We start from the raw sequence: 57,671 nt of genomic DNA, 5'->3' as shown, positions 1-57,671 counted from the left end.
TTATTTTGCTGTTGAGTAGTCTTTGCACTCAAGGCGTTTAGATTAAAACAGGCGCGCATGTCTTTAATTTGCCCTGCCAATACCCCGTTTTCAACCGGAAACACCACATCCGTTTGTGCCCACACTTGGCTCAAATTCACTTTGCCTTCAGAGTCATCCAAATCCTTTTTCAGGACCTTATTCGCGAGCTGCTCTAACGATAACGCATACCAATAGGCTTGATCGTATTCAGCTAAATTTATGGTTCGGCGCACTGAAATCTGATTACGAGAAGTAATATCCGTTGCCAACACAGAGATGAGCGCCACGATCAATAACACCACTAATAAGGCAACGCCTTGCTGGCGTTTACGCATCATCATTTGCTTGGCTCCACACCCTTGGGCAATAAGAATTTGCGCTCTACGGTGCCGATGCCTTCGACCTCAAGTTTAATCGCGATCGCACGGGGTAATTTATTTCCCATCACCGTTTGCTGCCAATTTTCACCATCCCAAAACCGTACGTCCATATCCAGTACATGATCGATAATGGTGGTTTTCGTCGGCTCAGCCCCCACCACAGGATCAGGATAAGGAAAATACCAACGTTCTAATTTGTCATCGGTAAACACATACGCGACCGATTGAATACTGCCCCTAGGTAACATACCATCAGGGTTTAACCACCCCAAACGATAAAAAATCAGTGCCTCGCCATTCACGTTAGGGATGACTTCTCCATATTGGATCACCGTGCTGCCACGCCCACCCGATAACAGTCGTGGGGTTCTCGCTACGATTTGACCAAGATCTCTGTCCATCATGCCAAAGCCTTGCTGTAGCCCTTTTAACCGTGCGGCGAAATCCTCGGTGACTTCTTTGTTTTTTAACACCGCATGTAAGGTAGAGTTCGCCGCCACGCCAATAATGGCAAAGATGGCAATGGCCACCAACATCTCCAGCAAGGTAAAACCACGATGACGGCGCTTATTTAACTTTAAATACATAGGTATTTACCTGAGTTAAAATACGCTGGTAGCGTGAGTCATTACTCACACTGACCCTGATCATATGAAAATCATCACTTTGGGTTTTAACCACTTCACGACGCCAGTACCAACGCTGGCCTGCCATCTCGGTATCCCCTTCTTTTTTGCCTGTGGCTAAAAACTGCTTTTCGTTTTCAAGCTTGGCATCCACCAAGACATTATCCGCGACCCACTGGGCATAAGTACGTTCTTGCAAAATGGGCATATTGGACATCAACTGCCCTAAGCTATTGGTTATAGATAGCGCTGCCACGGCAAAAATAACCAACGCCACCATCACTTCAATAAGGGTCATCCCTTTATGATTGCTCATCAGGTCTCCCTAATGTCAGCCTACCCAAGGCATCCCCTACCACTAACACATCTTGCTCATCGCCTTGTTGATCTTTCATCGAAAACGTCAGCTCAAAGGGGCTAAGTTCACCACTGGGAAACAACATGATCTGCGGTGTCGGTAGTTTTTTTTCTGACTGCAGTGGCTCATCCAAGCCTAAACCGTCATCTTCATTGTCAAAAATATCGTCGCTGTGTTCTTCATCACTCTGTTTTAATGGAAGTCCATCCACCACAACCGATAAGCTCATATCGTTATCCAGCTTACGCTCGGTCAAAATACGATCGTTGGTTAACGGCTGCCATTTATTCTCATGATAAATCACATAGTGATAACCATCGGGGTCAATCACTATTCCCAAAAACTGGCCACTGAGAATGGTTTCATTCAACACTAACTCAGTGGTGGCCATAAACTCTTTAGCTTTCTTTTCTAGCTGCTGTTTTGGGGTCGAGGTGTTAAAAGAAGGGATAACGGCCGCGGCCATCAATCCCATCAATACCACCACGATCATGATTTCCAGCAAGGTAAACCCTCGCTGTGAACGACACCGCATCTTATTGATAATCTTTTAAGTTCCAGTTACCGATGTCATCATCAGTACCCGCTTGTCCATCAGGGCCCATGCTGAATACATCAATTTTTCCATGCTCGCCTGGGCTGACGAGAATGTAATCGTGACGCCAAGGATCTTGTGGCAAACGACGTAAATAACCACCGTCACGATAGTTACGTGGTTCTGGATCGATACTTGGTGCTTGAACTAACGCTTCAAGTCCTTGCTCAGTGGTTGGGTACATGCCGTTATCCAACTTGTACATATCTAACGCATTTTCTAACGTCACAATATCAGCCACTGCTTTTTGGGTATCGGCTTTTTCCTTGTTACCGAGTACGTTCGGTAATACTAGGCCAGCTAATAGACCGATGATTACCACTACTACCATGATTTCTAGCAAGGTGAAGCCTTGCTGACGACGTTTACTTTGCATTTGATACTCCTTAAATAAAATTCTGTTTTGGCTAGATGATACCAGCCCTAACCGCTCACTAAATTATTGAGCGCTAAAATCGGTTGTAAAATCGATAACACAATAAACAACACCACGACAGCCATGGAAATCACCAGCGCGGGTTCAAAAATCCCTAAGGCGATGGTGACATTGGCTTCAAATTGACTGTCTTGACTATCGGCCGCGCGCTCTAGCATTTGTTCTAATTCACCGCTTTTTTCACCCGATGAAATCATGTAGAGCATCATTGGCGGAAACAGCTTGGTGGCGGTTAATGCCGATCCCAAACTGGTTCCTTCACGTACTCGTGACGTTGCTTCACTCACAGCTTCTTTTACTCTGACATTCTGCAAAACGTCACTGGCAATACGCATACCGTCAAGAAGCGGTACCGAACTAGCGGATAGAATACTTAAGGTACGAGCAAAACGTGCGGTATTAAGGCTGCGACTGACTTTACCCACGACAGGAAGCTTTAAGATAAACGTGTGATAGCGCATTCTAGCTTTAGGCTGTTTAACCGCACGCTGAAAGATCACTAAACTCAACATGATTGCGACCACAATGCCAATGCCATAATCCCTGACAAAATCCGACATGGAGATCATCAGTTGCGTACTCCAAGGTAGTGACTGCCCCATGTGAACAAATTGCTCAGCCACTTTGGGGACAACGGAAGCTAATAGAATCGACACTACCAGAATAGCGACAATGGTTAATGCTGTGGGATAAACCATAGCTTGAGTGAGCTTTGATTTTAACTGCTGACGGCGCTCGGTGTAATCAGCCAGACGATTCAACACCACATCTAAGTGCCCAGATTTTTCACCTGAGGCTACCATCGCGCGATATAAGTCATCAAAAATATGTGGGAACTCGGCCATAGAGTCAGCCAGTGTGTAGCCTTCGACCACCCTGGAGCGCACCGCCATTACCATACTGGCAAGACGTTCCTTTTCACACTGTTGGCCTACAGCTTTTAAGGCTTCTTCAATCGGCAAACCAGCGGCGACTAAGGTGGCAATTTGACGGGTGAGCAGTGCCAGTTCCGCCACTGAAATCCGCTTTTTAAATAAAGTAAACTGTTCGCGTTTTGCTTCTTTTTCGGTAACCGCATCAACACTCAACGGGGTTAAACGCATTTCTCGTAGTTGATTACGCGCATGACGCGCGGTATCGGCTTCGAGTACCCCTTTGGTTTGTTTCCCTGTTGCATCCAGTGCTTTGTATTCAAAAGCCGCCATCCGTTACTCCTCTCGCGTCACACGCAGCACTTCTTCTAACGTAGTGATCCCCGCGAGTACTTTACTCATACCATCGTGACGAATACTCGGAGTGCCTTTACGCACATGCTTTTCAATGGCGAGCTCACCGTGACCGTTATGAATAAGTTCTCTGACGGTGTCATCAACAATCAAGAGTTCATGAATACCGGTTCGACCACGATAGCCGTTGTAACCACACTTTTTACAACCACTGGCACGATAAATCGTCGAGTCATTGCCTTGCTCTAAGCCTAATAGTTCCAGCTCTGATGGACTTGGTTGATGGGGCTGACGGCAATCTTTACATAAGGTACGCACCAGACGTTGAGCTAATACTCCTAATAAACTGGAAGAGACTAAAAATGGCTCAACACCCATATCTTGTAAACGGGTGATCGCGCCAGAGGCTGTATTGGTGTGCAAAGTTGAAATTACCAAGTGACCGGTTAACGATGCTTGTACTGCAATTTGAGCCGTTTCTAAATCACGGATCTCACCAATCATCACCACATCAGGATCCTGACGCAAGATGGCACGAAGTCCGCGAGCAAACGTCATATCGACTTTGGTGTTCACCTGAGTCTGACCAATACCTTCAAGTTCATATTCAATCGGATCTTCAACGGTCAGAATGTTGGTATCTCGAGAGTTGATCTCAGTTAAACCTGCGTACAAGGTGGTACTTTTACCCGATCCTGTCGGACCGGTCACCAAAATAATGCCGTGAGGTTTACGGATAAGTGCATCGAATTGCTGACGAATACTGTCTGTCATGCCCAGCTGTTTCAGATCGAGGTTGCCCGCATTTTTATCCAGAAGACGTAACACCACACGCTCGCCATGACTGGATGGCATGGTTGATACCCGCACATCGACAGCACGGCCAGCGATTCTTAAGCTAATACGACCATCCTGTGGTACACGCTTTTCTGCAATATCCAAACGCGCCATAACCTTGATACGAGAAACCAACAAAGATGACAACTTACGATTCGGCTTGAGCACTTCTTTAAGCACACCATCGACACGGAAACGTACCACTAATTGCTTTTCATAAGTTTCAATGTGGATATCCGACGCTTCTTCTTTGATGGCTTCGGACAACAAGGCATTGATGAGCTTGATAATAGGCGCATCGTCATCGCCTTCTAACAGATCTTCCGTTTGTGGCAGCTCTTCGGCAAGAGTGAATAAATCCATCTCATTGCCGATATCTTCCATGAGCTGCTGCGCTTCTGAAGAGTTGCTTTGATAGGCTTGAGTCAGCTTCATTTCGAACGCTTGATTATCCAGCTCTATCAAGGGCAAATCTGTACCGCTGTATCGACGTACCTCAAGTAAGATTTGCGCTTGCGAAGTTGGCGTGTGATACAAACAAAGTTGCTTGTCTTCATTGACCGCCAACACCACCGCATGGCGGTGGGCATAAGCAAACGGCAAACGGTCTTTGGTTTCGGAGTGAAACTCACTGCCATCTTGTTCAATATCAGCATTAACCTCAGAGGTGACCTGAGATAATGCGTCTTGCTCGGTAGGCTGCTGCACGTCACTCATGGGCTACTTCTTTTCCGTGTCTTTATTTTTGCTTTCGGTGACAACCTTAAGGGCGTCATCGCTGCGGCGCATTTTGGTATCTAAACCTTTACCTTGTTTGTAGCGCTCAAGAATGTCATTCACTTCTTTAGGTACATGCTTAGACTGATCCCACTCTTGCAATACTGGCACTTTAGTGTTCGGCATTAAGTTAACGCCTTTGTCTTGTTGCTCAAGTTGTAGAGCACGGAAGTAGTTGTACTTACGACCCGCGATGCCTTCCATAGTTAGACCGTCTTTAATAATCGTTGGTTTGATGAATACCATCAGGTTACGCTTGGTCTTTTTACTGGATGAAGACTTAAATAGGTGCCCCAGAATTGGGATGTCACCAAGAATTGGTACTTTTTGCACGCTTTCTTGCACTTCTTCGTTAATCAAACCACCAAGCACTACAATTTGACCTGAATCTGCCATCACAGTTGTGGTCAAACGACGCGTCGAGAACGAAATATCCACACCTGTGTTGCCGTTTACACCAGAGACTTCTTGCTCAATAGTCAGTTTTACAGAGCTGCCTTCGTTAATTTGCGGCACCACTTTCAGCTTCACACCCACTTCTTTACGTTCAACGGTTTGGAATGGGTTACTAGTGGTTGAACCTGAACTGGTCGAAGAACCAGTGATCACCGGCACTTCGTCACCGACAATAAAGTTGGCTTCTTGGTTATCTAGGGTTGTAATCGATGGTGTTGCAAGAACGTTTGAATTGGTATCACCGGCGATCGCTTGTACTAAGGCGCCGAAATCGCCCGAGGCGATGCCCCATGCCATACCATTAATTTTACCTAAGGCTTGAGCTAATAGGGTTACGTCACCGTCTTGATCTGGGTTTTTGGTACAATTTTCACTGCCAACCCCCGTACAAACCGTCGTTCCTTTAACTGGACGGGCTTTCCATACACCTGCACCAATTTCACCGATACTGGCACCTAAGTTATTAAATTGAGAAATACCACCTCTGGCACTGCCCCATTGGACACCAAAGCCGACATTATCGCCTTCTGACACTTCAACAATGATGGCTTCAACCAAAACTTGGGCTGGGCGTACATCAAGCTGATTGATGACATTATCAAGGGTTCGCATTTCTGCTGGCTCAGCGGTGATCACCAAAGAGTTGGTTTCTTCGTGAGCCACAACTGACACATCACCTTTACCTTGAGATGAAGAGGAAGAACTGCTGCTTGAGCCTTTACTGCGTCCTTTTTTATCCTTAGTTAGCTTTTGGGCTACGCCCGTTAATACGTTAACCAAGTCATCCGCTTTGGCATAGCGCAGGTAACGCACTTTGGTGTTACCTGTGCTGGCTTGCTCTTCATCTAAGCGTTTGATGAGATCCATTGCACGAATTCGGCTTTTTTCATCACCACTGATCACTACAGAGTTAGTGCGTTCATCAGCAACGACTTTTGGAGTGCCGCCATTAAGCTGAGAACTGCTGCGATTTTGACGATACAAAGTATCCATAATACGCACCACCTCGCTGGCAGAAGCATATTTAAGCGGTAATACCTGAACCGACGTATCCCCTTGTTTATCGACACGACGTACAATCTCCACCAGCTTGTCAACGACAGCTGCTCGGCCGGTGATCATCAATACATTAGATGGGTCGTAATTAACCACATTACCGCCACCTGCATTGTCATTTAGCTGACGAAGCAGTGGCGCAAGGAGTTTAGCTTGGGTGTTGTATAAGGCCACAATTCGAGTGACCATTTCATCGCCTTGACCGGGCTTTTTATCATCAGCCACACGAATCGAAGACGTTTTCGCGTCTTTGTCTTTGATGACCTTAATGATGTTGTGATCCATGTCCACAACCGCATAGCCATAAACCTGCAATACGTTTAAAAAGAACTGATAGTACTGCTCTTCATTCAGTAAGTCATAGCTGCGAACATTGATTTTGCCACGAATGGTCGGATCAATAATGATGGTCTTGTTAAGATTTTTTCCTACCGTATTGATGAACTCTTGAATATCTGTGCCTTTAAAATTAGCCGCATATTCAGCTGACCATGACGCAGTAGGTGACAGAAGGACGAGGCCCGTTAACAGACTGGCAAGCCACTTTCGTCCTATCTTGTTATTCTTCATTCTAAAACTTCCCCTAAGCCTTATGCTCATTCGTTAATTAGGTAACCCGAAATCAATTTCAATGAGTTGTCCTTGCCGTTCAACCGTAATCGAGATGTCAGTCATATCTTGTAGACCTGCCATCACTTGTAATGCTTGCGACATATCGGTTAAATCATAGCCATTTATACTTTTTGCAATATCGCCCGATTTAAAACCCGCCGCTCTAAATAAGCTCGGTTTCATCCCCGGAGATAGTCGATACCCTTGCATTTGCCCATTTCTTCGAATCGGCGATACCTGCATATAATCGGTAATTTTTCTTGGATCATTGAGAACTTCACGGCGAGTTTGCGCGATTTGCGCCGCCAGTTTGGGATCATTTTTTTTCTCAATTTTCTTTATTGGTTTTTTTCGTGAAGCTTGTTGTAACGCTCGGTTAGCGCCGACTTCGGTGGTAAATTGCAATCCGTCCAGCATCACGGTTTCAAAGCGCCCCGCGTTGGTAATGATAACCCTGTCGGCATACACCTCTTTTAAAGAAGCAGATGTGTTTTTAATTCTGTCACCAATTGAGTACGTAGACTGATCACCGCCAGAAGCGATAATGGCGATACCTTGCTTTTTCGCCGTTGACGCCACCACCCCAGTTAATTGTATCGATAGCGATGATTTAGGCGCATCAGTAATTAATGTGGGCTCTGGCTCAGGCGCTTTTGTCGCTTGGGTAGCATCATGCTTACCAAACAGAGATAAATTTAAGATAGGCTCGATATTCACATCAGCGCGAGAGGCAGAAGAGCTCGTCGCCGACGGTTTCCAAGGCACACTTGATGTACTGGGATTCGGGACCAGTTGCCAAGTCAATTGCGCCAATAAATACAGACAGAGCACTAAGCCCAATCCAACTACGATACGACTAAGCGGTTTGTGAGGTAAACCAACCACCCTCGTGATAACTTTATCTAATGCATCCATTTTTTGGTATTCTGAAACCTATCGTTATTTGACGCAATCTGCCCATGCTACCCTAGCCTTTAATTTGCAACAAGCCTTTAACAGTTTCGTCATTGCCGAAAGCCATTTAATTATGCTACTTTGCGTCACAATTTCGTAATTTTACTCTTTATTCTTTATAAGACTATTACAAACTTCTACTGAACCTTGGCTGAGCCACCTGAACTTCTACTCTAGCCCCGTTAGGAGACTACATGCGATCCGAACCTAAAACCGTTACCACAGTCCGCCTTGATAAGTGGTTGTGGGCTGCGCGTTTTTATAAAACTCGTGCTATCGCCAAGCAGATGATCGATGGTGGCAAAGTACACTACAACGGCCAGCGTACGAAATCCAGTAAGAATGCTGAAATTGGGGCTCTTATCCGTTTGCGTCAAGGCTTTGATGAAAAAGAGATCATCATAATGGCTTTAAGTGACCAACGTGGTCAGGCCATTGTTGCGCAAACCCTATATCAAGAGACCGAACAAAGCATTCAAAAGCGTGCCACCAATGCCGAAACTCGTCGGCTGCAGCGCTTAAACAATCCGATTCCAGACACTAAACCTGATAAAAAACAACGTCGCCAGATTGTACGTTTTAAACAACATCAAGGCGATATTGAGTGAGACCAACAATGAGTATAGACAAGTTACATCGCTATTTGTTCGATAACGCCGACGTGCGTGGTGAAATGGTTCAACTGCAAGACAGTTATCAGCAAATCATTCATGCCCACACTTACCCCAAAGCGCTGCAACTATTGCTTGGGGAATTAATGGCGGCAACATCACTGTTAACTGCAACATTAAAATTCAGTGGTGATATTGCGGTACAAATTCAAGGTAATGGCCCAGTGTCATTAGCGGTGATCAACAGCAATGATAAGCAGCAACATCGTGGTGTCGCTCGCTGGGAAGGCAATATTGCCGATGATGCCAGCCTGAGTGATATGTTTGGTAAAGGTTATGTGGTGATCACCTTAACACCAACTGACGGTGAGCGTTATCAAGGCGTAGTGGAGCTAAACAAACCCACATTGGCTGAATGTATTGAAGCTTATTTCATGCAATCAGAACAGCTCCCGACCCATTTATGGTTATTTGCTGACGGCAAACAAGCAGGCGGTATGTTCTTGCAAGTGCTTCCAGCGAGCGGCAACAATGTAAAATCGGATGATGACTTCGATCATCTCACTCAGCTGACTCACACCATCAAGCCTGAAGAGTTATTTGGTTTACCTGCAACAGAAGTGTTGCATCGCCTGTATCACCAAGAGCAAGTACGCTTGTTTGATCCTGTAGATGTCAGCTTTAAATGTTCGTGCTCCAAAGAACGCACAGGCCAAGCTCTGCTGTCATTACCTCAAACAGAAGTCGAAGCCATGCTGGCTGATTTGGGCGAAATCAGGATGGGTTGTGAATACTGTAATACCCATTATAAATTCGACAGCATTGACGTCGCAGCGCTATTTGCCCACGCTCATACCTCTAATACTGTACAATAATCTGTGTAAACATTCGTAGCCGGGATCATTCCCGGCTTTTTTATGTCCACTGCCGTAAAATTCATCGCTTTTTATTTCAACTAAGTTACAATTCTCAGCATAAAAATTAGTGGCTCAAGTCACACATAATAATGCCGTTTATAAGCGGCAATTTCAGCTCTTATTCTGTCCTTAAAATAGGTTTGAGCTTTAACATCTTGCATTGTAACGGAGACCCTTCTTATGGCTGATGGAACACATCGTACACACCATAACCTTACCCCTGCAGAATTAATTGAGCTGTCATTAAAGCGTGGAGAAAGCGAGTTAACCGCAGCAGGTGCACTTGTGGCTCGCACTGGAGAACGTACAGGTCGCTCGCCTAATGATCGTTTTATTGTGAAGGAAGCCAGCAGTGAAGCGGATATCGACTGGGGCAATGTCAATAAGCCATTCGCTCCAGAAGCATTTACCGCCCTTTGGAGTCGTGTTGAAACCTATCTTTCTGAAAAAGAAGAGCTGTTTGTTTCTGACTTAGAAGTAGGCGCCGATCCTGCACATTACCTTCCCGTTCGTGTGACAACGGAATATGCATGGCATCATTTATTTGCTCGTAACATGTTCATCGTACCAGAAACCTTTAATAAAGGTGACAAAGCGATTTGGCAAATCATGAACGCCCCTGGCTTTGAGTGCGACCCTGAGCGTGATGGCACTAACTCTAACGCCACGGTTGTGATCAACTTTGCTGAGCGTAAAGTCCTACTTGCAGGCCTAAAGTACGCGGGTGAAATGAAGAAGTCGATGTTCTCTGTTCAAAACTTCTTATTACCAGCAAAAGGCGTATTGCCAATGCACTGCTCCGCCAATGTTGGCGCAGAGGGTGACACGACTTTATTCTTCGGTTTATCAGGTACCGGTAAAACCACGCTATCGGCCGATCCAAAGCGTTTCTTGATTGGTGACGATGAGCACGGCTGGGCACCGGGTGGCGTATTCAATATTGAAGGCGGCTGTTACGCAAAATGCATTAACTTAAGCCAGAAAAACGAACCTGTGATTTGGAATGCTATTCGTTTTGGTACTGTGCTTGAAAACGTAATGCTAGATGAAACGCGCACACCTGACTTTGACGACACCAGCTTAACGGAAAACAGCCGCGCGGCTTATCCACTTGAGCATGTTGAGCTTCGTAAACAAGATAACCGTAGCGGTGAACCTCGTGCTGTTGTGTTCTTAACCTGTGACGTTTCAGGCGTGCTGCCTCCTGTATCTAAACTCACTAAAGAGCAAGCCGCTTTTCATTTCTTATCTGGGTATACCGCTAAAGTCGGCTCTACTGAAATGGGCTCTACCGCTGCAATTCAATCGACATTCTCGACTTGTTTTGGTGCACCATTCTTCCCTCGCCCAGCCAGCGTTTATGCTGAACTATTGATGGAGCGTATCGAATCATTCGGTAGCCAAGTATACCTAGTAAATACGGGTTGGACTGGCGGTGCTTACGGTGTGGGCAAACGTTTTGATATCCCAACCACTCGCGCCATCATTGATGCGATTGTGTCTGGTGAGCTAGCGGATGTTGAAACCACTCATTTAGAGCTATTGAACTTGAATATTCCTGTGGCGGTTTCAGGTGTTGATAATGAACTATTAAACCCAGTAAATACTTGGAATGACAAAGGTGAATATCAAAAGTACGCTCAGCAATTAGCGAAAGAATTTACCGATAATTTTGCTAAATACTCTGTGTCAGATGCGATTAAGCAAGCAGGGCCAAGACTGTAAACTGTACTCATTTATACAAAAACCAGCCAAATGGCTGGTTTTTTATTGCTCAATTTCTGGTAGCTTAGTTATAAAGATACTTAGTGATCAGCACGTTAGTCACAATCGGGCGACCGGTTTCCTGCTCCAATAACTCGTTAATACGTTGCAAGCATGCCTCTCGAATATCTTCGCGGCCTGTGATCGACTTAACCTGCCCACCTGTCTGCTGACCAAGAATTTCTAGAATGGCAGAACGAAGTAAGGGCTCATGATGCTCAACCAACTCCAAGTCTCCACTGCCTTGCACCATGAGCTCCATGCCAACACGTACAAATCCAAGTTTACCCCTAGTGGACGAAATATAGTTGGTCACAAACTCTGGCTCAAAGCCATAGTAGAGGTATTCCCCCATTTTTGCTTCTGCTTTTGCAAAAAAGCCCGAAACGAGCAGAGTAAGTCCAGCCAACATCACTGGCCAAAAACGCGTTTTCATTATTTTGCCCCAAAAATTCGCTTATTTTCGTCTGTTATTCATGTCATGAATGATTGGTATTCGGTCTATGGTACACTATGATTTTGACTATCTACAAAGTGATACGCCATTAATGTCACCTTCCCACAGTTTTCCCTATGGTGAACCCATTCCTTGGTCAAGTGAATCATGTTTACCTGATCATTCAGCAAATTTAACATCTTGGTTACTTGCTAGCGGCAGTTTAACTGAAAAACTTAAGGCTTGCTGCCAAAAATTTGACGTAAAAGTGCTAGGTGAAGCATTACTTGCTCCTTTTGAAGAAGAAATGCCTAAGCAATCTAAGGTATGGGTTCGGGAGGTTTTGTTGTGTTTGGATGATATTCCTTGGGTCTTTGCCCGCACTTTGATCCCACAACCACTGCTGCAACAAACGCAAGTCGACTTTAAGGGCTTGGGGACAAAACCGTTAGGACAGCTTTTATATAGTCATCATCAGTTTATCCCGAATGATATTGAAGTGGCGGTATCTCTCCCCAACGGAAACATCAGTCAACTCTCTCATTCTTTAGGGCAATCATGTCAACAAGTATGGGGAAGGCGCCGTTTCTTTACCTATAAAGACCAACAAATGACGGTGAGTGAGTTTTTTCTGCCTCATGCGGTGAGAATGATTGAACAGATGGCTTAACTACTCAGCCATGGATACCTTAATGTTGTATTCATAGCTGAGTTTTTTACGTCATTTTTTATGCATTCGTTCCTAAATATTTTGCGATACCATCAAGGAACATTTGCACTGAAATCATGACCAGTACCATTCCCATCAATCGCTCAACGGCTGATAACCCTTTCTCACCAAGCACCTTAGTAAACAGGCCGTTAAAGAGCAAAATGATGGCACTTAATCCCCAAGAAATGATCAAGGCAATGGTCCAGTCTGTCATACGACTGCTATCGGTATGCGCTAATAAAATTAAGGTTGCTAAAATCGACGGCCCCGCCATTAAGGGAATAGCCAACGGAACAATAAATGGCTCTTCACCTGCGGCTAACCCCACCACGCCACCCGGTTGTGGGAAAATCATCCGAATCGCAATTAAGAATAAAATAATACCACCCGCAATACTAACAGATTCAGTTCTGAGCCCTAAAAAGCCCAACATGGCCTCACCGGCATATAAAAATATCAGCATGATCCCAAGTGATATTAACAATTCACGGATCAACACTCGACGGCGCTTCTTTGGATCAATATGACGTAATATTGAAGCAAATATCGGTAGGTTCCCGAGGGGATCCATGATCAAAAATAGCATTACGGTAGCAGAGAGAATATCCATGAAGCGTCTTTTATTTGGGGTTAAACAGGAATGATTGTAATTCTATCTGCTTTTTGAGAAATAGTGAGGCTAAAGCCGTAAACTTTACCTTAAGTAAACAATAAAATACCTGACGTTAACAATTAAGTCTCACAAGTATATATATCGCAAAATTACAAATGGGAATAGTAAGCATTTGAGAATACGATTATAATTGCTTTGGCGTAAATGCAAATGCCATATACAATTATGCCATGCTGTCACTAACCTTTTCGTAATGCAGCAAAGTTTCCACCGTATTGTCACCATTAGAGTCGAAAGATTCTAAATATACTAGGTTTTTTCATGCTCTATCTCATTGCCAGTTTGATGGCCTTGCTTGCCGGCCCTATTTGTTATCGTCTACTGGCTTCAGGCTCTGCATTACAAAAAGGGCTTGATGGTTTTATTTTTGTCTCCCTTGGCGGCTTGGTATTGATCCATATTTTGCCAGAGTTGATTGAACACGGTGGATGGCTGACATTGCTGTTTGTCGCGATTGGTATGTGGGGACCAACCATGAGTGAGCGGATCTTTCATCGCCACTCAGAGTTAACTCACAACCTCACTTTGATACTCGGTGTGGGTGGGCTTCTGTTACACACTCTCACCGATGGCGGCGCTTTAATCTTAGCCCAGCAACCAGAAAACTCGACGCTATTAGCTTTGGGGATCATCTTACACCGTCTTCCCGTTGGCATTGCTATTTGGTGGTTACTCAAACCCCAAGTGGGCAGTCGCTGGGCGGCTGTGGTATTAGGGTTAATGATGCTACTCACTTCGATTGGTTATGTGTTAGGAGAACAACTTCTTTCCCATTTATCGCTTGATAACACGGCGTACTTACAGGCCTTTGTAACGGGCTCTATCTTACATGTGGTGTTGCATCAGCCCCACGTTGATAAGCCCCAAGATCCGCAAGGCCGATCTGAGTACCATGCAGGTATTGGTAGCTTATTAGGCATAGGGTTGTTGTTCATTATCATGTTCACAGAACTTGGAGAGCGTCATCAGCACACTTCCGGACATGAGCTGGCAATGTTTTGGCATTGGGTTATTGATATTTTGCCCATCATGTTGCTAACGTTGGCTTTGGGATTTGTAAGATTAAGCCTACAACACAAGTTACCATCATCATTTAGAAACGCTTTACCCCAACATCTAGCCCCAGAGGTGGTATTATTTACTCTATTGGTATTGGGGCTACCTTACGCTCTGTTCCAATTGTTAGCAGGCTTGGTGGTTTACAAGTTTACCGATCATTCGCCCGCTAAACCTTCAGATCATCACAGCTCTTCATTAACCTTAATTGATAGGAATGCCGCCTTAGTGATTTTTAGCTTACTGCTAATGAATATCATCGGACAACCAACAGGTCTTCTTTCTTTGGCTGCGATACAAGTATTGATAATCTTACCTTTGTTGATTATCTGCCGCTTCACACTCTTGAGTGCTTCTGTATTAGCGGCCAGCTTGGCATTTCAGCAATGGCACACAATAGCCATATTGTGCACCCTTATTTTACCCCCATTGATGACGGCAACCCACTTAAAGCACCAACTGAAACCTATCCTACTTGGTGCACTGGCAGTGATTATTGGGTATTGGTTATTTCCTAACACCATAGCCTTTTCTGCTATCCAAGATCATGAATCTGTCACCATCATCACTGTATCGGCTTTAGTCCTTGGACTGCTTTGTTCAATGAGCTTATTACGCCTAGGCCCAAGGAACTTTTTAAAGCAAATGTGGGGCGGACCGATAAAAACACACCACCATCATTAACCTCGACAGAGTGATAAAAATACGCTAAAACTGCCATTAAGACCTTTTAAAAAATGGATCATAATGGCAACGTTTTCGATGTGGTTACTGAAGCTATTTGGCTGGACAATTACAGGACAATTACCCAACGATCGCCAGTTTATTTTGATTGGCGCCCCACATACCAGTAATTGGGATTTTGTGATTGGGATCTTAGCCCGCTCTGCCGTCAAGCGTCGAATTCACTTTTTAGGTAAACATCAACTCTTCATTCCGCCTTGGGGTTGGCTGTTTCGAGCACTCGGTGGAACGCCTGTTAACCGCACCCAAAATAACAACTTAGTACAAGCCGTATGCGAGCAATTTGCCACTCGCAAAGACTTTGCACTCGCCTTGGCTCCTGAAGGCACACGCGGCAAAGTAAACCGCTGGAAAACCGGGTTTTACCATATTGCCGTTCAAGCCAAGGTGCCAATTATCTGTGTGGCTTTTGATTACCAGCACAAAACCGTCCGTATCGAGCCAAAGTTGTTTCCAAGTGGCAATATTGACGAGGATATGAATCAGATCTTGTCATACTATCGAACCATTCAAGGGCGTTACCCTAAAGAGATTCCTGACTATACGAGTGATTAATTTTTGGTATTATCGACATAACAATAAATATAATAATCGAGGATTCAGCTGTGCAACCTACTATTTATGTCGTTAATATGCCTGCGAGTAAAGCCCGTTGGCAGCACCTTCAGCAGCAACTCTCTCAACTTGGCCTACAAGGCACACGCTTTAATGCGGTTGTTGGATCAGCTCTCTCTTCTAGTGAAATCGAAGCAATCTATGACCCTCTGCTCAATAAACAACACCATAAGCGGAATCTGACTGTTGGAGAAATAGGGTGTTACGCCAGCCATCGACAGATATGGCAACAACTCTTGGATTCCGGTGATCCCTATGCCATCGTTTTAGAAGATGATATTAATTTATCTGCTGACTTTCCTGCCATTGTATCCAGTATTGAACAACTGCAACACTGGGATTTGATCAAGCTATCAGATAACCGTAACAACCCTCCGGCCGAGTGTACTTCCATTTCAGATAACATAAGCTGCGTGAGTTATAAAAGAGTGCCAAATTGCACGACTGGCTATGTGATCAGTCGCCAAGGGGCTCAAAAGCTACTTTCCCGCCAACGCTTTTTCAGACCTGTTGATGTAGATATGCAGTTTCACAGTGAACTTAAGTTACGCTTAATTGGTCTATTACCCTATTGTGTTTGCGAAGCCGGCTTCGACAGTGAGATTGTTGCCATGAACCCAAATAAAAGACATGGCAATAGAAGTACTTTTTGGAGAAATGTTAAGTTTCGTTTGAGATTAATGAGACAACGCTTATTTCAATCCGCATCACTTAATGAAATAATCAGACCCTCGAACTGAGTTAGCCTCTGATAGTTTCACACATTTCAATGAACACCATTACTGACACACTTTCTAAATAAAGCATGGACCAATGAACGTAACCTTTTTACTGCCGAACGAAAAAGATATTACCCCTTTTCTTGACTACGACTTGCGTCAGCATTGGCATTTATTTGTCGAAGCCCCACACTGTTGGATCACTCAGACCTATTTACATTTAGTCAGTCGAAATTACCCTGTTCAACTCAGTAATCGGTTGCCTGAATCAGGTATCGTAGTATTCCACGCTAAAGATAAAAAAGCGTTGTTCGCTTTAAACCCGTCACCGTCTCTTATTTTGGTGTGTGTTCGTGGTGACTTAAACAGTCCAATGATTGCTGATTTTGAACTTCTGCAAAATCCAACTTATGTCGATGATCAGCATAATTTTTTCATTCCATTATGGTCTCAAGCCTGTTTAATACCGAGAACTCCCTCTCGTGAAAATACGGTTTCAACATTGTCATTTAAGGGATTCAATAAAAACTTAAGCTCTGAATTTCAGCAGCCAGAGTGGGAACAGTTTTTACAAAAAAATCAGCTAAGCTGGCATAAAGACAGCACAACTTCAGATGATGAATCAGGTAAAACGCAAGTAATGTGGAACGACTACCAGAACGTCGATGTTATGCTGGCAGTAAGACCTAAGTGTAAGCTTAATTTTTCACACAAACCCGCGACAAAACTCTATAACGCCTGGCATGCTGGAATACCTGCAATTTTGGGAAAAGAGTCAGCCTATCAAGCATTAAAACAATCCGACCTTGATTACATTGAGGTGTCGTCCGCGGAAGAAGCTAAAGCCGCCATATTGAAATTGAAAAACGAGCCAGCTCTTTATCAAGCCATGGTGGAAAATGGCCATAAGCGAGCCATCGAGTTCTCTGATGATGCGATCAGTGAGCAATGGGCAAAATTGCTATTCAATACCATTCCTGAAAAAAGCCAACACTTACGGCATCGTAAACGCTGGTTGCCCTTAGTCTGGCGTCATCGAATTAACAAGTGTATTTACCCTTTATTAGGGCGCTCTCGGCGATAAAGTGATATGCCACGTGAGCAGTGCTGATATGCCTCTGCTCATTTATCGCTGCAAAAACAATCAAGAAAGATCAACGCCCTCTAGTATCTGACTAAATTTTTGTATTAGATAAGGGACACCATTACCGGATGGTTGTAGTTGTAACTTCTTCTGCCAATGGGTTAATGAGTTTGGCTTTAAAAAGTCATCTAATGCATGCTCTAACGTGTCTTCTGTTGCGGTACAAATCAAGTTTTGGGATAAACAAGCTTTTATACGATTGGGTTGATCTTTCGAAACCGCTATCGCAAATGTGGGGATCGTTAATGCGATTGACTGCAACATGGTTCCCCCTCCACTCAGCACCGCCGCTTTTGCCCCTGACAACAAAGTGATAAACGCCTGATTATCAAGGGCTGAAATCACCTCGACTGAATCTGTGGACTGTGGTAACTCACCAGTATAATTACAGCCCATCACAACAACGGTTTTCACATTGAGGCTAGCTGCAACTCTTGACGCTTGTGAAAACATGACTTCGGAAGCGGCATGATCTCCAAACTGATGACCCCCAGAGCCTGCGCTAAACAGGACATAGTCTTTATCACAAAGTTGGTACTGCTGTTGTAACTGCTCTTTGAGTGTTGATTCAGCAGGGCGAAATACCACCCCAATAGACTTAGGAGGAGTAAGATTAAATAACCTGATGTTCAAGCGTTCAAGCCATGATAGTGGCTTAATCGCGTATTCGGGCTGAACCACAAAATGATGATCGGTCCATTTGGCCCTGCCCAATTTCAAACCCTTGCGACGTTTCTTCGCGTGTTGACTAAAAAAGACCGTCGTCGCTCCAACTTTTTTTGCTTGTTTTAATTGCGACTGTCTACCTGACGCATCAAATACCACAATATCTGGACAAATATCTCTGATAATTTGATTCACTGAGTCTGAATCTTTTGTTGGGCTGCTATCCAATAAATAGGTTTTGAAAGGACAGTGTTCAGCATAGGGTGCATTTCTATTGAGCACAAAAGCGATGTTAGCTTGCGGCCACGCTTCAGCAACAGATTGGGCAACGATCATTGATCGCATATATTCGCCAATCCCTTCTGTTGATGATACCGGAACAAATAAAAAACTTGGAGAATTCACCACGATTTGGCCTCTATTCTTAATTAACACACTGTTCTAATTGTTGGATCACCTGCTCTGTAGTGATCCGTTCCATCAAACCTTCACCTTTGGCGCGTTTTCCCCATGGCACATTCGCTCCTTGCTGCTCAGCAATGACATCACAGTACACACTCACGACCTTATCCCTGTCATTATAAGGCCCGGTGCGACCAGGATTTGAGTGAGCATACAAACCAATAACAGGTGTCCCTTGCGTCGTCGCCATATGTGCCGGTCCCGTATCGGGGGCGAGTACCAATTTAGCGTGTTTAAGTAAAGCCAATAACTGCAACAAACTGGTATTGCCAACTTGGTTAATAAGCTCAGTTTGGCTGTGCTCAATAATGCTATTAGCCAATTGCTTTTCTAACCCAGAAGGGCCACCACATAACATCACTTGATAACCTTTGTTTGCCATATGATCCGCCACTTCAGCGTAGCGTTCTGGTAACCAATTACGTTCGGCTTTGCTTGCTGCGGCGCAAATAATAAACGTCGGTTGCTGACATTGCTGCTGCGCCCACTGTTCATCGGCATCTGGGATCGGAATATTCCATTGAGGCGTTAAGTCTTCCACCCCAATAGCACGAGCAAAGCCCATAAAGCCATCCAAAACGTGTGGCTCTTGTTGAGGGGCGATAGCATGATTGGTCACCAACCATTGCCCTTCTTTGGCACGCGCTTTATCAAAGCCCACTTTAATATCTGCCTTGATCATTAATGAAGCGATACTGGCTCTGAGTGCGACTTGCATATGCAGAAGTACATCAAAGCACTGCCCGTTTAATGATTGTTTCAGATTGGTATAGCTTCGCCAGCCTTGGGATTTATCAAAAATCACAAACTCAACATTAGGAAGGTGTTTAACCAACTGATATTCCACTTTACCAACCACCCAAGTGATAGCAAGGTGAGGATATCGGCGCTGGATTGTCTGTACCATAGCCACCGCATGACATACATCGCCAATGGCTGAAAGACGTAATACACATAAAGATTGTTTACTTGAAAGATCCAGCTTCATTTAAAACACCGAGTTGTTTATTCGTGATATTTCCGCAAGCGACTCATGTTAATGTAGAATGAGGTCACAAGCCATGGTTCAACCTGAAAATGCAGATAAAAACCCATAAAAATGTCACAGTTGCAGTAGCGGCTCCTCAATTCCAATCTTTAACCGCTGAACACTTTGAACCCAATTATTGGCAAGCAAAGCAGTCGATAACAGGCACGTCAACTGGGCGTCATACTACATGGTTTATTCAGGGAGCAGACACAAAGCAATGGGTACTGCGTCATTATTGGCGTGGTGGGCTGATGGCAAAATTCAGCCGTGATTTATATCTGTATACTGGACGAGAATATACCCGCCCCATGGCTGAATTGCGATTATTAGCCCATATGATCCAGCTCGATTTACCCGTGCCTCGTCCTGTCGCTGCCAAAATTGAACGTACTGGTTTATGGTATCGTGGTGATATCTTGATTGAGCGAATTGATAATGCCGTTGATTTACACGGTTTGCTTTCCAGCAGCAACATGGACGACGCATTATGGCAACAACTGGGTGCGACCATAGCTCGTTTTCATCGACTTGGCATCTATCACGCAGACTTGAATATTAAAAATATTTTATGGGATAAGCAGCAATTTTATTTGATTGATTTTGATCGTGGCGAAATCCGTAAACCATCCTCATCTTGGCAACAAAGCAATATTGCACGACTGCGCCGTTCATTTGATAAAGAAAAGGCCAAACTTCCCGAGCTGGCCTTTAATGAACAAGATTGGCAACAGCTGCTAACCGGCTACCAAAATGCCCTATAGCTGTAATGCCCGTCAATTAAGAAAACCGCCACTCCATATGAGATACTGACTCAAAAATTCAAATCATTGAATTTACAGGAGAGAGGGAAAGCAATAAGCTGAATGTCCGAGGCATGGATGCCGAGGCCAAGCGCCCATGGATGGGCTTGTAGCGTTTCAGCGTTTGCTTATCCTCGCTTGAAAAACTTAGCTATCAGAAATTACCCTATAGTCGGGCTTTTATAATGGCTTGATGTTTCAAAAGCGCACCACGATTCGCTGCCACGCAATCTTTTGCCGCTTGTTGACGTTTGCTCAATTCACTTGGTTGATTGATATTTTCAATCAACGATTGGGCCAGAGCGGAACTTGAATCTACCGAGATCATGCTGTTAACGCTTGTGAGCATTTGGCAGATATCGGTAAAGTTATAGCGAGACGCTCCCATCAGCACAGCTAATCCCATCGCTGCGGCCTCCAATGGATTTTGCCCACCGTGCTCAATAAACGAGCCACCAATAAAGGCTTGATCGCCACAAGCAAAAAACTTGAGCATTTCTCCCATCGTATCACCCAGTAATACCTGAGTAGACGCAGTAACAGCATCTTGCTGGCTGCGTCTTGCTATGGTCAACTGATGAGCTTCAATACGCTTGGCGGCTGTATCGAATTGTTCAGGGTGACGGGGAACCATAATCAATAGCGCGCTTGGGTGAGTTTTGAGTAATTGCTGATGAGCCTCAAGTACGGCATCAAACTCCCCCGGATGGACACTGGCTGCAACCCAGATTGGCGAAGCATCTCGCTGCCATTGTGCTCTTTGCTTTTTTCCCTCTTCTAGGATTGCATCACTGATCTTTAAATCAAACTTAAGGCTACCGGTCACTTCTGTTTTCGTGGCCTCAACGCCTAATTGAATAAATCGTTGCTGCTCTGCTTCAGTTTGGACGCCAATATAGTCTAAGGACTTAAGCATTGGCTCTGTAAGTGCGGGGTATTTTTGATACTTAGCAAAGGAAGACTCAGATAATCGCGCATTGGCTAAAATGACTTTCGCCCCCTGCTTTTGCGAGTAATGCAACAAATTTGGCCATAACTCTGTTTCCAAAATCACCACCAGCTTTGGTGATAATCGGTTAACAAAACGTTGAGTCGCACAGGCAAAATCCATCGGTAAATAGCAATGCTGAACTTTATCACCAAACGCTTTGTTTACCAGCGCCGATCCTGTTGGACTAGTTGTAGTGATAGTTACCCTATGTTCAGGATAAGTATCTATAATGCTTTGAATAAGCGGGATAGCGGCCTGAGTTTCTCCCATAGATGCGGTATGAAATAACACATCTGTTGGTTGAACTTTATGCCATCCGAACCGCTCCGACCAGCGACTTCGGTAGTCTCGACTCTTTATCGCCCTTACCGCTAAGTAGCTGATTAATAAAGGTGAGAGCAAATACAGAAGAGCAGAATACCAAAAACGATTCATGTAACGTTCCAATTACAGACTTTGCTTGAAGATTAACGCCAATGCTACCATAACCGCTGATATGACGTAACAATCTGGGCAAATTAGCCTTTAGGAAGCCAAATGAAAACTCGTGATAAAATCATCCACGCCAGTCTTGAGTTATTTAATGAGCACGGCGAGCGAGCGATCACTACTAACCACATTGCGGCTCACTTAGGGATCAGCCCCGGTAACCTGTATTACCACTTTAGAAACAAGCAAGACATCATTCAGAGTATTTTCAGTTTATACGAAGGGCATTTAGAGGAAAACTTTCAACCTTTACAGCAAGGAGTGATAAGTCCTGAACGCTTAGTGAATTACTTTGATGCCATCTTTTATAGCTTATGGCAATTCCGCTTTCTGTATGCCAACCTCAGTGATATTTTGCAAAAAGATGAGTCGTTAAAGCAACGCTATCATGCCATTCAAGGCAAAGTCATGGCTTCAGGTCAAAGCATCATTCGCCAGCTGGTTAATAATGGTATCTTAACCATTCCTGAGGATGATCTTGAGCGCTTTGCCGATACCTTAAAAATGATCGTCGCGTCATGGATCAGTTATCGACTGTCACAATCGACGCATTCCCACATTGAAAAACCTGAACTCTACGATGGTGTCTCAAGAGTCATTATGCTAACCAAAATCTACGCAACGCCCAATGCTAAGCAAGCCTTTGAGCAATTGGAAAGGCGCTATATAGAATTGAGCCACAGCCACCAATAACGCATTGTTGAAGTGACCTAAATCAGGGCAGATAAGGCGTGCGTTAAGATTTACACCACGACACCATTTCAACTCCATGATCCTTTTGAACAATCCTCGTCATGGGGGTACACTTACCCCCATTCTAATATCATCGGCTAATGTAACCTGCACGGTTCCGATAATTTAACCTCTGATTTAAAGGAGCGTCCTTTGGCCTCACCATCTTTTTACCAACAAATTAATCAGCAACTGGCTGACGTTAAAGCTGAAGGGCTTTATAAAAGTGAACGTGTCATAGTTTCACCACAACAAACAGCAATTAACGTTAACAGTGAAGAAGTCATTAACTTCTGTGCCAATAATTACTTAGGCTTAGCTAATCACCCAGAGCTGATCAAAGCGGCTCAACAAGGGTTGGATGCTCATGGTTTTGGTATGGCATCTGTGCGTTTTATTTGTGGTACTCAAGACATTCATAAGCAATTAGAGTCTGCATTAAGTGAGTTTTTGGGCATGGAAGATACCATTTTGTACTCTTCGTGCTTTGACGCTAATGCGGGGTTATTTGAAACTCTATTAGATGGTAATGACGCCATTGTGTCTGACGCGTTAAACCACGCTTCCATTATTGATGGTGTGCGTTTATGTAAAGCGAAGCGTTTCCGTTATGCCAATAACGACATGGCAGATCTAGAACAACAACTCATAGCCGCCAAAGACGCTGGCGCGCGTAATATTCTTATCGCCACTGACGGTGTGTTCTCTATGGACGGAGTGATTGCCAACTTACAAGGTGTGTGTGACTTGGCAGATAAATACGGCGCATTGGTGATGGTTGACGACTCTCACGCTGTTGGCTTTGTGGGGGAAGAAGGTCGAGGTACACACGAATACTGTGAAGTCATGGATCGCGTAGATATTATCACGGGTACCCTAGGCAAAGCCTTAGGCGGTGCATCTGGTGGCTTTACCTCAGGGAAAAAAGAAGTGATTGACTGGTTACGTCAACGCTCGCGCCCTTATCTATTCTCAAATTCATTAGCACCAGCCATTGTCAGCGCATCAATTCGTGTATTAGACATGCTTAAAGATGGTGCTGATTTGCGTAACCAACTTAAAGACAATGCGCGTTATTTCCGTGAGCAAATGTCGGCGGCAGGCTTTACGCTTGCGGGTGCCGACCATGCCATCATTCCTGTAATGATTGGGGATGCTAAATTGGCAGGTGATTTTGCAAACCGTCTACTTGAAGAGCACATTTATGTGATTGGCTTCTCCTTCCCTGTGGTACCTAAAGGCCAAGCGCGTATCCGTACACAAATGTCAGCGGCTCATACTCGCGAACAATTAGACAAAGCCATCGAAGCCTTTATCCGTATCGGTAAAGAAATGGGTATTATCCAATAATGAAAGCGTTAAGTAAGTTAAAGCCTGAAGAAGGCATTTGGATGGTCGACGTTGATAAACCAGAAATGGGTTACAACGATATCCTGATCAAAATCCGCAAAACGGCGATTTGTGGCACTGATATCCATATTTATAACTGGGACGAATGGTCACAAGCCACCATTCCCACACCTATGGTTGTAGGCCATGAGTACGTGGGTGAAGTGGTTGCCATCGGTGAAGGTGTTCGTGGCTTTAATATTGGTGACCGAGTATCAGGCGAAGGTCACATTACCTGTAGTCATTGTCGTAACTGCCGTGCGGGTCGTACCCATTTATGTCGTAACACCACAGGTGTAGGCGTCAACCGTGAAGGCGCATTTGCTGAGTATCTTGTTATTCCAGCATTCAACGCCTTTAAATTACCTGATGATGTCAGTGATGACTTAGCCTCAATCTTTGATCCGTTTGGCAATGCTGTGCATACCGCTTTATCGTTTGATTTAGTGGGTGAAGATGTATTGATCACGGGCGCAGGCCCAATCGGCATTATGGCAGCGGCTGTCTGTAAACATGTGGGTGCACGTCATGTCGTGATCACTGACGTTAATGAATACCGCCTAGACTTAGCCCGTAAAATGGGCGCTACTCGTGCGGTTAACGTAGCAACAGAAGAGTTAACATCTGTGATGTCTGAGCTTGGTATGACTGAAGGCTTTGATGTTGGCTTGGAGATGTCAGGTGTGCCATCGGCATTCCAAAGTATGCTTGATGCGATGAATCACGGCGGAAAAATTGCCATGCTGGGTATTCCACCTGAAAACATGGGGATCGACTGGAGTAAGGTGATCTTCAAAGGGTTAGAAATCAAAGGTATCTACGGCCGTGAGATGTTTGAGACTTGGTATAAGATGGCTAGCCTTATCCAATCAGGCTTAGATATCAGCCCAATCATCACTCACCACTACCATATTGATGACTTCCAACAAGGCTTTGATGCCATGCGTTCGGGTCAATCAGGTAAAGTGATTTTAAACTGGGATTAAGGGTTGAAGCTGTAATAAATACAGAAAGTTTCATTCAAACCTATTAAAAAACCCAACGTCATACCTGCTAAAGTAGGTATGACAACGTTTGTATTTGTTTAGGAACAAGCAATGACTCAAGTGAAACACCTCAATGTTGCTCAATTGATTGCCCTTTCAGGCGAACACGACAATATTCAATTGGTTGACATTCGTGACCCTGAAAGTTTCAGCAATGGTCATATTGCCAAGGCAACACACTTAACGAATGACAATATTACTGAATTTATTCGTGATGCCGATTTGGACGCGCCAACAGTAGTGGTGTGCTATCACGGGATCAGTAGCGTCCAAGCAGCACAATATCTGATCCAGCAAGGCTTTGAAGACGTCTACAGTCTTGACGGTGGTTATGAAGCTTGGGCTAAGGGTTAACCCTCAATCGTTATCTGAAGCCGATCCTGTGTCGGCTTCATTATCTTCATCTGACGCTTCTTCATCGTCGTCATCTTCTTCATCATAATCATCGTCGTCTTCATCATCGTAATCCAGCGACATCACGATCCGCATCAGTTCAGCGACGGGCTCAAATAAGCTTTCTGGGATAAAATCTCCTGATTCCACTTCTGAATATAAAGCTCTCGCCAACGGAATATTTTCTACCACAGGCACTTGCTCTTTTTCAGCAAGGTCGACAATGTGCAAAGCTAAGTGATCTTGTGCTTTTTCAAGCACTTTAGGAATAGGCGATTCCTCAGCATCATAAAATAAACACACGGCAAGGTGATTGGGGTTTCTCACTACTGCGGATGATTTTTTCACATTCGACGCCAAACTTCCTGAGGCAATTTCACGCTGAGTTTCACGGCGCTTTTGTTTGATTTCGGGATTACCTTCGGTATCTTTACGCTCCTGCTTAGTTTCTTCTTTTGACATCTTTAATTCTTCCATCGTGGAATGACGTTGAAACACATAGTCAGCCGCACCAAACAGCAAGTAACACCCCACAAAACAGCCCCACAACCATAAAATTAAGGTCATCATCACCTTAAGACCACATTGTTCATCACAAATGGGAAGATACTGAAAAGAGTTGGAGTATTTATGAAGAATGTAATAGAACACCGCACTGAGAACTAAGACCTTAAAGATATTCTTAGCCAGCTCAAATAAGCTTTTCATCGAAAATAATTGTTTAGCATTATTGACGACATTAAGCTTATCAAATTTAGGTTCTAAGGCTTCCGAGGCCCACAATGGCCCAGTTTGAACAATATGACCAAGGATTATGGTCGCTGATAACACTAAGCCTAAGCCGCCAAAATACTTGATCAAAATCTCCACAAACCCCAAAAAAAGTTGTTCGCTGGCGGTTCTCCAGTCTAAGTTCATGTATTCAATGGACTGTTCAATCAGCTTGATATTGGCGTTAAGAAAGTCATGCCCCATAAATAAAAAGTAAGCGAGGATCACCGCCATTTCTAAGCCAGTTACAATCTCATTACTTTGGATCACCTGCCCTTTTTTTCGGGCATCACGTATTCGTTTCTCGGTAGGTTTTTCGGTCTTTTGTCCACCTTCAGCCATAATGTCTCCTCCTTATGGCTTAGGTTCTAACAGGTGATACAAAATTTGAAAATGTGATTCAGCGCTGTCAGTACGAGCAAGATAATTATGAAACGCAAAGTTGATGCAATAGATCATCACCAACAGCACCATGACCGACTTAACCGGCATGGATAAAAAGAATACGTTTAATTGCTGCGCCGAGCGATTCACCAAACCAAAGGCGGTATCGGTGAGCATCATGATCACCATTGCAGGCATAGCAAACCCCATAAACAAGGCGTTCATCAACCGCCATTCTTTTAAAAAGAAATCAAATAACGGAATATTGCCATTCAAATACAAAGGCGAACCAGGCGGCAGTACAAGGTAAGACTCATACATGGCACTGAGTAAGAAGTTCAGTCCACCTGAAGCCAGAAACAGCACACTTAAAACCTGAGCAAAAATTACACCATAAACCGAAGACTCCACTCCCAATAACGGGTTAAGAACCGTTGAGAGCGATGAACCACGCATGGTATCAATTAAAAAGCCCGCCATATCAATCGCCCAAAATGGCACGGCAGCACAAAAACCGATCATCAGACCAATAGCAAACTCTTCTATATACAAGCCAACTAGCTCAAGATAAGTGGCTTCTAATAAATGTTCGTGCATGTCCATTAACGTAGGCATCACAGGAAAAGCAAACATCATGACAAGGCCGTTGCGCATTAAGCCGCTGCTTAAGCTACCACTTTTGAATAATGGCAATAGCAACATCATCCCCAACGGACGCATCATGCTGAGGGAAAAGACAGGAAGATGTTCTGTAAGGGCTTTATAGAACTCTGTCTCCAATTTACCCCACCTTATCAATCAGATTGAACATCTCATTAGCGAAGTTAAGCATGGCCACCGCCATCCATTCGTAGGTCATGGCCATGACAATACTGACCCCCACCAGCTTGATCAAAAACTGTAACGTTTGGTCTTGAATTTGAGTTAAAGCTTGAACCAGTGATACTAATACCCCTAATACCGAAGCGACCAAGACCGTCGGCATTGAAAGCAATAGTGTGATCCACAAAAGCTCGGAGGTGAGGTGAATAAAATCGGATACATTCATGAGTATGACAACATCAATTGACTAATGAGTTTTTCCCATCCCCCCATCATAATGAAGATCAGGATCTTAAACGGCAGTGCGATGGTCATCGGCGATACCATCATCATCCCCATCGCCAGCAAAATATTCGAGACAATGATATCGATGGCGACAAAAGGTAAATACAAGAGTAGACCAATCTTAAAAGCCTCGATTAACTGGCTTAAGGTAAAAGCGGGGATCAGCACCATGAGCGAGTTTTTATCGAGATTTTCATGGTAGGCCTTGGGCCAAATCTTGTGGCCTACCTTTGAAAAATAGTTGATTTGCTTGGCATGACTGTGCTTTTTTAAAAACTCGCGATAAGGCTCAGCCGCTTGTGTATTTAAACGCTCAAGAATATCTGGCGCACTGAGCTTAATGGGATTTTGCTTTAAATTACTGTAAATTTCGCTGCCCACGGGTGCCATGATAAATAAGGTTAACACCATGGATAAGCCGTATATGGCCATATTGGGTGGAATTTGCTGTACCCCTAATGCCGTTCTAAGCATGGATAGCACAATAGAAATTTTAAGAAACGAAGTCCCCATCACTGCAAATAAAGGCAACAGTGATAACGCAAACAATACGATGATCAAGTGAACGGGATGTTCAAGTAAGCTCATGCCGACGTCCTGTAAGTTTTATAACACATTAGCGTCTGGCGGGAGGTTGCCACCATCAGGTGAATACCTGAACTTCTTAGTGATTATGCTTAACAATAAGCAGCGCAACTTTGCCAACGACTCATTCAAGAATAGACCTGAATCATGAGTTCAGCCATATCGACAAAGTCGGAAAATGTTAACAATAAAATTAAGGTGATCGGAGAACATTAAGAGCAAGTCGATCACTTGCTCTTTAACATAGGGAATTTAATCAGCAAAAGCCTTGGCGAAACGCTCAACCTTCTGCCAATCGGTAAACTCATAGGTACCACGAGTATCGGTAGGGCCTTTCGTTATCCACATAATAAAACGGATCATGGTTCGGTCAAAAAAGCCGTATTTCGGGTACTCAATTTTTCCGGCGAAGACACCTTGCACAGCTGGGTTCCAAGGTGATTGCGCGAGGAAGTTTTTCATATAAGGGTTGGTTTTTGGCGTATTTTTTTCTGGTTTTCTCGCCACCACATTTACGGAAAAAAAACCACTTTGGGTTTGAGTCAGCCATTCATGATGTTGTCCAATAAACTCAAACACCGCTGGACGATATTTACCATAACGGATACTGGCACCAATCATGACTTTATCGTATTGAGATAACTTATCTTCAGTCACTTGTTCAAGTGATAATACCGTCACTTGAGCTTGTGTCATATGAGTCGCCATCACCTCACAAATATGCTTGGTTTGACCATCAACGGTTGAATAGATAAGAGCGATGTTCATTAATTCTTCCAAAATGTAGGCGTAAACAACACCAATAAAGTAAACACTTCCAAGCGACCAAATAACATAGTGATCAGTAGTACCCATTTCGCGCCATCACCGAGCGTAGCATAATTACTAGCGGCTTCACCGAGAGCTGGGCCTAAATTATTCAAACATGCGGCTACGGTACTAAACGCTGTTAACTCATCGACGCCAAATGCCATCAAGGCCAGCATACTGATAATAAATACCAAGGCATAAGCTGAGAAAAAGCCCCACACCGCATCAATCACACGATCAGGGAGAACAGAATTACCAATTTTGATGGTAAAAATGGCACGAGGGTGAACCAAGCGTTTCATTTCACGAGAGCCTTGCAGTACCAACAAAATGATTCGAATGACTTTCATTCCGCCCGCTGTCGAGCCGCCACAGCCTCCAATAAAGCTGGAGAAAATCAGCAGCATAGGCAAAAACAATGGCCAACTATGAAAGCTTTCTGTACCAAACCCCGCCGTGGTTGAAACAGATACCGCTTGGAATAGTGCATGATCTAAGGTTTCTTCAGCCGAATCATAAATATTGGTTTGATACAGTACGAGGAAACAAATCGCGGTCAAAATAAGCTGTACCGCCAATAACACCTTAAATTCGGCGTCTTTAAAATAGACTTTTAAATTGAATCCTTTGTTGGTTACGGCCGCAAAATGTAGGCTAAAGTTAATTGCCGAAATCAACAAAAACACCACGCAAATCAGGTTGATCACTGGGCTATTGAAGTAGCCCATACTGGCATCGTGTGTTGAAAAGCCACCAATCGCAATCGTCGAAAATGAATGACAAATGGCATCAAAGGCACTCATGCCTGCAAGCCAAAAAGCAGCGGCACACGCTAAGGTTAAAAACAGATAGATGTACCATAAGGCTTTTGCGGTTTCGGCAATTCTAGGGGTCATTTTGCTGTCTTTTACAGGCCCTGGAATTTCAGCGCGATACAGCTGCATCCCCCCAATCCCGAGAACAGGCAAAATTGCCACCGCTAATACAATGATCCCCATGCCACCAAGCCATTGTAATAAGTGACGATAGAACAAAATGGCTTTAGGAAGATGATCAAGCCCGACGATTACGGTTGCCCCAGTCGTCGTCAAAGCAGAAAACGACTCAAAAAAGCTGTCCGTCCAGCTCATTTCAGGATTGGTGGCAAAAATGAAAGGCAGCGAACCAATCGAGCCCAGTACCGTCCAGAACAGCACCACTATCAAAAAGCCCTCTCGGGTTCGCAGCTCGGCTTTGTGATAACGGTTGGGATACCACAAGCTGAATCCCAATAATAAACTCACCACAAAGGCTTTTATGAACGCCATGCCTTCACCATCATTATAAAAGATGGCGACCAATGCTGGCGGCAGCATAGTAATTGAAAAAAGCCCCATTAACAGGCCAGTTATTCTTATTATGGTGCGATATTGCATAACAAAATTGGTGTTAATCCCTGTGAATGGGTGTTGCTTTTGCGATGCAAATATAAAGCGGTTTTACAAAAGCAATAAAATGGTTTTTGCCATTATTTCACAATTTTCAAACTAAGTTGATGTTAAGCGTAAAAAATACCACGAACAAGAATCAATAAATAAAAACCAGTCAAAATGTAAAGCACCTTGCGGCTCTAACTAATTCGTATTTAATATGATGATCATTCAATACATTTATCCAAATCAGGTGGTATAACTTAAACCTATACACCCCTGCTTTATGGAGAGATCATGGCTCACTATGCAACGGCGCAGCAACTGAACAGCGGTCTGGCTTTTAAGTTTACCCATGACTCACGATTAACAGAATTTACGCAGGCACAATTTAATGCTCTCAGTCATCAATTTACGGCTAAGAATGATCAAATCACCCTTGCTTTTAAGGAAGGCAATCAAAGGGACATTTCTGTCACTTTTCAAGTCGATCACACACATCCTGACGCCCCTCACCTCTATTCATTCAGACGTTTCATGTGTGTTCATGTACCGGCTTATAGAGACAAAGTTCAATCCATCTTATGTGCCTATCGCGAATTTACCAGTAAGCCCTGTCTTTCAACGTTTTTTCACACGGCAGTACCAAGTGACGCCCGTTCATACTTAAGGATGCCTAGTCATACACAGGTAAAATCTGGGTACTGTAAACTTGAAACCGCATTACATGATATTCCACAACCGACAAGGCTCCAGCACTCACCAAAAATCATTTATATCGAAGCCGTAGGTTGTTTATTTCATTATGAAGTCAAAAAAGTTTCAGGTGTTCATCAAATCAGAAAGCGGTTCTCTCAACCCGATAATTCACTTGATGCATTGGAAGCATTTAAGCGTCAGCACCAATCGCAAATTGTTTTATTGAGTACAGACGGTCGACTTTTAGACTCTACGGAAAGTAAGATCATACCTGAAAACATTAGAGCTCTGATTGATAAGGAGGTAGCAACAGAAGCGATATCAGCTCAATTAGAGTTGATACAACATAAGCAAATAGATATACATGTTATTGCCCTTCAAATCAGCACCATGGTGCAGTTTATTGCTTTTTTCACACAGCCTGAATTACGGGCTACCGCAAACTTAGCCTCTGTTCAACAATACATTCCTAGGTTGGAAGAACATCATAAAATGCTGAGTCATGAATCAGGATGTCATAACCTTAAACAATTTTACCGTCGCCATCCAACCATGAAAGAGGAGCTTCAATTATGGAGATTAACAAAAGACAGAGTCTACAATGTCTCAAAAGTGACCTAATCCTCTAATGCCTTAATGACGGCTCATCAATATAGAAGTAACCACCATTTCGATCGACTAAGGCTGAAAACCAATCAATAGATTTATACCTGTCTTTGCCGTGCCAAGGATCATTGATGATCACTTTGTCACCATATATTCCTTTGACGACGATAGTGTGACCAGCTCGGATCTTAGTAAAAGCAAGCAGTCGAGCGAAGTCTCCACTACACACAAATGGCCCGTTATCTTTTAAGATTTTACTGACATACTCAAGGGTGATTTTTCTAAAAAAATCAGAACGTAAATTAGGATAATTACCCACTAGGCTGATATACAAATCATGGGGATCGACACCTTCGAAGCTGCCTCTTCTTTTGGCATCATTGGGTACCACTTTATCTGGGTAGTAATAACCAATGAGCATAGTAAAAGACATCTCACTACATTCATTAACCAAATGTTGATGGAAATAGGGAAGATTATAATCAACGTCATGCGGGCCAGAAGCACCTGGGTTTTTGGCTTTATAATTCGCGGTTGATGCTTTCTTCCTTTTATTAACCAACCGTGAAAAAAGCAGGGGGACTTTCATAACTTTTAACCTTTATGGTTAATCCGCAGTAATTGTGTTTCCCTTACACAAACCCGCAGACTCATCTAAACCATGATTTGGGCATAGTATTCGTTAAATGAGTTACTGTAGAAAGATTTTTTTTTAATACCTTATTTGTCTTTGAAGATAAGTTGTAATTGTCCTTGAGATATAACGGAAATATCTTGAGTCAGTGCTGACTTTTGAGACTTAGGAACAGCAAGGTTAAGCACAACCTGCTCAGAAAATTCTTTACCTTCAATCGTCGTTTGATACTTATTACACACATACTCCACATCACTGAGTTGTGCATAATCGCAAGTGATAGTCGCTTCATCCTTAAGCAGTTGAATGTCGGTTTCTAACTGCGGTAAACCACGTTTAATACCACCGCTGTACGCACGAACCAAACCACCTACACCTAATTTGATGCCACCAAAATAGCGTACCACAATGGCACCAATTTCACCGATATCAGCTCCCTGAAGTACCGCTAACATTGGACGCCCAGCACTACCCGACGGTTCACCATCATCGCTAGAACCACAATTCACCATTTCCTTGGGCGCTCCCCCAACAAATGCCCAACAATAATGGCGCGCATCAGGATAATCACGCCTTGCGTTAGTGAGCGCCAACTTTAGCTCTTGCTCAGACTGACAGCGAAACAAAATAGTGATAAAGCGACTTTTTTTTATTTCTTCTTCCAGCACAAACTCTTGTGCTGGAATAGCATAACGATCATCCGTCACGGTTTAGGCTAACCCGCAATCACGGGTCATATTTTCAATACGGTCAGCATGAACAATGACGTTATCTTCAATACGAATACCACCAAATGGACGCAGTTCATCCACTACACTCCAATTAATTTGGCGGCGAGTAGCCTCATCCAGTTCATTAAGCAGGGTATCAATGATGTATAAACCCGGCTCTATGGTCAGCACTTGCCCTACATCCAGAGTACGAGTGCAGCGTAAAAACGGATGTTCAGCGGGTGATGCTATATGAGTGCCTTGTTCATCGGGGCTAAAGCCTGCCACGTCGTGCACTTGCAGACCTAACATATGCCCTAACCCATGTGGGAAAAAGGCACGGGTAATACCACTGCCAATTAACGATTCAAGGCTGCCTGTCGCGAGTCCTTCATCCAACAACACTTGGGCAACTTTTTGGTGAGTGAGTAAATGTAAGTCAACGTAGCTTTTTCCTACCTTCATCTCAGCAATAATGTCATGTTGCAATTTATCCATCGCCGCAATTAAATCGGCAAAGCGATTTTGCTCAGCCGAATAGGTACGGGTAATGTCAGAGGCATAACCACCGCACGTAGCCCCCGCATCAATCAAAAATGAACGATGTTGTTGTGGCTTTTGATGTTCAAGGATCATGTAATGCAAAATGGCGGCATTTTCATTCAACGCAATGATATTGTTATAGGGAACTTGGTTTTCCCCTTGTCCCACCGCCTTCAAATACTCAAGCTGAATATCAAATTCACTTCCGCCATTGAGAAAGGCCTGTTTTGCGGCTAGGTGCCCATTTACCGCCAGTCTGTTCGCTTCACGAAGACAATCTAATTCATAGTCCGTTTTAAAAGAGCGTTGATAATGAAGGTAGTTTTCAACGGCATTTGGATTAATGTGAGTAAAGCCCAGTTGTTCAGCCAATGATGTTTCTTCACCTAAATATGCCCAGTTGGCAATATCCGACGGTAATATTGCTGAAACTTGATCCGCTTTGGTTAAGAGTTTGATATCAAATTCATCAGTCCAAAACGTTTCTGGGACATCGGAGACCTTATGCCAAAAATCAACAGGGCGATAGTAGATAAGCGTAGGCTTACTGTGTCCATCGGCGACAATCCAGCAATGAGGATTATCCAATAGCGGCAGCCAAGACTTAAAGTTTGGCGTCACTTTGAATGGATAATCCATGTCATCCAAAAACTGTCGTTTAGGCTGACCGGCATGAAATACCAAACCCGATAGGTGTTGACGCTGACAAATTTCAGCAGCTCGGCGATTCATCTCAATGATGTGCTTAGAATAATGTTGACCTATCGAGGACATGCTCAGACTCCTTAGGAATAATGCTGGAGCCCGAGTGTACCACAGCAATGATGAGGCGTTAACGGCTATAGCTATAGCTAATGACCGCATTCATCTGTGTCAATGTACGACTTTTTTCACACCAAATATAAACCATAAAATCCTCCGAGATTATTGAGTTAAATCTTTAGATAATCACCTTTATCAAACGCCCGTTTGAATTTGATTGTTTTTTCTTCTTCTTACTTTTACACTGCATATCTTCCCTCTCAATTATTTAGCAATGCAATACAGTACCAAGGATAAAAATAATGATTTATCAGAGCCATAGTATTCAAGTCGACATGCTGAATGATCACATCGCCCAGCTATGTTTTAACTCCGCGCAATCTGTAAATAAATTAGATAGTGCAACCTTATCTTCACTTGATGAAGCCTTAGATGCCATTATCAAAGCAAGCCCTAAAGCTCTCCTACTGTCATCGGCCAAATCCGCCTTCATTGTTGGCGCAGACATCACCGAGTTTTTAGGTTTATTTCAGCAAACGGATACCAAGCTTCTAAAGTGGCTATCACAAGCCAATGACGTATTTAATAAATTAGAAGATCTGCCTTTTCCTACCCTTTCTGCCATAAATGGCTTCGTCTTGGGCGGCGGATTTGAAACCGTGCTGGCAACCGACTTTCGTATCGCCGAGCCCAATGCTCGACTCGGACTGCCCGAAACCAAATTAGGTTTGATCCCTGGGTTTGGTGGCACCGTACGTTTACCAAGACTCATCGGTATTGATAATGCGCTTGAGTGGATCACGACAGGCAAACCACACAAACCAGACGTAGCAATGCAAGTGGGAGCCATTGATGCCGTAATCTCTTCAGAGCAATTACAGCAAGCCGGCATCCAAATGCTTACCGATGCCATTGATGGCAAACTCGATTGGCAAACACGTCGCCAACAAAAACAAACACCGATGCCATTACCAGCAATGGAATCGTTAATGGCATTTACCACGGCAAAAGCCATGGTATTTCAAGTAGCAGGTAAACATTATCCTGCTCCCAACGCTGCCGTTAACATTGTTGAACAATCACACCGTCAAAATAGAAAAGAAGCGCTTATTGCAGAACATCATGCCTTTATTGAACTGGCTAAAACCGACGCTGCGACCGCTTTGATTGGCATCTTCCTTAACGAACAAGTGGTTAAACATAAAAGTAAGCAGGCCGCTAAATCTATCGAGTCACCAGTGAAACAAGCTGCAGTATTAGGCGCTGGGATCATGGGTGGCGGGATCAGTTACCAAAGTGCCAGTAAAGGCATTCCGGTCATCATGAAAGACATCAACCAAGCGGCATTAGATTTAGGCTTATCTGAAGCGGCTAAGTTACTCAACAATCAAGTCACTCGCGGCAGACTTTCCACCGATAAAATGGCCAAAGTGCTCAATCAAATATCTGCCACTTTGGATTATGCTTCGATATCACACGCTGACATTGTTGTTGAAGCTGTGGTTGAGAACCCAAAGGTAAAAGCGCAAGTATTAGCTGAAGTGGAATCCCATGTTAGTGTCGATACTATCATTACCTCTAATACCTCCACCATTTCCATTGATTCATTGGCGGCAAGCCTTAAGCACCCAGAGCGTTTTTGTGGGATGCATTTTTTTAATCCTGTACACAAAATGCCGTTAGTGGAAGTGATCCGTGGCAAGCACACTTCAGACACCACCATTGCTAAAGTCGTCGCTTATGCCAATGCCATGGGAAAAACGGCAATTGTGGTTAATGACTGTCCAGGATTCTTCGTTAACCGAGTACTGTTCCCCTATTTTGCAGGCTTTAATCAACTGCTTGTTGACGGTGCAGACTTTATTGAAGTCGATAAGGTAATGGAAAAAGTCTTTGGCTGGCCTATGGGCCCTGCTTATCTGCTGGATGTCGTGGGAATGGATACCGCACACCATGCTCAAACAGTGATGGCTCAGGGCTTTCCTGAACGCATGGCTACATCGTCTAAAGACACCATTAAAGCGCTACTTGATGCTGAACGTTTAGGGCAAAAAAATGGTGTAGGCTTTTATCAATATCAAACCGATAAACGCGGTAAACCGAAGAAAGTCAAAGATGAAGCCGTAAATGCATTACTCAGTAAAACATGCCAAACTCAACAATCATTTGATAAAGACACCATCATTGCCAGACTGATAATTCCAATGATCATAGAAACAGTACGCTGCTTAGATGAAGGCATTATCGCTTCCCCTGCTGAAGCGGACATGGCGTTATTGTTCGGATTAGGCTTCCCACCATTTCGAGGCGGTGTGTTCCGTTATTTAGATACTTTTGGTATTGGTAAATTTATCGAACTAGCCGATTCTTTCGCTCAGCTTGGCCCTTTATATCAAGTGACCGACTCTATGCGTAAACTGGCTGCAGATGATGGCCGCTACTTCCCCATTTCACAATAAAAAGGAACAGACCATGAAAAATGCCGTAATCGTTGATTGTATTCGCACGCCTATGGGACGTTCTAAAGGTGGGGTATTTCGCCATCTTCGTGCTGAAACACTGTCTGCCGAATTAATGAAAGGTTTACTCGCTCGTAATCCTCAAGTAAATCCCGAACACATTGAAGATGTGATATGGGGCTGCGTGATGCAAACCTTAGAGCAAGGCTTTAACATCGCCCGTAATGCTTCACTATTAGCGGGTTTGCCAAAAACCACCGCAGGCGTCACCATCAATCGTCTATGCGGCTCATCAATGGAAGCGCTTCATCAAGCCACTCGTGCCATTATGACAGGCATGGGTGATACCTTTATTGTCGGCGGTGTTGAACATATGGGTCATGTGCCTATGACTCACGGTGTTGATTTTCATCCACAGCTTGGCCATCAAGTTGCTAAGGCATCAGGAATGATGGGCTTAACCGCAGAGATGTTAGCCCGACAACATGAGATTAACCGTCAGCAACAAGATGAGTTTGCCCTTCGCTCTCATCAACGCGCTCATGCTGCTACAGTTGAGGGAAGATTTAATACAGAAATATTTCCCATCAATGGTCATGATGCCGATGGTGCATTAACCCAAATCACCACAGATGAAGTGATCCGTGCTGACGCCTCTTTGGAAACCCTAGCTTCATTGCGCCCTGTATTTGATCCCGTCAATGGCACGGTGACCGCTGGAACATCGTCAGCCATTTCAGATGGCGCATCAGCCATGTTAGTCATGGAAGAAGAAAAAGCCAAACAACTCGGTTTGCCTATTCGTGCGCGAGTACGTTCAATGGGAGTTGCAGGTTGCGATCCCGCTATTATGGGATTCGGTCCTGTTCCAGCTACACAAAAAGCACTGGCTCGTGCAGGGCTTACCATTGATGACATTGATCTTATTGAACTCAACGAAGCCTTTGCGGCGCAATCACTACCTTGTGTTAAAGCCTTAGGCTTGATGGATAAGGTTGATGAAAAAATTAACCTCAACGGTGGTGCCATTGCTCTTGGGCATCCATTAGGCTGCTCTGGTACTCGAATATCCACCACGCTTATTAACATTATGGAAGAGAAAGATGCGAGCCTTGGATTAGCCACCATGTGTATTGGTTTTGGTCAAGGTATTGCTACAGTTTTTGAGCGAGTGTAAACACCTTCTTCGGTGCCAACTTAATTCAAAGCTGGCACCATGTTTCACGTGAAACAACATTCACATTTATTCATCATAAACTTGGCAATTGAAAACTCAATGGTAAAATAGCCGCCACTTTTGCAGTAACTAAGACGAACGATGACCACACCATTTGAAAACGCCCATCACCAACTTGATGCCCTTGGTTTGCGCTGCCCTGAGCCTGTAATGATGGTGCGGAAAAAGGTGCGTCATATGCAAGACGGTGAGACGCTATTAATCATCGCTGATGATCCCGCGACAACCCGTGATATTCCAAGCTTTTGTCAGTTTATGGATCACAAACTACTTGCTGAAGATACCAGCAGTACACCCTATCAATATCTGATCCAAAAAGGCTTGTAAGTCTTTACTTACAACCACATTTGTTTTCACATAGTTTGTAACGCTAATTCCCTTTTAAGTTTTGGTTAAATGTGCGATAAAACACATTGCATAAAATAACTAAAACGAGAATGGGAATCCGAATGTTTACCTCCAAGTTAAGCCCACTGTATGCGGCAATGGCATTGAGTCTTTCCATAAGCACAGCGCAAGCAAAAGAAGACACTAAATGGTCGGTCAATGAACCCGCCAACCAACCTACTCAAAGCGTCGACATTAATGTTACCGAAGGCACATGGATGAATGTATCCGTCAGCCCTGACGGAAAACACATCGCATTTGATCTATTGGGTGATATTTATCAAATGCCAATCAATGGCGGTAAAGCTAAACGATTAGTAAAAGGCATGGCGTGGCAAATGCAGCCCGTTTATAGTCCTGATGGCAAATCCATTGCCTATACCTCTGATGAAAATGGTGGTGATAACCTTTGGGTTATGGATGCCGATGGCAGTAATCAGCGTGCAGTTACCAATGAAACCTTCCGCCTGTTAAACAGCCCAGCGTGGAGCCCTGATTCACAATATCTTGTCGCTCGTAAGCACTTTACGGCCAGCCGCAGTTTAGGTGCCGGTGAAGTTTGGCTTTACCATGTGACAGGCGGCAAAGGTGTTCGCTTAACCGAGCGCCCTAATGATCAAAAAGACTTAGGTGAACCCGCTTATTCCCCTGACGGTCGCTACATCTATTTCAGCCAAGATGCGACGCCGGGTAAAACCTTTCACTACTCAAAAGATTCTGTGAAAGGTATTTATAAAATCAAACGCTACGATACCCAAACCGGTGACATCAATGTATTAGTATCTGGCACGGGTGGTGCGATCCGTCCAACGCCTAGCCCTGATGGAACTAAACTCGCTTACATCAAGCGTGACGGATTCCAATCGACACTGTATGTCTTAGATTTAAAGTCGGGTCTTAAAACCAAGCTTTATGACAAGCTTGATCGTGATATGCAAGAAACGTGGGCGATCCACGGCGTCTATCCAACCATGGCATGGACACCAGATAATCGTGATATCGTATTTTGGGCGGGCGGTAAAATTAATCGTCTAAACACCAAAACTCAAACAGCTAACGTGATCCCGTTTGAAGTTAACGACACTCGTGACATTCAGCCTGCCGTTGTTGTTAAACAAGACATTGATAAAGACACTTTCGATGTCAAAATGCTGCGGATGGCACAAGTCTCACCTAACGGCAAAAAAGTGGTTTATGAAGCGTTAGGTAAGCTATGGGTTCGTAACATCAAAGATGGTAGAGCCAAGCGTCTAACTCGTTTAAATGACAACATTGCTGAACTATTCCCACAATGGTCACGTGACGGTAAAAAGATTGTCTTCACTACTTGGAACGATCAAAAGCAAGGTAGTGTACGCATCGTTAGTGCTCGTGGTGGTAAACCCAAAGTACTGACCAATGAACCGGGCAAATATGTTGAACCCACCTTCTCTCCTGATGGAAAAACTGTGGTTTATAGAAAAACCAGTGGTGGTCGTCTGCTTTCCAAAACTTGGTCACAAGAAACAGGTCTATATCACGTCGATGTAAAAGGTAAGAAAAACACCTTTATCACCAGTAGCGGTTATCAACCACAATTCGGCAGCGACAATGATCGTGTCTACTTTATGGATTACGGCAAAACACCAGAATTTGCTTCCATTAACTTAAACGGTCATGAAAAGCGCACCCACTATAAAAGCAAGTTAGCGACAGAATTCCGCATTTCGCCTGATGGTAACAACCTAGCTTTTGCTGAGCGCTTTAAAGTGTTTGTTACTCCGTTCGCCAAGCATGGTGAAACCATCAACATTGGTCCAAGTGCTAATAACTTACCTGTTACCCAACTGAGTACTCGTGCGGGTGAAAGTATCAGCTGGGGTGGAGATAACAATCAACTGTATTGGACATTAGGCCCTGAACTTTATCAAGCTAAGGTCAATACCGATTACACCAAAGCTAAAGATGACGAAAAAGCTAAGCCAACTATTACTGACCTTGGTTTCAAAAAAGATGCCTATGTTCCACGTGGAACCGTCGCATTTGTTGGCGGTCAAGTGATCACTATGGAAGGTGAAAAGGTTATTAATGATGGTGTTGTGATTGTAAAAGACAACCACATCGAAGCAGTTGGTGATAACTCATTGAATATTCCTAAGGGTGCGAAAGTCATCGACATCAGCGGTAAAACCATTATGCCGGGATTATTCGACGCTCACGCTCATGGCTCTCAAGGCAGCAATGAAATCATTCCTCAGCAAAACTGGATGATGTACGCCAACCTTGCACTAGGTGTTACCACTATTCACGATCCATCCAATGACACCACCGAAGTGTTTGCGGCATCCGAGCAACAAAAAGCCGGTAACATTGCTGCACCACGTATCTTCTCAACCGGAACCATTTTGTATGGCGCTAATGGCCCAGGTTATACCTCGCACGTTGATTCGTTGGATGATGCTAAGTTCCACTTAGAACGTCTTAAAAAAGTCGGTGCCTTTACGGTGAAGAGTTATAACCAGCCACGCCGTAATCAGCGTCAACAAGTGATCGCTGCTGCTCGTGAAATGGATATGATGGTGGTTCCTGAAGGTGGTTCGCTACTGCAACACAACCTATCTATGATTGTTGACGGTCACACGACTTTAGAACACGCACTTCCTGTTGCGGCTATCTATAACGACATCAAGCAAGTATGGAAAGCCTCTAATACCGCTTACACGCCAACATTGGTTGTGGCATACGGAGGTATTTCGGGTGAACATTACTGGTATGACAAAACCAATGTGTGGGAACACCCTCGCCTGTCTAAGTACGTACCATCTGAATTATTAAACTCTCGTTCTATGCGTCGTACTAAAGCACCTGATGGACACTACAATCACTTTAATGTGGTTAAAGCCGCAAAAGAGTTAAATGATATTGGTGTGGTTACTAACATTGGTGCGCACGGTCAACGTGAAGGTCTTGCTGCACACTGGGAAATGTGGATGTTCGCACAAGGTGGCATGACCAATATGGAAGTACTAAAAACCGCGACCATTAACCCTGCCAAAACCTTTGCTCTTGATCATCAGCTTGGCAGTATCAAAAAAGGCAAACTGGCTGACTTAATCGTGATTGATGGCAATCCATTGAAGAACATTCGCGATACCGACAAAGTGGTTTACACCATGGTCAACGGTAAGCTTTACGATGCTGAAACCATGAATGAACTTAATGGTGATAAGAAGAAACGTAAACCGTTTTTCTTTGAAGATAAGTAAGTAATTGTTTTGTTGAAATGACAAAGGGTGTTTCACGTGAAACACCTTTATGATTATGAGTTGGGGCTTAAGTTGAAAAACAAAAATGCAGTGAAAACAACACGCAATGCAGAACAAGGAAATGGATGGACGTTAGTTTCCACAGGGAAAGTCACCGTAGACATAGAATGCGATTCATGGAATGGCTTTATTGATTTATTTCACCATGAAGGAGCTTTAAAAGAAAACAATAATTATGTATTTAGAGGTCAAGCATCTGAAAATTGGTCACTTGAACCTACTTTAAAAAGAGCAATGGGGAATATAGATAAACAAGTTGAACTGAAAGTTTTAGAAACTTTTAAAAAGTACTCTTTAGGCAGAAGAGGACAAAATCCACCTCAACTGAATACAGATGAGTGGTGGGCTTTAGGTCAACATTTTGGATTAAGTACTCCACTACTTGATTGGTCATACTCTCCCTATATTGCAGCCTTTTTTGCATTCAATAGTAACCAAAGCGATACAGAAAATGTCGTTGTCTGGGCATTGTCAAAAAAAGTAAATGAAAAACCTTGTATTGAACAACTCAAAGAAGAAAGACATATCCAGTTTTTATCTCCGTATCTGGATGAAAATAATAGGTTGATTAATCAACGAGGGTTATTTGTCAAAACTCCAGATATGATGTGTATCTCTGAATGGATAGAGTTGATTAAAGAAAACGGAACTATCGATTTAGCAAGAATTTTAATCCCCAAAAGCGAAAAAAAATTTGCATTAGATTCTCTTGATAAAATGAATATTAACGCTTTCACATTATTTCCTGACCTTTCAGGATCAGGAATGTATGCGAATTATGTAAACAACAGGGAACTTACAACTTAATAAGTTCCCAAAAATTAAAAAACCAGAAACTATAAACAGCTCTCTTTGCTTTTATTTCCGACAAAAACATTCTTGAGTATGATCATCCACCATACCCACCGCCTGCATAAAGGCATAACAAATCGTAGGACCAACAAAATTAAAGCCTAACTTTTTAAGAGCTTTTGACATGGCCTGCGATTCGGGCGTTTCGACAGGCACTTCTGTTAGGGATAAAAACTCATTAACGATGGGCTTACCACCGACAAATTCCCATAAGAATTGTGAGAAGTCATTGCCCTGCTCTAAAAAGGCAATATAAGCTTTGGCGTTGCGTATGATGGATTGGATCTTTAACCGGTTACGCACAATACCTTTATCTTGCATTAAGCGCTCAACATCGTCTTCGGTAAATTTAGCAATTTTATATGGGTCGAAATTGGCAAAAGCTTTTTGATAATTTTGCTGTTTCTTCAAAATGGTGATCCAAGACAGTCCCGCTTGTTGTCCATCAAGGCACAGTTTCTCAAACAGCTCTAATGGGTCATAAACCGGACATCCCCAAACCTTATCGTGATATTCCTGATAAATAGGATCTTCACTCACCCAAGCGCAGCGTGTTAATGTCATTTTAAAGTTCCCTTTACGTTCAAGTCGTTCCCATAATAACTATAAGCCAAGATAAAATGAATTGTTCAATGTTATTAAAGGAGCAATACTGCGCACGACAACAGAAGCGTGCGTCCATGTACTGACGACCGTTACATCCTGTAACGGACGGTTGTCATACCGCAGTATTGCTCCTATCAATGTATCAGCCTTATTCAGTACAGGAACTCTAGATTAGATACAGATAATGAATAAACCGACTGTCCGAGGCATGGATGCCGAGGTCAAGCGCCCATGGACGGGTTTACAGCGTGTCGGTGTTTCATTATCTGTATCATTCGACGCACATAACCAACAGGAAACAAATACAAATAAATTTTCCCTTGAGGATCATAAAGCTAGAAAATAACCTACTCAGAACGATACCATGAAGGTATAATCGAAACCATTTTCTACCACTTTATATAGCGACAGTAATGAGCAGCAATCACGATATAAAAACGTTTCAAGGGTTTATTCTCACCCTGCAAGAATACTGGGCGCAGCAAGGTTGCGCTATCATTCAACCACTAGACATGGAAGTTGGGGCTGGAACCTTCCACCCACAAACTTTCTTGCGTTCAATCGGTCCTGAGCCAATGAGCAGTGCTTATGTGCAGCCATCACGCCGCCCTACTGATGGTCGTTATGGGGAAAACCCAAACCGTCTGCAACATTACTATCAATTCCAAGTGGTACTGAAACCGTCACCAGATAACATTCAAGAACTGTACTTAGGCTCACTAAAAGCCTTAGGTGTCGACCCAGAAGTTCACGACATTCGTTTTGTTGAAGATAACTGGGAATCTCCAACACTCGGTGCTTGGGGTCTTGGTTGGGAAGTCTGGCTAAACGGTATGGAAGTGAGTCAGTTCACCTACTTCCAACAAGTGGGTGGTCTTGAATGTAGCCCTGTAACTGGTGAAATCACTTATGGCCTTGAGCGTCTTGCGATGTACATTCAAGGCGTAGACAGCGTTTACGACTTAGTGTGGACGGACGGTCCAATGGGTCGAATCACTTATGGTGACGTATTCCATCAAAACGAAGTCGAACAATCTGAGTTTAACTTCGACCATGCTGACGTTGATTTCTTATTTGCGACCTTCGATAAATGTGAGGAAATGTGCAACAAGCTACTTGAGCTTGAAAAACCACTTCCGCTACCAGCTTATGAGCAAGTGATGAAAGCCTCGCACGCATTTAACCTGCTTGATGCTCGTCATGCGATTTCGGTCACCGAACGTCAGCGCTATATCCTACGTGTTCGCACCATGGCCAAAGGCGTCGCTGAAGCTTACTATGCCGCACGTGAAGCCCTTGGCTTCCCAATGTGTAAGTAATGAGGTAATAAAAAATGAATAAAGAAAACTTACTCATTGAGATTGGTACTGAAGAGCTACCACCAAAAGCCCTTAAAACACTGGCTGAAGCGTTTTTAGTAAACTTTACCGCAGAGCTCGACAAAGCCGAATTAACCTTTGATAACGCTAACTGGTTTGCTGCACCTCGCCGTTTAGCCTTGCGTATCGAAAACTTAGATGTGGCACAAGCCGATAAAATCGTTGAAAAGCGTGGTCCTGCGGTAAGCAGTGCGTTTGATGCTGATGGCAACCCAACGAAAGCCGCTATGGGCTGGGCTCGTGGCAATGGCATTAGTGTTGAAGACGCTGAGCGTCTTGTAACAGACAAAGGCGAATGGCTGCTGCACAAAGCACAAGTGACAGGTAAAGCCACCAGTGAACTAGTCGCTGATATGACTCAACATGCTCTGGATAAATTACCTATTCCAAAACCGATGCGTTGGGGTAGCAACACCACCCAATTTATACGTCCAGTTCATACTGTAACCATGCTTTTAGGTGCTGAATCCATTGATGGCACAGTATTAGGTATCAAGTCAGCACGCACCATTCGTGGTCATCGCTTTATGGGTCAAAGTGAATTTGAACTCAATCATGCTGATGATTACCTACCTACCCTAAAAGAAACCGGTAAGGTAATGGCGGATTACGCTGAGCGTAAAGCCATTATTAAAGCAGGCGCAGAGCAAGCAGCTAAAGAGTTAGGTGGTATTGCAGAGCTGACTGATGAACTGTTAGATGAAGTCGCATCACTGGTTGAATGGCCTGTAGTTCTTAAAGCCAATTTTGAAAATGACTTTTTAAACGTGCCACAAGAAGCCTTGGTGTATACCATGAAAGGCGATCAGAAATACTTCCCTGTATTTGATAACGACGGTAACTTACTGCCGCATTTTATCTTTGTCACCAACATTGAATCGAAAGATCCTCAGCAAATCATTGATGGTAATGAGAAGGTGATCCGCCCTCGCCTTGCTGACGCCGAATTCTTCTTTAACACAGATAAAAAACGCAGCTTAGAATCACGTCTAGAAAGCTTAGAAACCGTGGTATTCCAAAAGCAATTAGGTACACTGAGAGACCGCGTTAATCGTATCAGTGCTCTATCGGGTTACATTGCCGGTTTATTAAGTGCTAACCAAGACGATGCCGCTCGTGCCGGTTTGCTGTCTAAAACCGATTTAATGACCGAAATGGTGATGGAATTTACCGACACTCAAGGCACCATGGGCATGCACTATGCGCGACTTGATGGTGAAACCGAAGCGGTTGCAGTGGCACTTCAAGAGCAATATCTGCCTAAGTTTTCGGGCGACCGCGTTCCAACAGAATTGGTTTCTTGCTCCGTCGCACTGGCTGAAAAATTTGATACGCTTGTGGGTATTTTCGGTATTGGTCAAGCCCCGAAAGGCGCAGCGGATCCATTTGCTCTGCGTCGAGCTGCGATTGGTATTTTGCGCATTATCGTCGAGAACAAACTGCCTCTGGATTTAGTAGATTTGATTGCAAAAGCCGCAGAACTTCATGGTGCAAGCGTTAGCAATGACAATACTCACGATGACGTGCTGCAATTCCTGATGGGACGTTTCCGCTCTTGGTATCAAGATAAAGGCGTAGATGTTGATGTGATCTTAGCGGTACTCGCTCGCACGCCGACTCAACCTGCTGACTTTGATAAGCGTATTTTTGCGGTATCAGAGTTTAGAAAGCGTGAAGAAGCAACGGCGCTTGCTGCGGCTAATAAACGTGTATCGAACATTCTGGCGAAAAATGCGATTGATGGTTCAAATGAAATCAATCAAGGTTTGCTAGCGGAAGATGCTGAAATAAAACTGGCGGCACAATTAGCTGAACTTGAGCCAGCATTAACGCCACTGTTTGCTGAAGGTAACTATGAAGCTGCGCTAAATCAGTTAGCCGCCCTGCGTACTAACGTCGATACCTTCTTTGAAGATGTGATGGTGATGGCGGATGATGAAGCGCTTAAAAATAACCGTTTAGCCCTTCTGAATCACTTACGCACTTTGTTCTTACAAGTGGCGGATATTTCTCTACTGCAATCGTAATTTTTCCTATGGGCATCCACCGATGCCCATTATTTTCGCTTTTGTGTACTGCTTTTGGCTGGGAGATCAATTACGCTATAAAACTCACGTTTATACCCTTCATAATCCCTCTCAGATAATAACTTAAGTTCCTCAGAAAAAGGATGATCTTCAAAATAGAGATCACCAACGTCATCGGGTTTAGCACATTGTTTTGATTTCATATTATAAAGTGGGTCCAAATCTCCCTCTCGATAAATTTGACCAAAGCAAGTAACTTCATTAGGTCCTAATAGTATTTTTACGTCAGCGATCATAAACTCTAGTGCGTCTATACCCTCTTCTAACCGCTCTTTGGGAGTCATAGATTCTATATGAAATTCAAATAGTTGATATTGGTTAGAAACAATGGAGAATGTTTTGGTTCTTGCCGTATGAACTTGTGCAAAGCCATAACTAAAATATCTAAAAACATCAGCTTCAAATGCCTGACACGCCAACATTTTTTTAAAGCCAGCTTGAAATGAGCTACTAACCTCACGAGCCTCTACCCGCTCATATTTACTCTCCGTGTTGTCATCACCAAGTTCCAACACGGTCATATCTCCGTTTGGATCGACAAAGGTATATTTGGACCGAGCTAAATCCCCCCTAAACTGTTCATCAATAAACGCTTCTCCTCTAGCCTGATAATATTTAAGTAATTCTTGCTGTAATGTCGCAGCACCTCGATCTTCAACAATACGAACAAGCTGACCGATTTGCATTTTAGCTCCATTAACTGAGGGGTGACTCTGATTTAACGGTTGTAAAGAAAACTCGGCTACATATCTAGGATCAGTCAAATGGGTTTGAAGCTCTATGTAAGCATTATATCGCTGATAAGCAGGCGTAGTATCATTGGCAAATTGAACTAAAAGCCATTTCACCCTTCGTAATTGATCCTGTTTGAAATATTTTTCCAGAGGAAGACAATCGGCTTTGATTTTCTCAAATTCAGTATCCATAGCAGTGACACTGCCAACGGTAACCCAATCTGAGGTTTCTACCGATTTAGCGATGGATTGTGCGGTTGCTTGTTCAACACCCCCGACATTGTCTAGAACTTGCTCAAGATGAAGTACTTTAAGTAATATGGAACCACTTTTGAAATATTCTAATTTGAAGTGCTCACAATACGCAGGTTTGGCTAGCTCAACTAACTGCTCATAAGCTTGCCGTCTACTTTGTACTGAACGCATATCGTTACCGAAAATAAGTAACAACTCTATGGCTTTATTATGATACTTTTCCTCAAAGGCTACGAGGGCAGCATAAACATCATTACGCACAGCATTTTTATAGCTTTCTGTTAACCCTTGTTGCTGTGAAATATCAGTAAATTTCGACTCAAGCTGTTCTTTTTTAGCTTGTGCTGGTGACTGTTTATCATTGCCTAAATCAATCCCAGGATTAGCGGGATGACCAAGTACGGCTCCTGTGGACATAATTATCCTTGATCACTTCATTTTGCATAAAAATAGCCTATTCAAATTCAGAAATAACAAAATTTGAATAAGATGTATTCTAAATGATAGGCCTGTTCAAGAAATCACATCAACTTGTTTTTATTAAACTTAATTCACAAAAGCTTCAATTGTTGAGCAAAAACCTGCTTCAATACGCAATTCTATTTACGAGGATCGATAACACAAACCATGGCATATCAAATCAATCAAACTGTATCTGCTAATGGTAACCTCGTAGAAATGGGAAATATGGCTACAAAAATTGTCACCGCCATACCAGAGCAACTCCCAGAAGCGCTGGCTAATCAATTAATTACGTTAAGTGCGCAACTTTCTGTAGAGCCCATTATTGCAAGTATCTGTCAGCTTGATCCTTCAGTATTAACTAGCCATGAATGGCAGTGTGCCATGTTCGTGATGCTGAAAGAACTTAAGCATTGTCTATACAAAGATAGTGTGACTCCCTGCACTCACCCTCTTTCAGCTTCTCAGATTAATTTTATTACTTCGTTTACCTATCAACCTCAACTGGCGGTTTTATTGTTACTGTCGGCGAAGGAAGGATTAGGTTTAGATAATTTAATAGACTCAGTGGCTAATTTAAACGCCCCCTCACACTCAATAACAGAAGCTGAGCTGTTATTGTATGTCGTCGAAATTGAACCAAAATTGAACCTCGGTTCAACACAAGCGATTCAAAAGGCTTTGTCTACCTCACCGGATTTAGACGCGATTGATTGGATATTAACGGTAAATACTCGCTTACGTGAGTATATAAGCCGAAAAAGTACTCCCTATGTAGAGCACTACACAGCACATAGTTTTCATTTAGTTGAAACACCTTGGAGTCGTAATCAACAGCTTTGGCATTTACTTTCACAAACGACCGTTTCCACCGTAATGAATAAGCTAAATGCTATGGTCAATCAGGCACAGGTATCACCGCATCATATTGCGAGCTTAAAGCAAGTTACGCGAACACTGTTATCCATAAAAGGCCTACAAGGTGACATGGCAATGGAGCAATGGCTAAAAGACAAAGAAAAGCAGCCAGTAACAGTGCTTGAATCTGGAGTGCTCACTCCAGATTCTCTTCACAGTGACCAAGTGTTGAGATGGGTAAAATGTTGCCAACAATGGAAACAGCCCATTGTTATTCATGCCTTTATAAGCCAGTCACCCCAAGCTATATGTCAAACAACAATAGAAGACATCAAGTATTGGCTAGAAACAGAACCTACACCAGCACTTCATCGCAGCTTGTTGTTTGCTTGCTGCCAATGTGGGCATATCGAGCATCTAAAGTATCTAATAAATACAATTCCACAATGGCAATTACTCAAAGGAGAGAATGGAGAAAGTCTGTTACATCAAGTATGTTGCCATGGTCAACCTACACTCATCCCTGTCTTACTCGCTGCTGGACTTTACCTTGATACTGTTGATGATAAAGGTCATACACCTCTGCATTGTGCCGTTCATTTCGGTAAATTAGATTGCATAGAACAATTGATAAAAGCAGGAGCACGATATGACCAACAAGTTGAAAACAGCTTGCACACTGTTTTCCATATAACAGTATTGGCGAAACAATATCATGTGTTGGAGTGGTTATTATCGCAAGCTAAATTTGCTACGGCCTTGAAGTTATTCAATGCTAACGGCTTATCAGCCGCACACTTAGCCGTAAAATTAGGGGATGAAAGAGCCTTAACTTTATTATGTTTAACCCCCAAGACATCATTACAACTTCACATACAAGCTCAAACTCAACAAGGCTTTAGCTTATTGCATATTGCAATTATTTATCGTCAACAAGCTCTCATTGACACTCTTTGGGACAAAGGCTTAAGAAACATAGAGTCAGGACAAAAAAACTTATTGATGTTGGCGACACAAGCTGGAATGCCCAACCTTATTCACCGGTTGATGAAACACAACCCTGATTTTATAAAGTCAGCCATACTTGAAAACGGGATCACTCCTGTGCATATAGCGGCCAAAAATGATGATTATGAGACGTTAGTTGCATTGCTTAATTATGATGTAGCCATAAATCAAATAAACCAAGCCGCCAATACCTCCTTAGAATTAACCGTTAATCAGCAAACGCTTTATCTCGATGGACAAGTGACTCCACTTCACCTTACTATCGTCAACCATAGCCACAAGGCACTAAAACTATTACTGTCTTTTAAAGTTATGGGTAGCTATAAGCCTGCCATCGATTGTAATCTATCTTTGAAAGACATACATCAATGCTCACCTCTTCATCTTGCCGCCTTAACCGCAAATCAATTTGCAGTGCAAAGGCTACTAAGTTTTGGCGTATGCATTACTCAAGATCTAGTGATCCGCGTAGATAAGCACACAGTGGAGAAGTATTATCCATGGGCCATTACAGAAAGATATTGGCCTCCGAATATAAGCAACCCCATCAAAGCACTATTTAGAGATCACATGAAAAAAACACAGCACTTTGATAGCTTGCCTTACGGTAAGGAGTCCGTTTCCATTCCAGAAACAAAAAAGGGGTCTGATCAGACCCCTTGTGCTCGTCGTCGACGTATACCTCGACGCTTAACTTAATCCGCTAAATTTACACGTCTAAGTTTGCTACGTTTAGTGCATTAGACTCGATAAAATCACGACGTGGCTCAACTTGGTCACCCATCAGGGTAGTAAACAATTGATCAGCACCTACCGCATCTTCAATGGTCACTTGAAGCATACGACGCGTTTCAGGATCCATGGTGGTTTCCCAAAGCTGCTCAGGGTTCATCTCACCCAGACCTTTGTATCGCTGAATGTATAAACCGCGTTTCGCTTCATGCACTAACCAATCAAGGGCTTCAACAAAGTTGACGACGTCTTTACGTTTCTCACCACGTTGAACAAAACCACCCTCTTCGATCAAGCCTTCCATATCCGCTGCAAGGCTAGTAATGGTTTGGTAATCATTCGATTGGAAGAACTCAAAGTTAAACAGGTAATTGGTATCAATACCATGCTTACGAATAGTAAGATTTGGCAAATACGCCTGACGTTCAGAATCAAAAATCACATTGCCCGAGAACAATACGCCACCTGACTCATGGTTAGTTAAATCTTCAACTAAGCTGTTCACCCACTGAGTCATTTTACCTTCATCGCTTAGCAGCGGTTGAACATTGGTTTGATACAACAAACGCTCGGTAATAAAGCTTGGGAAACGCTGATCTAAACGCTCAATGATCTTCTCTACTTGGCGATATTGATTCACCATATTCTCTAATGGCTGACCCGAAATGCCTGGAGCCCCTTGAGTTGGGTGAATGCTGGTACCATCCAATGCCAACGTCGTTAAGTACTGAGTCAACGCCGCTTCATCTTTGATGTACTGCTCTTGCTTACCTTTTTTCACCTTATACAAAGGTGGCTGAGCGATATATACAAAGCCACGTTCAATCAGCTCTGGCATTTGACGGAAGAAGAAGGTCAACAGCAACGTACGAATGTGAGAGCCATCGACGTCAGCATCGGTCATGATGATGATGTTGTGATAACGGGTCTTATCTGGATCGTATTCATCTCGACCAATACCACAACCCAATGCCGTAATTAGTGTCGCCACTTCTTGTGATGACAACATCTTGTCAAAACGCGCTTTTTCAACGTTAAGAATTTTACCTTTTAGCGGCAAAATTGCTTGGTTTTTACGGTTACGACCTTGCTTCGCACTACCGCCTGCAGAGTCACCCTCCACTATGTAAATTTCAGAAAGACCAGGATCTTTCTCTTGGCAATCCGCCAGCTTACCCGGCAAACCACCTAAATCTAATGCACCTTTACGACGGGTCATTTCACGGGCTTTACGCGCCGCTTCACGAGCACGTGCGGCATCGATGATTTTACCGACAATCAGTTTAGCTTCGACAGGGTTTTCTAATAAGAAGTCATTGAGCTTTTCGCTCATGGTTTGCTCAACCGCAGACTTCACTTCGCTAGAAACCAACTTGTCTTTGGTTTGTGAACTGAATTTAGGATCCGGCACTTTAACCGAAATAACGGCGGTTAGACCTTCACGGGCATCATCACCGCTGGCGCTGGTTTTACCTTTTTTATTAAAGCCTTCGCGCTCCATGTAACTGTTAAGGTTACGGGTCAATGCGCTACGGAAACCCGCTAGGTGAGTACCACCATCACGTTGAGGAATGTTGTTGGTGAAACAGAAGATGTTTTCTTGGTAACCATCGTTCCACTGCATCGCCACTTCAACGCCAATACCGTCCTTACCTTCTGCCACAAAGTGGAAGATATCTTTATTCACTGGCGTTTTATTACGGTTGAGATAATCAACGAAGGCGCCGATACCACCATCGTATTTGAAAAACTCATCTTTGTTGTCACGCTCGTCAACCAAACGGATCGCCACACCAGAGTTTAGGAAAGACAGCTCACGAACACGCTTAGCCAAAATATCAAAGTGGAAAAGTGTGTCACTGAAGGTTTCACTGCTTGGCCAGAAACGAATTTCGGTACCGGTTTTATCGGTTTCACCAATGATTTCGATTTCTTTTTCAGGCTCACCCATGTGGTAGAACTGCTCATAAACACTGCCATCACGACGAATGGTTAATTGCAGTTTTTCAGACAACGCGTTTACAACCGAAACACCCACGCCGTGTAGACCGCCCGATACTTTATAAGAGTTATCATCGAACTTACCACCGGCATGCAGTACCGTCATGATCACTTGCGCCGCGGATACGCCCTCTTCAGGGTGAATCGCAACCGGAATACCACGACCGTCATCTTTTACCCCAACACTGCCGTCAGCATGAATGGTGATGGTGATTTCACTACAGTGTCCAGCTAAGGCTTCGTCGATGGAGTTATCGACCACTTCGAATACCATGTGGTGTAGACCTGTACCATCATCAGTATCACCGATGTACATCCCAGGTCGTTTACGTACTGCATCAAGGCCTTTTAGTACCTTAATGCTCGAAGAATCGTAACTATTCTCTGACATATTATTCTCTCAAAAGTTCTAACCTAGAAAAAGCAGTTAGTGACGGTTTTAAACGCAGATAAAATTGTCGCTAGTAAGGCTTGAATTGAAACAAATAGTGGTTCTATTTGTAAAATTCGTAACGAAGCTAGCGTCTATTTTAGCCAGTTTACGAGCGTCAAACCCTCACATTAAAGATAAGATTATCTACCTTCTCTAGCTATTAATGCAGTTAATTTAACGTATTGTGTCTAACTGCTTTTTTTAGGTTTAACCAGTTCACAATGAAGTGGCGTCCTTAACCGTAACATTTCCCTGTTCCATGTGAAACATCTGTGCTGGAGGGCTATGTAACGAATCCGTGATCGCAGTGGGCTCGATGGCAGTAACAAATACTTGTGCCTCGGTTTCTAATAACTGCGATAGTAATAATTGTCGGTGTTTGCTATCTAACTCCGACGGCAAATCGTCAACCAAATACACACTGCTTTTGTCGATTTGCTGTTTTAATAATTTACCTTGTGCAATACGAAGCGCGCACACAAGTAACTTTAATTGACCTCGAGATAACGCATCTTGTACCGGCAGATTGCCTACCCGTAATCGTAAGTCAGCTTTATGAGCACCACTGCTGGTGTGACCGGCGGCTAAATCCCGCTGATATTGACTGTAAAGCACGGTAGCATAAGGGGTTTTCTTATCCCAACCTTGAGTAAAACTGACCTTAACTTCGACCTGAGGTAAAAACTTATCAATTATACCTGTTAACACCGCATTTAACGAGTCAACATAGTGATTTCTGATCTCTGTGACAGCTTCAGTATAACGAACCAATTCCGCATCCCAAACCTTTAACGTTTCTTGACTGGCTTGTTGTTTAAGTAATTGATTACGTTGTTTGAGAATACGCCTGACATTCCCCCACACGCCGTGGAATTTATGATCGGAATGAAACGCCCCCCAATCGATAAACTGACGTCTGGCTTTTGGACCTTCAAACAATAAAGAAAAGCTTTCTGGGGTAATGACTTGAATAGGCAGGGTTTCAGCAAGCTCAGATAAACGTTTTAATTTTTCGCCTTGTAAGCGAACGTCAATATCACCATTGCGATAACGCCTTAAGCCTAATTTCATCTTACCTTCTGGCTGATTGAGCTCAGCAAACAAGGTCAGTTCATTGGTTTCGTATTGAATAACCCGCTGGCTCAGGTGACTGCGAAACGAGCGCCCCATACCCAAAAAATAAATGGCTTCTAAAACACTGGTTTTGCCGCTGCCATTTTCACCACAAATTAAATTCAACCCAGCATCAAATTGCAGCCGAGCCGATTTAATATTGCGAAATTGATGAATGTGTAGCTGAGATAAACTCATACAACCAATGTACCTGATGTGTGAATGTTAGTCCTCACAAAGGTAGGAATAATGCGATAAGACAATCGTCCGTTACAGGATGTAACGGCCGTCAGTACATGGATGTACGCTTCCATTGGCGTTCGCATTATTACGCACTTATTTCTGATAACAGACTTCACACATAGAGTAATAATGAAAATTACAAACGCATTGGCATCACCACGTACATGGAATCTTCTTCCTCGTGGTTTTCGATAAGGGCGCTGGAGTTGTTATCAATTAAGGTGATACGCACATCTTCAGCGCGAATATGGTTGAGCACATCTAACAGATAACTGACGTTGAAACCGATTTCGAGTGGATCATTGTCATAATCAATATCCACCATTTCTTCGGCTTCTTCTTGCTCTGGATTATTGGCGGTAATTTTCATCAATCCAGATTCAAGTCCAATGCGTACACCACGGAATTTCTCATTCGATAAAATAGAGGCGCGCAATAAGGCTTGTTTTAAGGCATTACGACTGGCAATCACCACTTTAGTCCCGCCTTTGGGCAGCACCCGTTGATAATCAGGGAAACGACCATCCACCAGTTTACTGGTAAATACTGCCGTTTCAGTGGTAATGCGAATGGCATTATCACCAACGGCAATGGTGACATCTTTGTCTTCATCATCTAACAAGCGAAGCATTTCCATCACCCCTTTACGAGGCACAATCACCTGTTTTTCAGGTAACGACGCTTCTACGGTTTTGTGGCTCAACGCCAAGCGGTGACCATCAGTAGCAACCGCACGCAAAACACTGCCATCGGTTTCCATTAACAAACCATTGAGGTAATAACGCACATCTTGGTTCGCCATCGAAAATTGTGTCGAATCAATCACCGTTTTTAACGTACCTTGTTTAAGACTGAATTCAATATCAGCATCAAAGCTCTCGACGTTCGGGTATTCATCAGCCGGTAATGTCGCTAATGAAAAACGGCTTCGTCCACAGCGAAGCAAGGCTTTACCTTCTTGAAGTTCAAAATGAAGTTCGGTTTGCTCAGGAAGAGATTTAACAATATCTAATAGCTTTTTGGCAGGAACGGTTATGCGTGACTCTTCAACGTCTGTATTAAGGGTTGCTTCACCTACGAGTTCAACTTCTAAGTCAGTACCTGTGACTCTAAGTGAGTTACCACTTATCTCCATCAAAACATTAGACAGAATAGGCATATTACTTCTTTTTTCTACTGCACCACTCACTAATTGCAGCGGTTTTAATAGCGCGTCCCTATCAATAGAAAATTTCATATGTCTAGCTCCCTGATGGTTACCTTAAAGCGTTTGAATTTTATATGCCGAGATCAGCAAAGTAATTCTATTATTATTCAATTAAATCAGAAACACTAGCCTAACTGGATTTCTGCTTTCAAAAGCGTCCACTTTGCCAACAATCTTCAGTTATTTATGACGATAACGTACGGATCAAATTGGCGTAGTCTTCTTTGATATCGTGACTTTCTTCTCTAAGCTGGGCAATCTTACGACACGCGTGTAACACTGTCGTATGGTCACGTCCACCAAAGGCATCACCGATTTCAGGCAAACTTTGGTTGGTCAGCTCTTTGGCTAACGCCATCGCCACTTGACGAGGTCTGGCAACACTGCGAGAACGACGCTTGGACAGCATATCCGCCATCTTAATTTTGTAGTATTCCGCAACCGTCTTTTGAATGTTATCAACCGTCACTAACTTTTCTTGTAATGCGAGCAAATCACGTAAGGCTTCACGCACAAAATCAATGGTGATCGGACGACCCGTAAAGTTGGCATTAGCAATCACGCGGTTAAGTGCGCCTTCAAGCTCACGAACGTTTGAGCGTAAACGTTTAGCAATAAAGAACGCCACTTCATCAGGCAGTACGATGCCGCTTTCTTCAGCTTTACGCATCAAAATCGCCACACGAGTTTCAAGCTCAGGTGGCTCAATAGCAACAGTTAGCCCCCAACCAAAGCGGGATTTTAGACGATCTTCCACACCGTCGATCTCTTTCGGGTAGCGATCTGAAGTAAGGATGATCTGATGATTACCTTCAAGCAAGGCATTAAAGGTATGAAAGAATTCTTCTTGTGAGCGATCTTTATTGGCAAAGAATTGAATGTCATCAATGAACAAGGCATCGACACTGCGATAATAACGCTTAAAGTCTTCAATGGCGTTATTTTGCAACGCTTTTACCATGTCTTGCACAAAGCGCTCAGAGTGCATATACACCACTTTGGCATCGGGCTTATTTTTGATGATGCCATTGCCCACTGCATGTAAAAGATGAGTTTTACCTAAACCAGTACCGCCATATAAAAACAGTGGGTTGTAGGCACCACCGGGATTTTCAGCCACTTGCAACGCCGCTGCTTTACCCAATTGGTTAGACTTACCTTCAACGAAGTTATCAAACTGATACGTTGGGTTAATATTACTGCGGTGATTAGGGTTAGCACTGCTCTTTTGAGGTGATGCCGCAGGGTTGGTTGCTTTGGGTTTAACCGTAGCTTTAGGCTCAACTGTAGGCGCGGCACTCACAACAGGTGTTGCTTTTACCGCAGGTTTACTGCCGATATCAAAGCGCAATTTGGGCGCATCACTGCCCATTTGCTCGATAAAAAATTGGTTAATGAGGCTGAGGTATTTGTCTCTAACCCAATCCAGCACAAAGCGGTTTGGCGCGTACAACACCAAGGTTTCCCCATCCATTTCAGCTTGTAACGGTCGGATCCACATACTGAACTGCTGAGCCGGAAGCTCATCTTGCAGTCGTCCGATACACTGTTGCCAAAGCGAAACTGCCAC

The 57,671-nt window shown here is 43.5% G+C and carries 50 protein-coding genes and 1 pseudogene (1 of these 51 running past the window's edge); 22 read left to right on the top strand and 29 right to left on the bottom strand.

Annotation, left to right across the window (positions count from 1 at the left end):
• From gspK to gspC, 9 genes and pseudogenes are all read right to left on the bottom strand, one after another.
• Nucleotides 1–356 carry the 5' end (the start) of a type II secretion system minor pseudopilin GspK gene (gene gspK / locus E2H97_RS00255; protein ID WP_425466815.1) on the bottom strand. It extends 640 nt beyond the left edge of the window, so 356 of the gene's 996 nt are visible here — the first part of the coding sequence; its start codon is at nucleotides 354–356; its stop codon lies beyond the left edge, outside the window.
• Between the two features lie 20 nt (nucleotides 357–376).
• Nucleotides 377–988 (bottom strand): annotated as a pseudogene (gene gspJ / locus E2H97_RS00250) (type II secretion system minor pseudopilin GspJ); the annotation flags it as partial.
• Nucleotides 969–1,343, bottom strand: a complete 375-nt coding sequence (gspI, locus tag E2H97_RS00245; RefSeq protein ID WP_133405264.1) for a type II secretion system minor pseudopilin GspI — start codon at nucleotides 1,341–1,343, stop codon at nucleotides 969–971. The gene gspI and the pseudogene gspJ, both read right to left, overlap by 20 nt.
• Nucleotides 1,330–1,920: a type II secretion system minor pseudopilin GspH gene (gspH, locus tag E2H97_RS00240; protein WP_133405263.1), complete on the bottom strand. Its 591-nt coding sequence runs from the start codon at nucleotides 1,918–1,920 to the stop codon at nucleotides 1,330–1,332. The genes gspI and gspH overlap by 14 nt, the downstream gene beginning before the upstream one ends.
• Before the next feature lies 1 nt (nucleotide 1,921).
• Nucleotides 1,922–2,356 carry a type II secretion system major pseudopilin GspG gene (gspG, locus tag E2H97_RS00235; RefSeq protein ID WP_133405262.1) on the bottom strand — a complete coding sequence of 145 codons (435 nt, stop codon included), beginning with the start codon at nucleotides 2,354–2,356 and terminating at the stop codon, nucleotides 1,922–1,924.
• 47 nt (nucleotides 2,357–2,403) lie between these two features.
• Nucleotides 2,404–3,621 carry a type II secretion system inner membrane protein GspF gene (gspF, locus tag E2H97_RS00230; protein ID WP_133405261.1) on the bottom strand — a complete coding sequence of 406 codons (1,218 nt, stop codon included), beginning with the start codon at nucleotides 3,619–3,621 and terminating at the stop codon, nucleotides 2,404–2,406.
• 3 nt (nucleotides 3,622–3,624) lie between these two features.
• Complete coding sequence (gspE, locus tag E2H97_RS00225; protein ID WP_133405260.1) at nucleotides 3,625–5,196, bottom strand: type II secretion system ATPase GspE; 1,572 nt, start codon at nucleotides 5,194–5,196, stop codon at nucleotides 3,625–3,627.
• Between the two features lie 3 nt (nucleotides 5,197–5,199).
• Nucleotides 5,200–7,338, bottom strand: coding sequence for a type II secretion system secretin GspD (gene gspD, locus E2H97_RS00220; RefSeq protein WP_133405259.1), 2,139 nt, complete (start codon nucleotides 7,336–7,338; stop codon nucleotides 5,200–5,202).
• A 33-nt stretch (nucleotides 7,339–7,371) separates the two neighbouring features.
• Nucleotides 7,372–8,295: a type II secretion system protein GspC gene (gene gspC, locus E2H97_RS00215; RefSeq protein WP_133405258.1), complete on the bottom strand. Its 924-nt coding sequence runs from the start codon at nucleotides 8,293–8,295 to the stop codon at nucleotides 7,372–7,374.
• Between the two features lie 233 nt (nucleotides 8,296–8,528).
• On the opposite strand from gspC, the gene hslR reads away from it, so the two are divergent.
• The 3 genes from hslR to E2H97_RS00200 all read left to right on the top strand — a co-directional run bounded on the left by hslR (nucleotide 8,529) and on the right by E2H97_RS00200 (nucleotide 11,587).
• Entirely contained in the window at nucleotides 8,529–8,942 is a 414-nt protein-coding gene (gene hslR, locus E2H97_RS00210; RefSeq protein ID WP_133405257.1) for a ribosome-associated heat shock protein Hsp15, read from the top strand.
• 8 nt (nucleotides 8,943–8,950) lie between these two features.
• Nucleotides 8,951–9,820 (top strand): Hsp33 family molecular chaperone HslO, encoded by an 870-nt coding sequence (hslO, locus tag E2H97_RS00205; RefSeq protein WP_133405256.1) that lies wholly within the window; start codon nucleotides 8,951–8,953, stop codon nucleotides 9,818–9,820.
• Nucleotides 9,821–10,042: 222 nt separating this feature from the next.
• Nucleotides 10,043–11,587, top strand: a complete 1,545-nt coding sequence (locus tag E2H97_RS00200; RefSeq protein ID WP_133405255.1) for a phosphoenolpyruvate carboxykinase — start codon at nucleotides 10,043–10,045, stop codon at nucleotides 11,585–11,587.
• Between the two features lie 64 nt (nucleotides 11,588–11,651).
• Here E2H97_RS00200 and E2H97_RS00195 read toward each other — a convergent pair whose 3' ends face one another.
• Complete coding sequence (locus E2H97_RS00195; RefSeq protein ID WP_133405254.1) at nucleotides 11,652–12,062, bottom strand: flagellar basal body-associated protein FliL; 411 nt, start codon at nucleotides 12,060–12,062, stop codon at nucleotides 11,652–11,654.
• 67 nt (nucleotides 12,063–12,129) lie between these two features.
• Here E2H97_RS00195 and E2H97_RS00190 point away from each other — a divergent pair, with 67 nt between their 5' ends.
• On the top strand, nucleotides 12,130–12,732 hold the full coding sequence (locus E2H97_RS00190; protein ID WP_246029034.1) for a chorismate--pyruvate lyase family protein: 603 nt from the start codon (nucleotides 12,130–12,132) through the stop codon (nucleotides 12,730–12,732).
• Nucleotides 12,733–12,790: 58 nt separating this feature from the next.
• On the opposite strand, the gene E2H97_RS00185 is transcribed toward E2H97_RS00190, so the two are convergent.
• Nucleotides 12,791–13,384, bottom strand: coding sequence for a YhgN family NAAT transporter (locus tag E2H97_RS00185; protein WP_133405253.1), 594 nt, complete (start codon nucleotides 13,382–13,384; stop codon nucleotides 12,791–12,793).
• Nucleotides 13,385–13,708: 324 nt separating this feature from the next.
• On the opposite strand from E2H97_RS00185, the gene E2H97_RS00180 reads away from it, so the two are divergent.
• The 4 genes from E2H97_RS00180 to E2H97_RS00165 all read left to right on the top strand — a co-directional run bounded on the left by E2H97_RS00180 (nucleotide 13,709) and on the right by E2H97_RS00165 (nucleotide 17,665).
• Nucleotides 13,709–15,187, top strand: a complete 1,479-nt coding sequence (locus tag E2H97_RS00180; protein WP_133405252.1) for a ZIP family metal transporter — start codon at nucleotides 13,709–13,711, stop codon at nucleotides 15,185–15,187.
• Nucleotides 15,188–15,247: 60 nt separating this feature from the next.
• A complete protein-coding gene (locus E2H97_RS00175; RefSeq protein ID WP_425466814.1) occupies nucleotides 15,248–15,802 on the top strand; it encodes a lysophospholipid acyltransferase family protein in 555 nt (184 codons plus the stop codon).
• Between the two features lie 50 nt (nucleotides 15,803–15,852).
• Entirely contained in the window at nucleotides 15,853–16,602 is a 750-nt protein-coding gene (locus E2H97_RS00170) for a glycosyltransferase family 25 protein (protein WP_133405250.1), read from the top strand.
• Between the two features lie 73 nt (nucleotides 16,603–16,675).
• Nucleotides 16,676–17,665 carry a glycosyltransferase gene (locus E2H97_RS00165; protein ID WP_133405249.1) on the top strand — a complete coding sequence of 330 codons (990 nt, stop codon included), beginning with the start codon at nucleotides 16,676–16,678 and terminating at the stop codon, nucleotides 17,663–17,665.
• Nucleotides 17,666–17,725: 60 nt separating this feature from the next.
• Here E2H97_RS00165 and E2H97_RS00160 read toward each other — a convergent pair whose 3' ends face one another.
• Together E2H97_RS00160 and E2H97_RS00155 are read right to left on the bottom strand one after the other, a co-directional pair.
• Complete coding sequence (locus E2H97_RS00160) at nucleotides 17,726–18,736, bottom strand: hypothetical protein (RefSeq protein ID WP_133405248.1); 1,011 nt, start codon at nucleotides 18,734–18,736, stop codon at nucleotides 17,726–17,728.
• A gap of 79 nt (nucleotides 18,737–18,815) precedes the next feature.
• Complete coding sequence (locus E2H97_RS00155; RefSeq protein ID WP_133405247.1) at nucleotides 18,816–19,841, bottom strand: glycosyltransferase family 9 protein; 1,026 nt, start codon at nucleotides 19,839–19,841, stop codon at nucleotides 18,816–18,818.
• A gap of 89 nt (nucleotides 19,842–19,930) precedes the next feature.
• Here E2H97_RS00155 and E2H97_RS00150 point away from each other — a divergent pair, with 89 nt between their 5' ends.
• Nucleotides 19,931–20,644, top strand: coding sequence for a 3-deoxy-D-manno-octulosonic acid kinase (locus tag E2H97_RS00150; protein WP_133405246.1), 714 nt, complete (start codon nucleotides 19,931–19,933; stop codon nucleotides 20,642–20,644).
• Between the two features lie 205 nt (nucleotides 20,645–20,849).
• On the opposite strand, the gene waaA is transcribed toward E2H97_RS00150, so the two are convergent.
• A complete protein-coding gene (gene waaA / locus E2H97_RS00145; RefSeq protein ID WP_133405245.1) occupies nucleotides 20,850–22,109 on the bottom strand; it encodes a lipid IV(A) 3-deoxy-D-manno-octulosonic acid transferase in 1,260 nt (419 codons plus the stop codon).
• 102 nt (nucleotides 22,110–22,211) lie between these two features.
• On the opposite strand from waaA, the gene E2H97_RS00140 reads away from it, so the two are divergent.
• The 4 genes from E2H97_RS00140 (at nucleotide 22,212) to glpE (ending at nucleotide 25,684) form a co-directional block, all read left to right on the top strand.
• A complete protein-coding gene (locus E2H97_RS00140) occupies nucleotides 22,212–22,856 on the top strand; it encodes a TetR/AcrR family transcriptional regulator (RefSeq protein WP_133405244.1) in 645 nt (214 codons plus the stop codon).
• 192 nt (nucleotides 22,857–23,048) lie between these two features.
• A complete protein-coding gene (locus tag E2H97_RS00135) occupies nucleotides 23,049–24,245 on the top strand; it encodes a glycine C-acetyltransferase (RefSeq protein WP_133405243.1) in 1,197 nt (398 codons plus the stop codon).
• The gene (tdh, locus tag E2H97_RS00130) at nucleotides 24,245–25,270 is read left to right on the top strand and encodes an L-threonine 3-dehydrogenase (RefSeq protein ID WP_133405242.1); all 1,026 of its coding nucleotides are present in this window, start codon (nucleotides 24,245–24,247) and stop codon (nucleotides 25,268–25,270) included. Before E2H97_RS00135 ends, tdh begins: the two co-directional genes overlap by 1 nt.
• Before the next feature lie 111 nt (nucleotides 25,271–25,381).
• Nucleotides 25,382–25,684: a thiosulfate sulfurtransferase GlpE gene (gene glpE, locus E2H97_RS00125; RefSeq protein WP_133405241.1), complete on the top strand. Its 303-nt coding sequence runs from the start codon at nucleotides 25,382–25,384 to the stop codon at nucleotides 25,682–25,684.
• Nucleotides 25,685–25,687: 3 nt separating this feature from the next.
• Here the strand turns inward: glpE and E2H97_RS00120 are convergent, their stop codons facing one another.
• The 6 genes from E2H97_RS00120 to E2H97_RS00095 form a co-directional block, all read right to left on the bottom strand.
• The gene (locus E2H97_RS00120) at nucleotides 25,688–26,836 is read right to left on the bottom strand and encodes an EscU/YscU/HrcU family type III secretion system export apparatus switch protein (protein ID WP_133405240.1); all 1,149 of its coding nucleotides are present in this window, start codon (nucleotides 26,834–26,836) and stop codon (nucleotides 25,688–25,690) included.
• A 12-nt stretch (nucleotides 26,837–26,848) separates the two neighbouring features.
• Nucleotides 26,849–27,658 (bottom strand): type III secretion system export apparatus subunit SctT, encoded by an 810-nt coding sequence (gene sctT / locus E2H97_RS00115; RefSeq protein WP_246029033.1) that lies wholly within the window; start codon nucleotides 27,656–27,658, stop codon nucleotides 26,849–26,851.
• 1 nt (nucleotide 27,659) lies between these two features.
• Nucleotides 27,660–27,926 (bottom strand): type III secretion system export apparatus subunit SctS, encoded by a 267-nt coding sequence (sctS, locus tag E2H97_RS00110; protein ID WP_133405239.1) that lies wholly within the window; start codon nucleotides 27,924–27,926, stop codon nucleotides 27,660–27,662.
• Nucleotides 27,923–28,573 (bottom strand): type III secretion system export apparatus subunit SctR, encoded by a 651-nt coding sequence (gene sctR / locus E2H97_RS00105; RefSeq protein ID WP_133405238.1) that lies wholly within the window; start codon nucleotides 28,571–28,573, stop codon nucleotides 27,923–27,925. The genes sctS and sctR overlap by 4 nt, the downstream gene beginning before the upstream one ends.
• A gap of 249 nt (nucleotides 28,574–28,822) precedes the next feature.
• Nucleotides 28,823–29,338: a menaquinone-dependent protoporphyrinogen IX dehydrogenase gene (gene hemG / locus E2H97_RS00100; RefSeq protein ID WP_133405237.1), complete on the bottom strand. Its 516-nt coding sequence runs from the start codon at nucleotides 29,336–29,338 to the stop codon at nucleotides 28,823–28,825.
• Nucleotides 29,338–30,795 carry a TrkH family potassium uptake protein gene (locus tag E2H97_RS00095; protein WP_133405236.1) on the bottom strand — a complete coding sequence of 486 codons (1,458 nt, stop codon included), beginning with the start codon at nucleotides 30,793–30,795 and terminating at the stop codon, nucleotides 29,338–29,340. Before E2H97_RS00095 ends, hemG begins: the two co-directional genes overlap by 1 nt.
• Nucleotides 30,796–31,086: 291 nt before the next feature.
• Between E2H97_RS00095 and E2H97_RS00090 the strand changes: the two genes are divergently transcribed.
• Nucleotides 31,087–32,109 carry a hypothetical protein gene (locus E2H97_RS00090; RefSeq protein WP_133405235.1) on the top strand — a complete coding sequence of 341 codons (1,023 nt, stop codon included), beginning with the start codon at nucleotides 31,087–31,089 and terminating at the stop codon, nucleotides 32,107–32,109.
• 4 nt (nucleotides 32,110–32,113) lie between these two features.
• On the opposite strand, the gene E2H97_RS00085 is transcribed toward E2H97_RS00090, so the two are convergent.
• From E2H97_RS00085 to pepQ, 3 genes are all read right to left on the bottom strand, one after another.
• A complete protein-coding gene (locus E2H97_RS00085; RefSeq protein ID WP_133405234.1) occupies nucleotides 32,114–32,683 on the bottom strand; it encodes a papain-like cysteine protease family protein in 570 nt (189 codons plus the stop codon).
• 131 nt (nucleotides 32,684–32,814) lie between these two features.
• Complete coding sequence (locus E2H97_RS00080) at nucleotides 32,815–33,435, bottom strand: YigZ family protein (protein WP_133405233.1); 621 nt, start codon at nucleotides 33,433–33,435, stop codon at nucleotides 32,815–32,817.
• A gap of 3 nt (nucleotides 33,436–33,438) precedes the next feature.
• On the bottom strand, nucleotides 33,439–34,755 hold the full coding sequence (gene pepQ / locus E2H97_RS00075; RefSeq protein ID WP_133405232.1) for a Xaa-Pro dipeptidase: 1,317 nt from the start codon (nucleotides 34,753–34,755) through the stop codon (nucleotides 33,439–33,441).
• Nucleotides 34,756–35,045: 290 nt separating this feature from the next.
• Here pepQ and fadB point away from each other — a divergent pair, with 290 nt between their 5' ends.
• From fadB to E2H97_RS00050, 5 genes are all read left to right on the top strand, one after another.
• A complete protein-coding gene (gene fadB, locus E2H97_RS00070) occupies nucleotides 35,046–37,202 on the top strand; it encodes a fatty acid oxidation complex subunit alpha FadB (RefSeq protein ID WP_133405231.1) in 2,157 nt (718 codons plus the stop codon).
• A gap of 13 nt (nucleotides 37,203–37,215) precedes the next feature.
• A complete protein-coding gene (fadA, locus tag E2H97_RS00065) occupies nucleotides 37,216–38,379 on the top strand; it encodes an acetyl-CoA C-acyltransferase FadA (RefSeq protein WP_133405230.1) in 1,164 nt (387 codons plus the stop codon).
• Between the two features lie 141 nt (nucleotides 38,380–38,520).
• Complete coding sequence (gene tusA / locus E2H97_RS00060) at nucleotides 38,521–38,766, top strand: sulfurtransferase TusA (RefSeq protein WP_133405229.1); 246 nt, start codon at nucleotides 38,521–38,523, stop codon at nucleotides 38,764–38,766.
• Nucleotides 38,767–38,888: 122 nt separating this feature from the next.
• Nucleotides 38,889–42,071, top strand: coding sequence for an amidohydrolase family protein (locus tag E2H97_RS00055; RefSeq protein ID WP_133405228.1), 3,183 nt, complete (start codon nucleotides 38,889–38,891; stop codon nucleotides 42,069–42,071).
• 36 nt (nucleotides 42,072–42,107) lie between these two features.
• Nucleotides 42,108–42,938 (top strand): FRG domain-containing protein, encoded by an 831-nt coding sequence (locus E2H97_RS00050; protein WP_170308212.1) that lies wholly within the window; start codon nucleotides 42,108–42,110, stop codon nucleotides 42,936–42,938.
• Between the two features lie 51 nt (nucleotides 42,939–42,989).
• Here E2H97_RS00050 and E2H97_RS00045 read toward each other — a convergent pair whose 3' ends face one another.
• Nucleotides 42,990–43,547 (bottom strand): DNA-3-methyladenine glycosylase I, encoded by a 558-nt coding sequence (locus tag E2H97_RS00045; RefSeq protein ID WP_133405226.1) that lies wholly within the window; start codon nucleotides 43,545–43,547, stop codon nucleotides 42,990–42,992.
• Nucleotides 43,548–44,002: 455 nt separating this feature from the next.
• Here E2H97_RS00045 and glyQ point away from each other — a divergent pair, with 455 nt between their 5' ends.
• Nucleotides 44,003–44,908 (top strand): glycine--tRNA ligase subunit alpha, encoded by a 906-nt coding sequence (glyQ, locus tag E2H97_RS00040; protein WP_121837901.1) that lies wholly within the window; start codon nucleotides 44,003–44,005, stop codon nucleotides 44,906–44,908.
• A 14-nt stretch (nucleotides 44,909–44,922) separates the two neighbouring features.
• Nucleotides 44,923–46,995 (top strand): glycine--tRNA ligase subunit beta, encoded by a 2,073-nt coding sequence (gene glyS / locus E2H97_RS00035; protein ID WP_133405225.1) that lies wholly within the window; start codon nucleotides 44,923–44,925, stop codon nucleotides 46,993–46,995.
• 29 nt (nucleotides 46,996–47,024) lie between these two features.
• Here the strand turns inward: glyS and E2H97_RS00030 are convergent, their stop codons facing one another.
• Nucleotides 47,025–48,461, bottom strand: coding sequence for a hypothetical protein (locus tag E2H97_RS00030; RefSeq protein ID WP_133405224.1), 1,437 nt, complete (start codon nucleotides 48,459–48,461; stop codon nucleotides 47,025–47,027).
• Nucleotides 48,462–48,671: 210 nt separating this feature from the next.
• Between E2H97_RS00030 and E2H97_RS00025 the strand changes: the two genes are divergently transcribed.
• Nucleotides 48,672–51,071, top strand: coding sequence for an ankyrin repeat domain-containing protein (locus E2H97_RS00025; protein WP_133405223.1), 2,400 nt, complete (start codon nucleotides 48,672–48,674; stop codon nucleotides 51,069–51,071).
• A gap of 10 nt (nucleotides 51,072–51,081) precedes the next feature.
• Here E2H97_RS00025 and gyrB read toward each other — a convergent pair whose 3' ends face one another.
• The 4 genes from gyrB to dnaA form a co-directional block, all read right to left on the bottom strand.
• Nucleotides 51,082–53,496 carry a DNA topoisomerase (ATP-hydrolyzing) subunit B gene (gyrB, locus tag E2H97_RS00020; protein ID WP_133405222.1) on the bottom strand — a complete coding sequence of 805 codons (2,415 nt, stop codon included), beginning with the start codon at nucleotides 53,494–53,496 and terminating at the stop codon, nucleotides 51,082–51,084.
• Nucleotides 53,497–53,754: 258 nt separating this feature from the next.
• Nucleotides 53,755–54,849: a DNA replication/repair protein RecF gene (gene recF, locus E2H97_RS00015; protein WP_133405221.1), complete on the bottom strand. Its 1,095-nt coding sequence runs from the start codon at nucleotides 54,847–54,849 to the stop codon at nucleotides 53,755–53,757.
• A 181-nt stretch (nucleotides 54,850–55,030) separates the two neighbouring features.
• Complete coding sequence (gene dnaN, locus E2H97_RS00010) at nucleotides 55,031–56,131, bottom strand: DNA polymerase III subunit beta (protein WP_133405220.1); 1,101 nt, start codon at nucleotides 56,129–56,131, stop codon at nucleotides 55,031–55,033.
• Between the two features lie 154 nt (nucleotides 56,132–56,285).
• The gene (dnaA, locus tag E2H97_RS00005) at nucleotides 56,286–57,671 is read right to left on the bottom strand and encodes a chromosomal replication initiator protein DnaA (protein ID WP_133405219.1); all 1,386 of its coding nucleotides are present in this window, start codon (nucleotides 57,669–57,671) and stop codon (nucleotides 56,286–56,288) included.

The organism is Parashewanella tropica (assembly GCF_004358445.1).
GTDB classification, from domain to species: Bacteria; Pseudomonadota; Gammaproteobacteria; order Enterobacterales; family Shewanellaceae; genus Parashewanella; species Parashewanella tropica.
Note: the sequence above shows the minus strand (reverse complement) of the source record. Positions and strands in the feature narration are given on the sequence as shown.

Excerpts from the sequence above, each read along its gene's own strand:
- hslR (WP_133405257.1), top strand. The coding sequence starts at position 8,529 with ATGCGATCCGAACCTAAAACCGTTACCACAGTCCGCCTTGATAAGTGG.
- E2H97_RS00200 (WP_133405255.1), top strand. The coding sequence starts at position 10,043 with ATGGCTGATGGAACACATCGTACACACCATAACCTTACCCCTGCAGAA.
- sctR (WP_133405238.1), bottom strand. The coding sequence starts at position 28,573 with ATGAGCTTACTTGAACATCCCGTTCACTTGATCATCGTATTGTTTGCG.
- glpE (WP_133405241.1), top strand. The coding sequence starts at position 25,382 with ATGACTCAAGTGAAACACCTCAATGTTGCTCAATTGATTGCCCTTTCA.
- E2H97_RS00055 (WP_133405228.1), top strand. The coding sequence starts at position 38,889 with ATGTTTACCTCCAAGTTAAGCCCACTGTATGCGGCAATGGCATTGAGT.
- hemG (WP_133405237.1), bottom strand. The coding sequence starts at position 29,338 with ATGAACATCGCTCTTATCTATTCAACCGTTGATGGTCAAACCAAGCAT.
- E2H97_RS00160 (WP_133405248.1), bottom strand. The coding sequence starts at position 18,736 with ATGCGATCAATGATCGTTGCCCAATCTGTTGCTGAAGCGTGGCCGCAA.
- fadA (WP_133405230.1), top strand. The coding sequence starts at position 37,216 with ATGAAAAATGCCGTAATCGTTGATTGTATTCGCACGCCTATGGGACGT.
- waaA (WP_133405245.1), bottom strand. The coding sequence starts at position 22,109 with ATGAATCGTTTTTGGTATTCTGCTCTTCTGTATTTGCTCTCACCTTTA.
- E2H97_RS00185 (WP_133405253.1), bottom strand. The coding sequence starts at position 13,384 with ATGGATATTCTCTCTGCTACCGTAATGCTATTTTTGATCATGGATCCC.
- E2H97_RS00180 (WP_133405252.1), top strand. The coding sequence starts at position 13,709 with ATGCTCTATCTCATTGCCAGTTTGATGGCCTTGCTTGCCGGCCCTATT.
- E2H97_RS00165 (WP_133405249.1), top strand. The coding sequence starts at position 16,676 with ATGAACGTAACCTTTTTACTGCCGAACGAAAAAGATATTACCCCTTTT.
- recF (WP_133405221.1), bottom strand. The coding sequence starts at position 54,849 with ATGAGTTTATCTCAGCTACACATTCATCAATTTCGCAATATTAAATCG.
- E2H97_RS00025 (WP_133405223.1), top strand. The coding sequence starts at position 48,672 with ATGGCATATCAAATCAATCAAACTGTATCTGCTAATGGTAACCTCGTA.
- E2H97_RS00085 (WP_133405234.1), bottom strand. The coding sequence starts at position 32,683 with ATGAAAGTCCCCCTGCTTTTTTCACGGTTGGTTAATAAAAGGAAGAAA.
- glyQ (WP_121837901.1), top strand. The coding sequence starts at position 44,003 with ATGAGCAGCAATCACGATATAAAAACGTTTCAAGGGTTTATTCTCACC.
- E2H97_RS00120 (WP_133405240.1), bottom strand. The coding sequence starts at position 26,836 with ATGGCTGAAGGTGGACAAAAGACCGAAAAACCTACCGAGAAACGAATA.
- gspE (WP_133405260.1), bottom strand. The coding sequence starts at position 5,196 with ATGAGTGACGTGCAGCAGCCTACCGAGCAAGACGCATTATCTCAGGTC.
- glyS (WP_133405225.1), top strand. The coding sequence starts at position 44,923 with ATGAATAAAGAAAACTTACTCATTGAGATTGGTACTGAAGAGCTACCA.
- E2H97_RS00195 (WP_133405254.1), bottom strand. The coding sequence starts at position 12,062 with ATGAAAACGCGTTTTTGGCCAGTGATGTTGGCTGGACTTACTCTGCTC.
- E2H97_RS00140 (WP_133405244.1), top strand. The coding sequence starts at position 22,212 with ATGAAAACTCGTGATAAAATCATCCACGCCAGTCTTGAGTTATTTAAT.
- gspI (WP_133405264.1), bottom strand. The coding sequence starts at position 1,343 with ATGAGCAATCATAAAGGGATGACCCTTATTGAAGTGATGGTGGCGTTG.
- sctS (WP_133405239.1), bottom strand. The coding sequence starts at position 27,926 with ATGAATGTATCCGATTTTATTCACCTCACCTCCGAGCTTTTGTGGATC.
- gspF (WP_133405261.1), bottom strand. The coding sequence starts at position 3,621 with ATGGCGGCTTTTGAATACAAAGCACTGGATGCAACAGGGAAACAAACC.
- tusA (WP_133405229.1), top strand. The coding sequence starts at position 38,521 with ATGACCACACCATTTGAAAACGCCCATCACCAACTTGATGCCCTTGGT.
- pepQ (WP_133405232.1), bottom strand. The coding sequence starts at position 34,755 with ATGTCCTCGATAGGTCAACATTATTCTAAGCACATCATTGAGATGAAT.
- E2H97_RS00030 (WP_133405224.1), bottom strand. The coding sequence starts at position 48,461 with ATGTCCACAGGAGCCGTACTTGGTCATCCCGCTAATCCTGGGATTGAT.
- gspD (WP_133405259.1), bottom strand. The coding sequence starts at position 7,338 with ATGAAGAATAACAAGATAGGACGAAAGTGGCTTGCCAGTCTGTTAACG.
- gyrB (WP_133405222.1), bottom strand. The coding sequence starts at position 53,496 with ATGTCAGAGAATAGTTACGATTCTTCGAGCATTAAGGTACTAAAAGGC.
- tdh (WP_133405242.1), top strand. The coding sequence starts at position 24,245 with ATGAAAGCGTTAAGTAAGTTAAAGCCTGAAGAAGGCATTTGGATGGTC.
- gspH (WP_133405263.1), bottom strand. The coding sequence starts at position 1,920 with ATGCGGTGTCGTTCACAGCGAGGGTTTACCTTGCTGGAAATCATGATC.
- gspC (WP_133405258.1), bottom strand. The coding sequence starts at position 8,295 with ATGGATGCATTAGATAAAGTTATCACGAGGGTGGTTGGTTTACCTCAC.
- E2H97_RS00045 (WP_133405226.1), bottom strand. The coding sequence starts at position 43,547 with ATGACATTAACACGCTGCGCTTGGGTGAGTGAAGATCCTATTTATCAG.
- E2H97_RS00155 (WP_133405247.1), bottom strand. The coding sequence starts at position 19,841 with ATGAAGCTGGATCTTTCAAGTAAACAATCTTTATGTGTATTACGTCTT.
- fadB (WP_133405231.1), top strand. The coding sequence starts at position 35,046 with ATGATTTATCAGAGCCATAGTATTCAAGTCGACATGCTGAATGATCAC.
- E2H97_RS00150 (WP_133405246.1), top strand. The coding sequence starts at position 19,931 with ATGCAGATAAAAACCCATAAAAATGTCACAGTTGCAGTAGCGGCTCCT.
- E2H97_RS00090 (WP_133405235.1), top strand. The coding sequence starts at position 31,087 with ATGGCTCACTATGCAACGGCGCAGCAACTGAACAGCGGTCTGGCTTTT.
- dnaN (WP_133405220.1), bottom strand. The coding sequence starts at position 56,131 with ATGAAATTTTCTATTGATAGGGACGCGCTATTAAAACCGCTGCAATTA.
- E2H97_RS00190 (WP_246029034.1), top strand. The coding sequence starts at position 12,130 with ATGGTACACTATGATTTTGACTATCTACAAAGTGATACGCCATTAATG.
- hslO (WP_133405256.1), top strand. The coding sequence starts at position 8,951 with ATGAGTATAGACAAGTTACATCGCTATTTGTTCGATAACGCCGACGTG.
- E2H97_RS00095 (WP_133405236.1), bottom strand. The coding sequence starts at position 30,795 with ATGCAATATCGCACCATAATAAGAATAACTGGCCTGTTAATGGGGCTT.
- gspG (WP_133405262.1), bottom strand. The coding sequence starts at position 2,356 with ATGCAAAGTAAACGTCGTCAGCAAGGCTTCACCTTGCTAGAAATCATG.